This is a genomic window from Proteus genomosp. 4 str. ATCC 51469 (assembly GCF_003144375.1).
Taxonomy (GTDB): Bacteria; Pseudomonadota; Gammaproteobacteria; order Enterobacterales; family Enterobacteriaceae; genus Proteus.
Genome location: NZ_PENV01000009.1, coordinates 1 through 57,671, shown reverse-complemented (window position 1 = coordinate 57,671; position 57,671 = coordinate 1). Strand labels below are relative to the sequence as shown.

Annotated in this window: 46 protein-coding genes (1 of these 46 running past the window's edge); 19 read left to right on the top strand and 27 right to left on the bottom strand. The window is 38.3% G+C overall.

The window, feature by feature from the left end:
* Window positions 1-691, top strand: partial view of an envelope biogenesis factor ElyC gene (gene elyC, locus DK866_RS10170; protein WP_109408801.1) — the 3' portion only. The gene continues 140 nt to the left of window position 1, outside the view; the window shows 691 of its 831 coding nt (coding positions 141-831); its start codon lies beyond the left edge, outside the window; it ends in the stop codon at window positions 689-691.
* Window positions 692-773: 82 nt separating this feature from the next.
* Here the strand turns inward: elyC and kdsB are convergent, their stop codons facing one another.
* The 11 genes from kdsB to serC all read right to left on the bottom strand — a co-directional run bounded on the left by kdsB (window position 774) and on the right by serC (window position 14,195).
* Window positions 774-1,535, bottom strand: coding sequence for a 3-deoxy-manno-octulosonate cytidylyltransferase (kdsB, locus tag DK866_RS10165; protein ID WP_072069670.1), 762 nt, complete (start codon window positions 1,533-1,535; stop codon window positions 774-776).
* Between the two features lie 4 nt (window positions 1,536-1,539).
* The gene (locus DK866_RS10160; RefSeq protein ID WP_004244593.1) at window positions 1,540-1,719 is read right to left on the bottom strand and encodes a Trm112 family protein; all 180 of its coding nucleotides are present in this window, start codon (window positions 1,717-1,719) and stop codon (window positions 1,540-1,542) included.
* A gap of 414 nt (window positions 1,720-2,133) precedes the next feature.
* Window positions 2,134-2,349: a cold-shock protein gene (locus DK866_RS10155; protein ID WP_023581324.1), complete on the bottom strand. Its 216-nt coding sequence runs from the start codon at window positions 2,347-2,349 to the stop codon at window positions 2,134-2,136.
* Between the two features lie 522 nt (window positions 2,350-2,871).
* Entirely contained in the window at window positions 2,872-3,861 is a 990-nt protein-coding gene (gene lpxK / locus DK866_RS10150) for a tetraacyldisaccharide 4'-kinase (protein WP_109408800.1), read from the bottom strand.
* Window positions 3,858-5,603 carry a lipid A ABC transporter ATP-binding protein/permease MsbA gene (msbA, locus tag DK866_RS10145; protein ID WP_109408799.1) on the bottom strand — a complete coding sequence of 582 codons (1,746 nt, stop codon included), beginning with the start codon at window positions 5,601-5,603 and terminating at the stop codon, window positions 3,858-3,860. The genes lpxK and msbA overlap by 4 nt, the downstream gene beginning before the upstream one ends.
* A gap of 36 nt (window positions 5,604-5,639) precedes the next feature.
* Window positions 5,640-8,009 (bottom strand): DNA internalization-related competence protein ComEC/Rec2, encoded by a 2,370-nt coding sequence (locus DK866_RS10140; RefSeq protein ID WP_109408798.1) that lies wholly within the window; start codon window positions 8,007-8,009, stop codon window positions 5,640-5,642.
* Window positions 8,010-8,428: 419 nt separating this feature from the next.
* Window positions 8,429-8,716 (bottom strand): integration host factor subunit beta, encoded by a 288-nt coding sequence (gene ihfB / locus DK866_RS10135; RefSeq protein ID WP_006537420.1) that lies wholly within the window; start codon window positions 8,714-8,716, stop codon window positions 8,429-8,431.
* 63 nt (window positions 8,717-8,779) lie between these two features.
* Complete coding sequence (gene rpsA / locus DK866_RS10130) at window positions 8,780-10,453, bottom strand: 30S ribosomal protein S1 (RefSeq protein WP_036938108.1); 1,674 nt, start codon at window positions 10,451-10,453, stop codon at window positions 8,780-8,782.
* 173 nt (window positions 10,454-10,626) lie between these two features.
* Window positions 10,627-11,313: a (d)CMP kinase gene (gene cmk, locus DK866_RS10125; RefSeq protein WP_109408797.1), complete on the bottom strand. Its 687-nt coding sequence runs from the start codon at window positions 11,311-11,313 to the stop codon at window positions 10,627-10,629.
* Window positions 11,314-11,626: 313 nt separating this feature from the next.
* Window positions 11,627-12,913, bottom strand: coding sequence for a 3-phosphoshikimate 1-carboxyvinyltransferase (aroA, locus tag DK866_RS10120; protein ID WP_109408796.1), 1,287 nt, complete (start codon window positions 12,911-12,913; stop codon window positions 11,627-11,629).
* 193 nt (window positions 12,914-13,106) lie between these two features.
* Window positions 13,107-14,195, bottom strand: a complete 1,089-nt coding sequence (gene serC / locus DK866_RS10115) for a 3-phosphoserine/phosphohydroxythreonine transaminase (RefSeq protein ID WP_109408795.1) — start codon at window positions 14,193-14,195, stop codon at window positions 13,107-13,109.
* A gap of 136 nt (window positions 14,196-14,331) precedes the next feature.
* On the opposite strand from serC, the gene DK866_RS10110 reads away from it, so the two are divergent.
* The gene (locus tag DK866_RS10110) at window positions 14,332-15,762 is read left to right on the top strand and encodes an MFS transporter (RefSeq protein WP_109408794.1); all 1,431 of its coding nucleotides are present in this window, start codon (window positions 14,332-14,334) and stop codon (window positions 15,760-15,762) included.
* 68 nt (window positions 15,763-15,830) lie between these two features.
* On the opposite strand, the gene ansB is transcribed toward DK866_RS10110, so the two are convergent.
* On the bottom strand, window positions 15,831-16,868 hold the full coding sequence (gene ansB / locus DK866_RS10105) for an L-asparaginase 2 (protein ID WP_109408793.1): 1,038 nt from the start codon (window positions 16,866-16,868) through the stop codon (window positions 15,831-15,833).
* Window positions 16,869-17,097: 229 nt separating this feature from the next.
* Here ansB and ycaO point away from each other — a divergent pair, with 229 nt between their 5' ends.
* From ycaO to pflA, 4 genes are all read left to right on the top strand, one after another.
* Window positions 17,098-18,855 (top strand): 30S ribosomal protein S12 methylthiotransferase accessory factor YcaO, encoded by a 1,758-nt coding sequence (gene ycaO / locus DK866_RS10100; protein ID WP_109408792.1) that lies wholly within the window; start codon window positions 17,098-17,100, stop codon window positions 18,853-18,855.
* Between the two features lie 672 nt (window positions 18,856-19,527).
* On the top strand, window positions 19,528-20,382 hold the full coding sequence (gene focA / locus DK866_RS10095) for a formate transporter FocA (RefSeq protein WP_109408791.1): 855 nt from the start codon (window positions 19,528-19,530) through the stop codon (window positions 20,380-20,382).
* Between the two features lie 54 nt (window positions 20,383-20,436).
* Window positions 20,437-22,719 carry a formate C-acetyltransferase gene (gene pflB, locus DK866_RS10090; RefSeq protein WP_109408790.1) on the top strand — a complete coding sequence of 761 codons (2,283 nt, stop codon included), beginning with the start codon at window positions 20,437-20,439 and terminating at the stop codon, window positions 22,717-22,719.
* A 109-nt stretch (window positions 22,720-22,828) separates the two neighbouring features.
* Window positions 22,829-23,569, top strand: coding sequence for a pyruvate formate lyase 1-activating protein (gene pflA / locus DK866_RS10085; RefSeq protein WP_036938126.1), 741 nt, complete (start codon window positions 22,829-22,831; stop codon window positions 23,567-23,569).
* Between the two features lie 81 nt (window positions 23,570-23,650).
* Here the strand turns inward: pflA and DK866_RS20265 are convergent, their stop codons facing one another.
* The gene (locus DK866_RS20265; protein WP_273802186.1) at window positions 23,651-23,782 is read right to left on the bottom strand and encodes a hypothetical protein; all 132 of its coding nucleotides are present in this window, start codon (window positions 23,780-23,782) and stop codon (window positions 23,651-23,653) included.
* Between the two features lie 332 nt (window positions 23,783-24,114).
* On the opposite strand from DK866_RS20265, the gene DK866_RS10080 reads away from it, so the two are divergent.
* A complete protein-coding gene (locus DK866_RS10080; protein ID WP_109408789.1) occupies window positions 24,115-25,002 on the top strand; it encodes a BPSS1780 family membrane protein in 888 nt (295 codons plus the stop codon).
* Window positions 25,003-25,085: 83 nt separating this feature from the next.
* Here the strand turns inward: DK866_RS10080 and allD are convergent, their stop codons facing one another.
* The 9 genes from allD to lrp all read right to left on the bottom strand — a co-directional run bounded on the left by allD (window position 25,086) and on the right by lrp (window position 37,107).
* On the bottom strand, window positions 25,086-26,135 hold the full coding sequence (gene allD / locus DK866_RS10075; protein WP_109408788.1) for an ureidoglycolate dehydrogenase: 1,050 nt from the start codon (window positions 26,133-26,135) through the stop codon (window positions 25,086-25,088).
* Window positions 26,136-26,398: 263 nt separating this feature from the next.
* Window positions 26,399-27,223, bottom strand: coding sequence for a MetQ/NlpA family ABC transporter substrate-binding protein (locus DK866_RS10070; protein ID WP_109408787.1), 825 nt, complete (start codon window positions 27,221-27,223; stop codon window positions 26,399-26,401).
* Window positions 27,224-27,273: 50 nt separating this feature from the next.
* Window positions 27,274-27,960 (bottom strand): methionine ABC transporter permease, encoded by a 687-nt coding sequence (locus DK866_RS10065; RefSeq protein WP_109408786.1) that lies wholly within the window; start codon window positions 27,958-27,960, stop codon window positions 27,274-27,276.
* A gap of 1 nt (window position 27,961) precedes the next feature.
* A complete protein-coding gene (locus DK866_RS10060) occupies window positions 27,962-28,948 on the bottom strand; it encodes an ATP-binding cassette domain-containing protein (protein ID WP_109408904.1) in 987 nt (328 codons plus the stop codon).
* Window positions 28,949-29,252: 304 nt separating this feature from the next.
* Window positions 29,253-30,542, bottom strand: a complete 1,290-nt coding sequence (serS, locus tag DK866_RS10055; RefSeq protein WP_072069685.1) for a serine--tRNA ligase — start codon at window positions 30,540-30,542, stop codon at window positions 29,253-29,255.
* A 118-nt stretch (window positions 30,543-30,660) separates the two neighbouring features.
* Entirely contained in the window at window positions 30,661-32,010 is a 1,350-nt protein-coding gene (locus tag DK866_RS10050; protein ID WP_109408903.1) for a replication-associated recombination protein A, read from the bottom strand.
* 7 nt (window positions 32,011-32,017) lie between these two features.
* Complete coding sequence (gene lolA, locus DK866_RS10045; RefSeq protein WP_109408785.1) at window positions 32,018-32,626, bottom strand: outer membrane lipoprotein chaperone LolA; 609 nt, start codon at window positions 32,624-32,626, stop codon at window positions 32,018-32,020.
* Window positions 32,627-32,738: 112 nt separating this feature from the next.
* Window positions 32,739-36,479, bottom strand: a complete 3,741-nt coding sequence (locus DK866_RS10040) for a DNA translocase FtsK 4TM domain-containing protein (RefSeq protein ID WP_109408784.1) — start codon at window positions 36,477-36,479, stop codon at window positions 32,739-32,741.
* 133 nt (window positions 36,480-36,612) lie between these two features.
* Window positions 36,613-37,107, bottom strand: coding sequence for a leucine-responsive transcriptional regulator Lrp (gene lrp, locus DK866_RS10035; RefSeq protein WP_004244566.1), 495 nt, complete (start codon window positions 37,105-37,107; stop codon window positions 36,613-36,615).
* 543 nt (window positions 37,108-37,650) lie between these two features.
* On the opposite strand from lrp, the gene trxB reads away from it, so the two are divergent.
* The 5 genes from trxB (at window position 37,651) to infA (ending at window position 43,529) form a co-directional block, all read left to right on the top strand.
* Window positions 37,651-38,610, top strand: a complete 960-nt coding sequence (gene trxB, locus DK866_RS10030; protein ID WP_036938142.1) for a thioredoxin-disulfide reductase — start codon at window positions 37,651-37,653, stop codon at window positions 38,608-38,610.
* Window positions 38,611-38,751: 141 nt separating this feature from the next.
* A complete protein-coding gene (cydD, locus tag DK866_RS10025) occupies window positions 38,752-40,521 on the top strand; it encodes a heme ABC transporter permease/ATP-binding protein CydD (RefSeq protein WP_109408783.1) in 1,770 nt (589 codons plus the stop codon).
* 2 nt (window positions 40,522-40,523) lie between these two features.
* Entirely contained in the window at window positions 40,524-42,275 is a 1,752-nt protein-coding gene (gene cydC / locus DK866_RS10020) for a heme ABC transporter ATP-binding protein/permease CydC (RefSeq protein WP_109408782.1), read from the top strand.
* Between the two features lies 1 nt (window position 42,276).
* Complete coding sequence (aat, locus tag DK866_RS10015) at window positions 42,277-42,969, top strand: leucyl/phenylalanyl-tRNA--protein transferase (protein WP_109408781.1); 693 nt, start codon at window positions 42,277-42,279, stop codon at window positions 42,967-42,969.
* 341 nt (window positions 42,970-43,310) lie between these two features.
* Entirely contained in the window at window positions 43,311-43,529 is a 219-nt protein-coding gene (gene infA / locus DK866_RS10010; RefSeq protein ID WP_004244560.1) for a translation initiation factor IF-1, read from the top strand.
* A 122-nt stretch (window positions 43,530-43,651) separates the two neighbouring features.
* Here infA and clpA read toward each other — a convergent pair whose 3' ends face one another.
* A complete protein-coding gene (clpA, locus tag DK866_RS10005) occupies window positions 43,652-45,943 on the bottom strand; it encodes an ATP-dependent Clp protease ATP-binding subunit ClpA (protein WP_109408780.1) in 2,292 nt (763 codons plus the stop codon).
* Window positions 45,944-45,973: 30 nt separating this feature from the next.
* Window positions 45,974-46,288: an ATP-dependent Clp protease adapter ClpS gene (gene clpS / locus DK866_RS10000; protein ID WP_036938154.1), complete on the bottom strand. Its 315-nt coding sequence runs from the start codon at window positions 46,286-46,288 to the stop codon at window positions 45,974-45,976.
* A gap of 288 nt (window positions 46,289-46,576) precedes the next feature.
* Here clpS and cspD point away from each other — a divergent pair, with 288 nt between their 5' ends.
* Window positions 46,577-46,786 carry a cold shock domain-containing protein CspD gene (cspD, locus tag DK866_RS09995; protein ID WP_072062820.1) on the top strand — a complete coding sequence of 70 codons (210 nt, stop codon included), beginning with the start codon at window positions 46,577-46,579 and terminating at the stop codon, window positions 46,784-46,786.
* Between the two features lie 135 nt (window positions 46,787-46,921).
* On the opposite strand, the gene macB is transcribed toward cspD, so the two are convergent.
* The 3 genes from macB to DK866_RS09980 form a co-directional block, all read right to left on the bottom strand.
* Window positions 46,922-48,868 carry a macrolide ABC transporter ATP-binding protein/permease MacB gene (gene macB, locus DK866_RS09990; protein WP_109408779.1) on the bottom strand — a complete coding sequence of 649 codons (1,947 nt, stop codon included), beginning with the start codon at window positions 48,866-48,868 and terminating at the stop codon, window positions 46,922-46,924.
* Window positions 48,868-49,977 (bottom strand): macrolide transporter subunit MacA, encoded by a 1,110-nt coding sequence (gene macA / locus DK866_RS09985; protein ID WP_109408778.1) that lies wholly within the window; start codon window positions 49,975-49,977, stop codon window positions 48,868-48,870. The genes macB and macA overlap by 1 nt, the downstream gene beginning before the upstream one ends.
* Before the next feature lie 123 nt (window positions 49,978-50,100).
* A complete protein-coding gene (locus DK866_RS09980; protein ID WP_109408777.1) occupies window positions 50,101-51,777 on the bottom strand; it encodes an ATP-dependent nuclease in 1,677 nt (558 codons plus the stop codon).
* 338 nt (window positions 51,778-52,115) lie between these two features.
* Here DK866_RS09980 and DK866_RS09975 point away from each other — a divergent pair, with 338 nt between their 5' ends.
* The 6 genes from DK866_RS09975 (at window position 52,116) to artM (ending at window position 57,508) form a co-directional block, all read left to right on the top strand.
* Window positions 52,116-53,018 carry a lysine exporter LysO family protein gene (locus DK866_RS09975; protein WP_072062825.1) on the top strand — a complete coding sequence of 301 codons (903 nt, stop codon included), beginning with the start codon at window positions 52,116-52,118 and terminating at the stop codon, window positions 53,016-53,018.
* Window positions 53,019-53,070: 52 nt separating this feature from the next.
* A complete protein-coding gene (locus DK866_RS09970; protein WP_109408776.1) occupies window positions 53,071-54,528 on the top strand; it encodes a DUF2867 domain-containing protein in 1,458 nt (485 codons plus the stop codon).
* Window positions 54,529-54,640: 112 nt separating this feature from the next.
* The gene (artP, locus tag DK866_RS09965) at window positions 54,641-55,369 is read left to right on the top strand and encodes an arginine ABC transporter ATP-binding protein ArtP (RefSeq protein ID WP_069368163.1); all 729 of its coding nucleotides are present in this window, start codon (window positions 54,641-54,643) and stop codon (window positions 55,367-55,369) included.
* A 14-nt stretch (window positions 55,370-55,383) separates the two neighbouring features.
* Window positions 55,384-56,118 (top strand): arginine ABC transporter substrate-binding protein, encoded by a 735-nt coding sequence (artJ, locus tag DK866_RS09960; protein ID WP_023581291.1) that lies wholly within the window; start codon window positions 55,384-55,386, stop codon window positions 56,116-56,118.
* A gap of 17 nt (window positions 56,119-56,135) precedes the next feature.
* Window positions 56,136-56,840: an arginine ABC transporter permease ArtQ gene (artQ, locus tag DK866_RS09955; RefSeq protein WP_072069696.1), complete on the top strand. Its 705-nt coding sequence runs from the start codon at window positions 56,136-56,138 to the stop codon at window positions 56,838-56,840.
* Window positions 56,840-57,508, top strand: a complete 669-nt coding sequence (artM, locus tag DK866_RS09950; protein WP_109408775.1) for an arginine ABC transporter permease ArtM — start codon at window positions 56,840-56,842, stop codon at window positions 57,506-57,508. The genes artQ and artM overlap by 1 nt, the downstream gene beginning before the upstream one ends.
* Window positions 57,509-57,671: the final 163 nt, after the last annotated feature.

Below are 57,671 nucleotides of genomic sequence, written 5' to 3'. Positions count from 1 at the left end.
TATTTTATTGACGATTTTAGGCATACAGCCTGTTGCTGATACACTATTAATGCCAAGTGAAAAAGAGTATCAAGCTCGTTATGAATTACGAGAAAATTCACAACAAGATGTGAACTATATTGTTGTTTTGGGTGGTGGATTTACTTATAACCCCGATTGGGCACCCAGTTCTAATCTTCTTAACAATAGTCTATTTCGTGTTGCTGAAGGTGTAAGACTCTATTATCGCAATCCTAATGCGATGCTAATTTTTACAGGTGGTGCAGGTGTTAATCAGATAAGTAGTGCTGAGGTAGCGGCTCAGGTAGCACAATCTTTGGGTGTACCTCCTGAAAGAACTATCGCATTATCAACACCGAAAGATACTGAAGAAGAAGCCTATGAAGTTGATAAATTAATTGGTAAGAAACCCTTTTTACTTGTGACGTCCGCTAACCATTTAGCACGCGCTGAACGTTTCTTTTTAGCCAGAGGCATGAAACCTATCGTTGCACCAGCTAATCAATTGGCTATCACTTCACCATTACATCCTTGGGAGAAGTATTTCCCTTCAGCGACATATTTTCAGCATAGTGAACGTGCATGGTATGAGTTTTTAGGCTCAATGTGGCAATCTGTCAAACCTGCTGGACAACCCGCTACTATTCCTGAAAATGAAAGTCATCAATCAGATAAAGAAGAGAACCAGTAATTAGAAATATTTTTGCTTACTGATACAAAAACGGCACTTAATTTTTAAGTGCCGTTGAAATTGATTTGTGTCCGTTAAAAGATCAGAACTCTTGGTTAAGTGCTCGATATGCAGCTCTGGCTGCAACAAGATCATCTTGAGTGTCAACACCCACGCCAGGAACTTCTAATGCTTTGGCAACATGGATTTTTTCGCCATACCACAACACTCGCAGTTGCTCTAACATTTCAATAGATTCTAATGGGCTTGGCTCCCAAGTAATATATCGACGTATAAAGCCAGCGCGATAAGCATAAATCCCAATATGGCGGAGATAATGCTCACCAATTTCATCGTGTGATAAGTTAAAACGGTCTCTTTCCCAAGGAATGGTTGCACGAGAAAAATAAAGTGCGAAACCTTTTGCATCCATAACCACTTTCACAGCATTAGGATTAAACGCTTCTTTCGAATCAACAATAGGCACTGCCAATGTTGCCATTCCTGCACCACAATTTGCTAAATTTTCAGCAACTTGAGTAATAATTGCGGGAGGAATAAGAGGTTCATCACCTTGTACGTTAACAATTATCTCATCATCTGCAAATTGGTATTTTTCAATGACTTCAGCTAAACGTTCTGTACCCGAATGGTGATCTTCTCGGGTCATACAGGCTTCCCCACCCGCTTTTTCCACAGCGGCAACAACATCTAAGTTATCGGTTGCGACAATGACACGGTTTGCACCAGAACGCATAGCCTGTTCCATAACACGAACAATCATAGGTTTACCGTGAATATCCGCGAGGGGTTTACCCGGTAAGCGGGTCGATGCATATCGACCAGGGATTATGACCGTGAACATGAAGTTACTTTTCCTCTTCTAGTGATAATTCTCTTGCTTCATTCTCCAGAAGAACGGGGATATTGTCACGAACAGGATAAGCTAAATGATCAATTTTGCAGATAAGCTCTGAATTTTCTTTATCAAAGATAAGTTTGCCGTGGCAAACTGGACAAGCAATAATTTCAAGTAAGCGGTGATCCATTTTTTCCCTCTCAAGGGTTAATCATTTTATATAGCAAAAGGATATCATAAGGAAGGATCAGCGTTAATACTCAAAGCCTCTCGTTTAGTGATAATTCGAAAATTATTTTGGTTATTAATAAATTTATTATTTTCTTTTTTACTATAAGCAACAAAAAAGCCACATTAATGTGGCTTTTTATCGTTGAGTCTGCAACATCATTAATAAAGAATTACATTCCACTTTTATTGATAATAATTTAACCTTTTTATTATCTTTATTGCATTCTAATTAACGTTATAACTCTTTTATATTACTTATTCGGTTTGGTAGTAAGCTATTTGACCTTACCTGCCCCAAAATAGGTATAAACGATAATTTAATCTTAGTGTTAAACTATCGTTCTACTACATCATCAACAAGGTAAAACCTTATTTAAAATCCGATAACATCAGCAGCTTCTAGGCCGGCGGCTGTTCTGATAACAGAAAATTCAACGTCTTGACCTTCTGTTAATGCTTTGTTTTTTGTATTGGCAATCGCTTTTTTATTGACATAAACTTCTTGTTCAATATCTCTTGCAACAATAAGACCATAACCTTTGTTATTGTCGAACCATTTTACGCGACCCATTCTTAATTGTAATGTCATGATAGATAAACTCCTTTTGTTCTTCGTATAGTTTTTATTTTTCTATACTAATGCATCCTACTTTTTATTATGTCTTCTTATATAAAACCCCAATTAAATTCTGAACACATTAATTTAAGTAGTGCATTTTATTATTTAATATAAATGTTCAAAACCGTGATAGCTAAACTTGATGAATATTCTAAGGCTCAATCAATATTTACAGTATCAACATGACAAAAAGATGACATGAGGAAGATATTTTATTGCGCACCTATAAATAAAATAACCATATATAAGGAGGATTAATAATCACCATTCAAAATAGTTTCTACAATCCATTAGGTGCAAAGCCTATTGCATTCACAGCATAAAAAAATTACGTCTACATTAAAGATCCACAAAATCTCCACACAAGGCTTTTGAGTAGATAGGGTATTGGCGAGTTAAATTGAACTACGACAAAAGCGATATGCGACTGTGGGTAGGTAATCTTTTATGTAACGCTATCCTGATTTCCACTATAAATATCATTGTTTCAGATCAGATACAAGTTTTTTTCGAGCCGTAAATTAAATTGCTGACTTGTTTTAGCACAGATTGGCTATTTAACTCAGCGCTGACTGGCAAATACCACCAATTTTCTTGAGCAAAATGCTGACATTTAACAGCATCTTTTTCTGTCATAATAAGAGTTTCATTGAACGGTGTTAAATCTTGTAATTCTTTGGCACTGTAATCACTGTGATCACTAAATGCTTGAGTTGAAATTAATTCAATTCCTTTTTCGCGCAAAGAATTAAAAAAACGAGGAGGATGACCAATGCCAGCTATTGCTACCGCTTTAGCTATCTGTTGAACTGGCTTTTTCTCACCTGTTTTAAGGTTCACCGCGATATCACCCGCTAAAACCATTGCTATCTCATTATCTTGGCTTAAACCACCATTAACAATAATTGCATCGACTGAATGTAAGCGACTCGCACGTTCCCGCATAGGGCCAGCAGGAAGCCACCAGCCATTGCCAAATCGACGCTGCCCATCGATAACAACAATTTCATAATCACGCTGTAGTGCATAATGCTGTAAGCCATCATCAGTGATAATCACATCAAGTTCATGTTGTGCTAATAAGGCTTTTACTGCATCTCGTCGATTAGGTGCAACCGCAACAGGTGCACCTGTTCGATGATAAATTAACACAGGTTCATCACCTGCTATTGCAGGTGTGGTCTCTGATGTTAGTAGTAATGGATAATGATCTGATTTCCCGCCATAACCACGGGAAACAATACCTGGTTTAAATCCTTGCAGTATTAATTGCTCAACAAGCCAGATAACAACGGGAGTTTTACCATTGCCACCTGCCGTTAAGTTACCAACAACCACAACAGGAACCGAGGCTTTCCATGATGACAACCATCCTTTTTGATATGCAAAGCGCCTTAATAGAGTAATCGCGCCGTACAACCATGAAAATGGAAGTAAGAGGAGATAAAACCAAGATTTACCAGACCAAATCCGTTCAATCATTTACCAAATTGCATCCTGTGAAGTTGAGCATAAACACCTTTTTGATCGATTAAATCAATGTGTGAGCCACGTTCAACAATTTCACCATCTTCAATAACTAAAATTTCATCCGCTTTTTCAATGGTTGATAACCGATGAGCAATCACTAAAGAGGTTCTATTTTTTTGCAGTTCATCAAGAGCTGATTGAATAGCACGTTCAGATTCTGTATCAAGTGCCGATGTAGCTTCATCAAGGATAAGAATTGGTGAATCACGTAGTAAAGCCCTCGCTATCGCGATACGTTGACGTTGTCCACCTGAAAGCAGAACACCATTTTCGCCAATTTCGGTATCTAGGCCTTTATCCATTTTATTAATAAAGTCCATTGCATGCGCCATTTTGGCTGCTTTTTCGATATCTTCACGACTGTATTGGTCTTCACAAGCATAAACAATATTGTTTGCTACTGTTTCATTAAATAAGTGAACATTTTGAGAAACAAGAGCAACTTGATTACGTAAAGATTTCAACGTGTATTCACGAATATCATGACCATTAATCAATATTTGCCCTTCATTGATGTCATAGAAACGCGTGATCAGATTCGCTATTGTTGACTTACCTGAACCAGAACGTCCCACTAATGCAACAGTTTTTCCTGCTGGAATAGTAAATGACATATTTTTCAAGGCAGGAGTATCTTTTGTCACATACTGGAAAGTCACATTACGGAATTCAATATCACCCGTTGGTTTTTTCAGTTCTAGTTTACCTGTGTCTTTCTCTTGTTCCATATCGAGAATAGCAAATAATGTCTGGCAAGCTGCCATACCTCTTTGGAACTGAGCATTCACATTCGTCAATGATTTCAATGGGCGCATTAATGCAACCATTGATGAGAAAACAACGGTGATTGTACCTGCAGTTAATGTATCCATAATGTCAGGGAAACTAGCCGCGTACAGAACAAATGCTAACGCAAAGGAAGCAATTAATTGAATAATAGGATCTGAAATTGACGATGCAACAACCATACGCATGCCTTGGCGACGAATATGGTTACTCACATGATTAAAGCGCTTATTCTCTACTTCTTGACCATTAAAAATAAGTACTTCTTTATGTCCTTTCAGCATCTGTTCAGCGCTAGTTGTTACTTGTCCCATGCTATTTTGAATACGTTTACTAATCGTTCTAAAACGTGTTGATACCAAACGAATAACAATGGCAACAATAGGGGCAATAACAATGAGGATCATGGATAATTGCCAACTATAGTAAAACATCAAGCCAAAGAGCCCGATAATGTAGGCACCTTCACGAACAACTGTAATTAATGCACCTGATGATGAAGAAGCAACTTGCTCTGAATCATATGTAATACGAGAAAGCAAAGTTCCTGTTGATTGCTGGTCAAAAAAGCTCACCGGCATTCCCATAATGTGGGAAAACAGTCGGCGACGCATATTCATTACAACTTTCCCTGATACCCAAGAAAGACAGTAACTTGAAATAAAGTTAGATATACCACGCAGAACTATCAGTCCAATAACAGCAATCGGCATCCATTTTAATACGTCATTACTTGCTTTACCAAAACCTTCATCAAGCAGTGGTTTTAATAAAGAAATCATAAATGCATCCACACCCGCATTGATGATTAATGCAATTGCTGCAGCGATCAAACCCGCTTTGAAAATCCGAATCATCGGCCATAAGCGTCGGAATGTTTGCCACGTTGATAGGTCTATATCATTCATATATATTACCAAACTTTTAATAATTAGCCGGTCATTCTACTCGGGAAACGTCAAAACACCAAACCACTGATGATACCAGCGAGGTAAAATATCTCGTCTATAGGTAAATACATCAATATTATCTTGATTAAACTCGATCGAAATCTGCCCACTAATAGCGGTTGTTAGCCAATTAATAGCTTCTTTTTTATAACGAAGATGTACTTTATCAGAAGGTAAACGCCAAAGGCTATAACGAGCAGCAGAAACGAGTGCAAATTTAGGCGACACTGTTTGAATAAACGCCAATGTGGACGATGTTTGGCTACCATGATGAGGAACCTGTAAAATATCAGCGCTTAATTGGCGATTTTTCGACCTTATTAATTGTATTTCCGCCTCTTTTTCAATGTCACCTGTCAACAGTATATTATGTTTACCATCACTTACATTGATCACGCATGATTGATTATTTTTAGGTGAGAGAACTTTATTTGGTGGCCATAATGCATCAAACTTAACCCCTTTCCATTGCCATGATTCCCCCTGTAAGCAGGGTAAATGTGAAGAATTATCAAAGCTACTACGAAGTGTTAAATTGGGATAAGCCATCATTAAATCATCAATACCTCCCGTATGATCTAAATGATCATGGCTGATGATTAATGCCACAGGATTAAGCCGATGATATTTTAAATAAGGAATAATGACACTTTTTGCAATTGAACCACCACTTTTCCAGCGTATTCCTGTGTCATAAATAATCGCTTCTCTATCTTTTTCAAGAATAATAGCTAAGCCATGGCCAACATCTAACATAGACATACGCCATTGATAACGTGAGAAAGTTGTGAATTCACAATATAAAAGAATACCAATAGCAATAAGCAAAATAAAATGATGACGCCACCATGACATTTTTATAATTACAATAATACCAACACCTAAAAACCCCAATAAAAAAGGAATAGCACCACTATATTGCCAATAAGGTAAAAATAAAGGAGCACACCAAAAAGCAAGATTAATAGAGAGATCAACCCAATGCCAAATTATTGGTTGTAAAAATGAAAGAAAGGATGTCAATAATCCAAACATTATTAACGGTACAGTAATAAATGAAACAATAGGAACTGCCCATAAATTAACAATAAAACTAAAAAAATTAGCACCACCAAATAAATAGAATTGAAACGGTAATAAAATAATTAGCAATCCAAATTGTAAGTGAATTAGCCTTAAAATAAACCATCGTTTTTGATGATTATATTTAGCTTTTAATGGATACATCCAATACCAAAAAATAATGGCAAATACAGCAGAAAACGAAAGCCAAAAACTGGCTGAAAGTATCGATAGTGGTTCAACAATCAATATGAGGGCAGCGCTCCAAAGAGCCCATTGCCAAGGCAGAAATAATCGGCTTTGCCAATGTAAGATCACCCAAACACTTAATCCGATAACAGCTCTTGTTGCAGGTATTCCCCAGCCCGATAAAGTTGCATAGAATACACCACATCCCCAAGCTATCAACAATGGAAATTGTGTGTTTATCCATTTAATGGGAAATAAAAACTGAAGCCCCCTTGCTATAACCCACCCTACTAATGCAGCTAAACCGATATGCAATCCCGATATAACAATAAGATGTGCAACTCCCGTTTTCATATAAAGATCTTTTCTTTCATGCTCTATATCACGTTTATCACCTAGAACTAACGCAATAATCTCACCTTTATTTTTTGCTGTTTGCCAATAGGTTAAAAGAGAATGAATAAATTGAGTACGTAGCGAAATATCAGCATGAACGAATGTAGCTAACATCACTTTTCCTGTTAAGGTTTCTTTTTTAGAGACTGCATATTTTTGGCTATCAAATCCACCTTCATTTAAATAGCTGTGTACAGCTTTAAATTGAATTTTAAATTTCCAAAATTGCCCTATTTCGATATTTTTAGGTGGATTTCTCCAATATACGTTGGCGTAAATAGAAGATGAAAAAAATGTCTCTTTTGGAATGGGTATTTTGATAATAATATTACCATCTGATAATTGACGATATTCAACAATATTTGTTTCAAATGACACAATATTATCAACAAGCTGAGTTGTTTTTACCATCAATGAGTATGCGATAAGATTAGAATAAACCCAGAAGAATAAAAACAATGCTAAGAAACGAATTAATGAAAAAGGAATAAGTAATAAAGATATTGCAATAATAATTACAATATAATAAGTCGTTAAACTAAAAAGTGTATGTTGAAATAATAGAGGTAGACAACCTAATAATATTGCTAGAGCGATACTATCCAAACTCAGTGTTGTAAAATAAAATCGTTGATAATATTTTGAATAAAAAAAGTGTTGTTTTATTGATAATATTTTTAACCTCAAAATACTTATTATTCCTCTCAATAAAATCATTTTTGCATCCCTTCATAAGTATCTTTAAATATCATGAAGTTATATTTTTATTAAAGGTAGCTCTTTAAAACGTTTTTTCGCGCTTCTTTATAAAAAGAAATTTTTTTATTGTCGTATACATTATATTTTGAGAAGAAACTCGAAAAAAACAAAACAAATCAACAATTATGATAATTAAATCAAGAAATAACGTTCAAAGTACAATAAAGTAATACAAAGAAAAGTAAGAAAGAAAATAAAAAAGGACAATAAAAAGGAAAATAAATAGATATGGTAAATGAAGTAAAGGACTAACAATCAAAAACTAACCAATGGAAGCAATCAAAAATAATCAACACAAATAAAAGATAATAAAAAACGGCACCGAAGTACCGTTTTTGAGAAAGTTAACTAACATCGTGCCATTTCGACAGGAGTTATTATTCCGTATAAATATTTACACGGTCACGTAACTCTTTACCTGGCTTAAAGTGTGGAACGTATTTACCTTCCAGATCTACTTTATCACCAGTTTTCGGGTTACGACCCGTACGCGGCGCACGGTAGTGTAGAGAAAAACTGCCGAATCCGCGGACTTCGATACGCTCACCATCAGCTAAAGTATCAGCCATATGATCAAGCATTTCTTTTACAGCTTCTTCAACCGTCTTAGCCGAAAGATGAGATTGTAGGCCTGCAAGTCTCTCGATTAACTCAGACTTGGTCATATTACCTCCCTAAACTACCGATAAATAGGCAACGATTAACGTTGCCTCCGTTAATAACTTAAATTATTCGCCTTTAGCTGCTTTGAAAGCTTCAGCCATAGCGTTGTTTGAAAAACCAACTTCTTCTTTATTGTTTACAGAAGCGATAGCGTCTTTCTCGTCTGCTTCGTCTTTAGCACGAACAGATAAGTTGATAACGCGGTTTTTACGGTCAACACCAGTGTATTTAGCTTCAACAGCTTCGCCAACATTCAGAACCAGAGTTGCATCTTCAACGCGGTCACGTGAAGCTTCAGAAGCACGCAGGTAACCTTCAACACCGTCAGCTAATTCTACAGTTGCGCCTTTAGCGTCAACAGCAGTTACTTTACCAGAAACAATAGCACCTTTTTTGTGAGCAGACAGGTAATTATTGAATGGATCTTCTGATAATTGTTTAACGCCCAGTGAGATACGTTCACGTTCAGCATCAACTTGCAGAACTACAGCAGCGATTTCGTCGCCTTTTTTGTATTCACGAACTGCTTCTTCACCTGCAACATTCCAAGAAATGTCAGATAAGTGAACCAGACCGTCGATACCGCCGTCTAAACCGATGAAGATACCGAAGTCAGTGATAGACTTGATTTTACCTTCAACACGGTCGTTCTTGTTGTGAGTTTCTGCGAACTGCTGCCATGGGTTAGATTTGCACTGTTTCAGACCCAGTGAAATACGGCGACGTTCTTCATCGATGTCAAGAACCATAACTTCAACAACATCACCAACGTTAACAACTTTAGATGGGTGAATGTTTTTGTTAGTCCAATCCATTTCAGAAACGTGTACCAGACCTTCAACGCCTTCTTCGATTTCTACGAAGCAACCGTAATCAGTCAGATTAGTTACACGACCAGTCAGTCTAGTACCTTCTGGATAACGTTTAGCGATAGCTACCCATGGATCTTCGCCCAGTTGTTTCAGACCTAATGATACGCGAGTACGTTCACGGTCGAATTTCAGGACTTTAACAGTGATTTCGTCGCCAACATTGACAATTTCGCTTGGGTGTTTAACACGTTTCCAAGCCATGTCAGTGATGTGCAGTAAGCCGTCAACACCGCCCAGATCAACGAATGCACCGTAGTCAGTAAGGTTCTTAACGATACCTTTAACTTCCATGCCTTCTTGCAGGTTTTCTAATAACTGATCGCGTTCTGCGCTGTTTTCAGATTCGATAACCGCACGACGAGACACAACAACGTTGTTACGTTTTTGGTCTAATTTGATGACTTTGAACTCAAGCTCTTTGTTTTCCAGATGAGTTGTATCGCGAACTGGGCGAACGTCTACCAGTGAACCTGGTAAGAACGCACGAATGCCGTTCAGTTCAACAGTGAAACCACCTTTAACTTTACCGTTGATGATACCAACAACAGTTTCGTTTTCTTCGTAAGCTTTTTCCAGCATCAGCCACGCTTCGTGACGTTTAGCTTTCTCACGAGACAGAACGGTTTCACCGAAGCCATCTTCAACCGCGTCCAGAGCAACATCAATTTCGTCGCCCACTTGGATTTCTAATTCGCCTTGAGCGTTTTTAAATTGTTCTACAGGGATAGCAGATTCTGATTTCAGACCTGCATCAACCAGAACAACGTCTTTATCGATAGCAACTACAACACCGCGAACGATAGCGCCAGGACGAGTTTCGATTGTTTTTAGGGATTCTTCAAAGAGTTGAGCAAAAGATTCTGTCATGTTAATGATCTTCAAGTAAATTTAATTAACGTCCATTTAGCATCCGGCCGAATGGGGTTGTTTCACATACCTCGTTACATCCTTTGTGACAAGGTCATCGGGCATTGTTGTGTTTTCATTAACACGTCAACCCGATTTTGATAATTACCTAGTATAAACGAAATAAAAATTAATTACGCTGATAATTGCAGATTTTTTTTAGCATAAGTTAACGATTTTTCAATAACTTCGTCGATAGACAAACTTGTAGAATCGAGAATTAATGCATCTTTCGCTGCAACAAGTGGCGCAACAGCGCGATTCCGGTCACGGTGATCGCGTTCTTTTATCTCGGATAAAAGGCGCTCAAAGTTAACATTAAAGCCCTTTTCCTGCAACTGTAACATGCGACGACGTGCTCGTTCCTCTGCGCTGGCTTCAAGAAAAATTTTCACTTGAGCATCAGGGAAAACTATCGTTCCCATATCTCGCCCATCGGCAATAAGACCAGGTTCAGTACGAAATGCTCGCTGGCGACGCAATAATGCTTCTCTTACACGGGGAAAAGTTGCTGCTTGTGAGGCCGTGTTCCCAACTGTTTCAGTACGAATTTCATTCGATACATCTTCACCTTCGAGAATAACACTTAAACCATTCTCATTAGGAACAAAACGTACATCTAAATTTGCCGCTAAAGGTACTAATGCATCTTCAGAAGTAATATCAACATGGTGGTGTAAAGCAGCTAATGCCAACACACGATAAATAGCACCAGAGTCAAGTAAGTGCCAGCCAAACGCTTTCGCTAATGCTTGGCATAATGTTCCTTTACCTGCTCCGCTAGGCCCATCAACAGTTATAACAGGGACGATAACCGCCATGAGTTTCTCCTTTTCATGGGCACTGTGTTTCTGTGTTTGATGCTTTTATTACATTGATATAATAGACATTGAATTCAAACAGAGAAAAACAGTATTAATGTATGCGCGTCATTATACGCATACAATGTATAGGAAGAAACAAGCAGATAAAGGCCAAAGAGATTTATTCAATATTATTTTTTATAGATAGGTTATTTTTTAGAAAACTTTGTCTGAACATAATAAAAAATCGGCAATATTGTGCTGTTAAAAGTCCAACACTGCCGATTTAACTGATTTAAATTTGACTTGTTTTTATTAAATACAATGGGTATTAACCATGACGCTGAGAAAGCGTTTCTAACTTATCAAAATAATCTGGGAATGTTTTGGCTGTACAACCTGGATCAAGAATAGTAATAGGTGTATCAGACAATGCCACCAGCGAAAAACACATAGCAATACGATGATCGTTATAAGTTTTGATATTTGCAGTTGTTAACTGCTGTGGTGGAGTGACTTTTAAGTAATCATGCCCTTCTTCTACAATCGCACCTACTTTTTGCAATTCTGCAGCCATTGCTGCCAATCGGTCAGTTTCTTTTACGCGCCAGTTATAGATATTACGAATAACAGTATCACCTTTTGCAAACAGGGCTGTAGTAGCAATGGTCATTGCTGCATCAGGAATAGTATTCATATCCATATCGATGCCCTTTAACGAGCCACGTTCACATTCAATATAATCATCACCCCAACGTATTTTTGCTCCCATTTTTTCAAGTACAGAAGCAAAATGAATATCGCCTTGCAAACTATTTTTGCCAATACCTGTCACTCGGACTGTTCCACCTTTAATTGCAGCAGCCGCTAAGAAATAAGATGCTGATGACGCATCTCCTTCTACAAGGTATTTTTCAGGTGATTGATATTGTTGGCCACCTTTCACAACAAATTGTTGATAATTTTGATTTTCAATCTTGCCACCAAAGGTATTAATCAACGCTAAGGTAATATCGATATACGGTTTTGATACTAACTCACCCTTGATTGTTATAGTTGTATCTTGTTCAGCTAATGGCGCTGTCATTAATAAGGCGGTCAAAAATTGGCTTGAAACACTACCATCTACTGCTACATTTCCCCCCTTAAAACCGCCACGTAAACGAATAGGTGGATAATCTGTTTGTTCAAGATAATCGATACTCGCACCACCTTGGCGTAAAGCGTCAACTAAGTGCCCAATTGGGCGCTCTTTCATTCGTGGTTCACCCGTTAATACAATGTCATGCGAACCTAAACTTAATGCAGCTGCCAATGGACGCATTGCTGTACCAGCATTACCTAAGAAAAGTTCTAATGGTGAATTAGTTTTAAATTCACCACCTAACCCCTCTATATCACAGACTGTATTGTTATTTGATAATTGATACTGCACGCCTAATGCTTTTAATGCATTTAGCATATGACGAATATCATCACTATCTAATAGGTTAGTTAAACGTGTTTTACCTTTAGCTAAAGCGGCTAATAATAACGCACGATTAGAGACACTTTTTGAACCTGGTAAATTAATAGTGCCTTCAATATGAGCAATAGGCTGTAATGTCAACGATTCCATAAACAGGTAAGAACTCCGATAAACAAATAAAATAAGATGGGATGCTGTTTAATCAAAAAATAATAAAACGATTTAGGTACTTATTGTTTTTATTTATTTTTTAGTACTGGGATAATTTGATTGTCATTATCAACATCTTAGGATAAAAGGAAACCCACTTTCACATAGGCTTCCTAGACATATAATGTATGTATTATGCGTGGCGACGCTCAAAATCAGCCATAAAATCAACTAATGCTTGAACACCAGCTAATGGCATTGCGTTATAAATTGATGCGCGCATACCACCAGATACACGGTGGCCTTTTAATGCGACTAACCCTTGAGCTTCGGCCTCTTTTAAGAAGACTGAATCTAATTCAGGGGAAGACATTTGGAAAGGTACATTCATTAGTGAGCGATTTTCTGTAGCAACTCGATTGATATAAAAATCACTATTATCAATTGCACTATAAAGAAGCGCTGCTTTTTCATAGTTACGTTTTGCCATCTCTTGTAAACCACCTTGCTCTTTCAGCCATTTAAAGACCATACCTGATAAATACCAAGCAAAGGTAGGTGGTGTATTAAACATGGAGTCATTTTCAGCAAGCACTGTGTAATCAAACACAGAAGGTGTTTCTTTGTGCGCTTTACCTAATAGATCTTCACGAATAATGACAATAGTTAAACCCGCAGGGCCAATATTCTTTTGTGCACCCGCATAGATAACACCAAAACGACTAACATCTATCGGTTGAGATAAAATAGAAGACGAATAGTCAGCAATAACAATTTTGTTGTCATCAAAATTGGGTTCTTCATGAATGGCAATACCATCAATGGTTTCATTTGGGCAATAATGTACATAAGCGGCATCATTACTTAATTGCCATTCTTTCATTGGCTTAACACCAATTTTGCCATCAACTTCTGTTTTAATTTTAATGATATTTGGCGAACAATATTTTTCAGCTTCTTCGGCTGCACTTTTCGCCCAATAACCACCATCAATATAGTCAGCTGTTGTCTTCTCACCTAACAAGTTGAGAGGTAAAGCCGCAAAGTGACCTCGTGCCCCACCATGGCAAAAAAGAATTTTGTAGTTTTCTGGCACATTGAGAAGATCACGAAGATCTTGCTCTGCCTGATGAGCAACTTCAAGAAACTCTTTACTGCGGTGGCTGATTTCCATGACCGAGCGCCCCAGTTCATGCCAGTTGCATAATTCTAATTCTGCACGACGAAGGACTTCTGCCGGTAACATAGCCGGACCTGCACTAAAGTTATATACCTGACTCATTCAAATTCACCCTATCTGAATATGTTTTTACAAAATGACCTTTATCGGTTGTATCATTCTCATTAAATTGGCGCAATGATTATTGTGAGCTAACGCATAATACGCAGTGCGTAAAAATAACGGTTAGGAGTGTTTTATGTCGGGGAGTGTAAATAAAAAAGAAGAAGCAAGCTGGGGAATGCTTCTTCATGGAAAAAATAGTCTAAAATCGCTCGCTTTAGCAGGAGGCGTTGCATTACATGCAATTAATGTTTATATCACGATAACAACACTGCCTTCTATTGTCCGAGATATAGGTGGGCTCAATTTATATGCATGGAACACCACGGTTTTTATTCTGGCTTCAATTCTTTCTTCTGCATTAACTTCACGATTGCTGAGTGCATTTGCACCTCGCAATAGTTATCTTTTTGCCACCATTTGCTTTTTATCTGGCTCTGTTATTTGTGCAACAGCACCCTCAATGCAGATATTGCTTTTAGGGCGATTTATTCAAGGGGCTGGCGGAGGAATGTTGCTAGCACTTGCTTACTCGTTAGTTCGAGTCATGTTTCCTCAACCACTTTGGTCCAGAGCCATGGCGTTAATGTCTAGTATGTGGGGAATATCGACACTATTAGGTCCCGCACTGGGTGGAATATTTGCTGAATACGATGTTTGGCGTGGCGCATTTTGGTCTATTTTATTTGTAGGTATTCCTTACGCTATTTTATTATTAACTATTCTTCCTACCGAAAATAATGCTGATAATATTGTCGCCAAAGCGCCGTTACCTTTTCAACAGCTTATTTTATTAATGCTCGCTGTATTATCTATTTCTATTGGCAGTCTTTATAACGTTATTTTATATAACACCTTATCCTTTATATTTGCAGTGATCTTTATTTTACTGCTAGTCAATATTGATAAAAGATCAAATGATGGCTTATTTCCTAAAGGAACATTTTCTTTTTCTGCACCATTAGCACCAATATATCTCACCATGGCTTTATTAGGGATCAGTGTGCAAACAGAAGTCTTTGTGCCCTATTTCTTGCAAATTATCCATAATATTACCCCTCTACTTTCGGGTTATTTAGCAGCATTGGTTGGTGCAGGTTGGTCTTTCTCTGCCATTGTGTCTTCATCAAGTAAACAATCTACTGCTCAAAAATTAATGCGTTTTGGTCCAATGATTAACTTTTCAGCCATTGTTATCCTTGGTTTATTTATCTCTAATGTTCTAACCATACCTTATGGGCAAATTATCATTATTTGTATAGCCCTCTTTTTTACAGGTGCTGGAATAGGTATGGCATGGCCCCATTATTTAACTCGTGTATTGCATGTTTCTCAAGGGCAAGAAGCCCAAAAAGCAGCAACTTCTATTACCACTATCCAATTGTTTTCAACGGCTGTTGGTGCCTCTATTTCAGGGACGGTGGTTAATATGGCAGGATTAACAGATCCGGGTGGCATGATAGGCGCTCAAAATGCTGCACATTGGCTCTTTATTGTTTTTGCAATGACGCCATTAATTGCTTTTTTTACAGCAAGAGTTGTTGTCTCTCGAGCTAAAACAAATTAGCCATTTCACTTTTTAAAAATAACAAAGCCTCATTAATGAGGCCTTGTTATTATTCAAACTCTCTTAAATTAATACTTTTCGAAATTTTCTTGGGTCTTCGCAGGATCTTGAGTTTGTGTGAGCGATAATTGTAATAATACTCTCGCTTTTTGTGGGTTCAGGCGTTCTGATGCCACAAAACCGTATTTTGCGTCATCGACTTCGCCATTTTGTGTCGTGAAACCAACTGGTACACGGCTTGCACGCACAACAACCACACCTTTTTTAGCGCCATCAGCTAAGGTATCAAAAATATCAGTATATAAGTTACCGTTACCAACACCCGCGCTGACAATACCTTTATAACCATTATCAATAAAGGCTTTTGCTGGTAAATTAGAGGCATTTGAGTAGTTATAAACAATACCCACTTTTGGTAATTCAGTTAGTTTACTGACATCAAATACGGGTTTATCCGCACGAGGTAATGCAGCAGTGTAATAATGTACCTTGCCGTTATGTACGTAACCTTGAGCACCTGCATTAACTGGCTGGAATGCTTGTACTTCAGTCGTATTCATTTTCACGACATCTTTACCACTGATAACCGCATTGTTCATAGTGACTAACACACCACGATTTTCAGAAGCTTTATCACTGGCAATCACAACTGCGTTAAAAAGATTTAAAGGGCCTTCAGCGCCTAATGCAGTTGCAGGGCGCATTGCACCAACCATAACAACTGGTTTTTTACAGGCTGTTGTTAAATCCAGAAAGTAAGCCGTCTCTTCCATGGTGTCAGTACCATGAGTGATAACAAATCCGTCCGTTTTATCACAATCTGCATTAATTTTATTAGCCAGCTTAAGCCATACTTGGTCATTCATATCTTGAGAACCAATGTTAACGACTTGCTCGCCTTTTAAATTAGCGACTTTTTTAGCCTCAGGTACGGCATTAATTAGCGTATCAATACCTAATTTACCCGCTGTATAGCTTGATGTTGTTGCTGAATCACCACCACCTGCAATGGTACCACCAGTAGCTAAAATGGTGACATTAGGTAAGGCGAAAACAGAACCACTGACTACAGCTAATAGACTGGCAAGCAATGTTTTTTTCATCATCGAACTGATCCCTTATGAGTTTATAAATAAATCCAATTATGATGATTTTAAATTATTAATTCCGTGATAAATCGAACGTATTTATTAAAAAAACTCATATGTTAAATAATTTATTAGTTATGAATATGGTTAGTCAGTTCTAAATGAGAGAAATTATTAGTGATTAACAGGGGATTTCAGTATCATGTGCCCCCTAACTATCATCCGCAAAATATTAATGAAACCTGCCATGTCACAAACATTCATTCCTGGCAAAGATGCCGCACTGGAAGATTCTATCGCTAGCTTTCAGAAAAAATTAACCGACTTAGGCTTTAACATTGAAGAAGCTTCATGGTTAAACCCAGTTCCTAATGTCTGGTCTGTTCATATTCGCGATAAAGATTGCCCTTTATGTTTTACTAACGGTAAAGGTGCCAGCAAAAAAGCAGCATTAGCTTCCGCATTAGGCGAATACTTTGAACGTCTTTCAACTAATTATTTCTTCTCTGATTTCTGGCTAGGTGCTGATATTGCAGAAGGTGAATTTGTTCACTATCCAAGTGAAAAATGGTTCCCTCTCACTGAAGATGATTCTGTTCCTACAGGTTTATTAGATGCGCGTTTACGTGAATTTTATGATCCTGAAGGTGAGTTATGTGGTAGTGAATTAGTTGATTTACAATCAAGTAATCATGATCGTGGAATTTGCGCACTACCATTTATTCGTCAATCAGATGAAAAACCTGTTTATATTCCTGTAAATATTATTGCTAACTTGTATGCCTCTAATGGTATGTCTGCGGGTAATACAAAGAATGAAGCTCGTGTCCAAGGACTTTCAGAAGTTTTTGAACGCTATGTGAAAAACCGCATTATCACCGAAAGAATTAGCTTACCTGAAATTCCTAAAGAGGTTTTAGCTCGCTACCCTGCTGTTATTGAAGCGATTAATACCTTAGAGCAAGAAGGTTTCCCAATCTTTAGCTTTGATGCTTCTTTAGGGGGACAATTCCCTGTTATTTGTGTCGTGTTATTTAACCCACAAAATGGAACTTGTTTCGCTTCTTTTGGAGCTCATCCTGATTTTGGTGTAGCTTTAGAGCGTACCGTCACGGAGTTATTACAAGGCCGTAGTCTTAAAGATCTTGATGTTTTCAACCCACCAAGCTTTGATGATGAAGAAGTGGGTGATCACACCAATCTTGAAACACATTTTATTGATTCAAGTGGTTTAATTAGTTGGGATCTCTTTAAGAAAGATGCCGATTATACTTTTGCTGATTGGAATTTCAGTGGCACCACTGAAGAAGAGTTTCATACCTTAATGGCGCTGTGCCAGCAGTGTGATGCTGAAGTCTATATTATGGATTACTCACACTTAGGTGTTTATGCGTGTCGTATTTTAGTACCTGGTTTATCAGATATTTACCCTGCAGAAGATCTACAGTTAGCCAATAACATTATGGGTGTACATTGGCGTGATACTATTCTTTCGTTACCAACAAGCGAAGGCACAAAAGAAGAATATTTATCACTTATCGGTCAATTTGATGAAGATGGTCTAGACGACTTTACTCGTATCAGAGAAATGATTGGTATTGCACCAGGTAAAGATAATGGCTGGAGCCATTTGCGAGTGGGTGAATTAAAATCCATGCTTGCACTTGCTGGTGGTGATCTTGAGCAAGCGCTTGTCTGGGTTGAATGGACTCAAGATTTCAACGCTTCTTTATTTACGCCAGAACGCCAAAATTATTATCGCTGCTTACACAATCTCTTATTATTACAACAAGAGACTGAACGTGAACCTATGCAATACATGTATGCATTCTCTCGTATGTATGGAGAAGAAACATTACAAGCAGCCTTAAACGCAATACAAGGTAAACAAGCATTTTATGGTTTACAACCTATCGATGCTGACTTAACAAATTTACCTATTCATCAGTCGTTACTTACTGCTTATGAAAAATTGCAAAAAGCAAAACGTCAATCGAACAAATAAGCCTATTTTATTTAGGATGATTTATTAAATAATCACTAAATTTAACTGAATAATAAGCGCATATTTAAATTGAAACACTCTATTGAAAAGTAGAGTGTTTTATTTTGCTAAAAATAATTTTTTGACAATTTTGTCAACTTGACAAATATGCCATCCGACAAAATTGTCAAAATATGGCAAAATTGACGATTTAAGATATTTAATACGACACTGTAAACATATATTGAACTTTTGCACTAAGAATATAGCTTAAATACAGTTTAAATTGCTATTTGTTTAACCAGATCTCAAAAATTTAAAAACCTTATTTTTATAATGGTTATATGTCTGGAGTAATCAATCATGATTAACCACAAATAAAGTAATGTTTATATTTATGGCAAAAGTAAATAAGGCGTTAAATTTGATTTTTAATTCTTAACATACGAGGTCTAAATAATACTTTATCTTTACTTTTTACTTTATTTATCCAGCTAGTCTAAAATTTTTTGATAATTTTTAAAAAATTTTTTTATTTTATAAATCAAATAGTTATAGCCAAAATAGCGGGTTTTTACGCACTAAAATCGGGTTTCTAATAAGCGACCATGATCCATATCAATTTTAGAAGTAAGCCCCTTTGCTACTATTATTGCGTGCTATAATTATTCCAACATATAAGAGAGTGTTAGTATGAAAGCTGACAGCCCTTTTAATTTATTATCACCTGCTGATATGGCAAAAGTTGCCGATGATGCATGTTGTTATAAAGCAAATAAACATATTCCAACGACTTACTTATCTGCATTTACTGCGGGAATGTTTATATCAATTGCTTTTGTTTTTTATATTACTGCTACTACAGGCACCGCATCTGTTCCATTTGGGCTGGCTAAATTAGTTGGCGGGATCTGCTTCTCTCTGGGGTTAATGCTCGTCGTCGTTTGTGGCGCGGACTTATTCACCTCAACTGTTCTGACTATTATTCCTAAAGCGACTGGACGTATATCTTGGGGCAAAATGTTTGCTAACTGGATAAATGTCTATCTTGGTAACTTCATTGGCGCACTCTTTTTTGTTGCCTTAATGTGGTTTGCTGGCCAACATATGGCTGCAAATGGGCTTTGGGGGCTAAACGTTTTACAAACTGCACAACATAAAGTTGAACACACTTTTATCGAAGCAGTTTGTTTAGGCATTCTAGCTAACTTAATGGTTTGTCTTGCAGTATGGATGAGCTATGCAGGTCGTACACTTATTGATAAGCTTTTTGCACTGATTTTACCTATAGGTATGTTCGTTGCTAGCGGTTTTGAGCACAGTATCGCTAACATGTTTCTTATTCCTTTAGGTATTGTTATTAAGAATTTTGCACCCGCAGAATTCTGGACTAAAGTAGGTGCATCACCCGAACAATTTTCAAATTTAACGGTATCAAATTTTCTCTCTGATAATTTATTGCCTGTCACTATCGGTAACATTATTGGCGGGGCAGTCCTAGTCGGTCTGGTATACTGGTTAATGCATCTGCGCGGTGACAAACATTAATCCGTGCAGGTATGACTGATTTCTTAAGTTCCATTGTAAAAAGGTAGAAGTATCATGTCTGATTTAAATGAAAAATTTGCTGAAGCATGGAAAGGTTTTTCTGAAGGTGAATGGCAGAACGGTGTTAACGTTCGTGATTTTATCCAAAAAAACTATACTCCATATGAAGGCGACGAATCTTTCCTAGCAGGTTCCACTAAAGCAACTGATACACTTTGGGAACAAGTTATGGAAGGCATCAAAATCGAAAACCGCACACATGCGCCGGTTGATTTTGATACTTCTGTTGCTTCAACTATCACATCACACGATGCGGGTTACATCACTAAAGATTTAGAACAAATCGTAGGTTTACAGACTGATGCACCTCTGAAACGTGCGATCATCCCATTCGGTGGTATCCGTATGGTTGAAAGTTCTTGCCACGCTTACAACCGTGAGCTGGACCCAGAACTGAAAAAAATCTTTACTGATTATCGTAAAACTCACAACCAAGGCGTTTTCGATGTTTATACTCCAGACATCATGAAATGCCGTAAATCTGGTATCTTAACAGGTTTACCAGATGCTTATGGTCGTGGCCGTATCATCGGTGACTACCGTCGTGTTGCACTGTACGGTATCGACTTCCTGCGTAAAGATAAATTCGCTCAATTCACTTCTTTACAAGAAAGAATGGAAAAAGGCGAAGATCTGGAAATGACCATCCAACTGCGTGAAGAAATCGCAGAGCAGCATGCTGCTTTAGGTCAAATCCAAGAAATGGCTGCAAAATACGGCTACGATATTTCTCGCCCAGCTCAAAACGCAAAAGAAGCAGTACAATGGACTTACTTCGGTTACTTAGCCGCTGTTAAATCTCAAAACGGTGCTGCAATGTCATTTGGTCGTGTATCTACATTCTTAGATATCTACATCCAACGTGATATTGAAGCTGGTTTACTGACAGAAGAACAAGCTCAGGAATTAATTGACCACTTAGTCATGAAATTACGTATGGTTCGTTTCTTACGTACTCCTGAATATGATGAACTGTTCTCTGGTGACCCAATCTGGGCAACAGAATCTTTAGCGGGTATGGGTTTAGATGGCCGTACTCTGGTAACTAAGAATACTTTCCGTTTCTTAAATACCCTGTACACAATGGGTCCATCTCCAGAACCAAACATGACCATCCTGTGGTCAGAACAACTGCCTATCAACTTCAAAAAATACGCAGCAAAAGTCTCAATTGATACTTCTTCAATCCAGTACGAAAATGATGACTTAATGCGTCCTGACTTTGACAGCGATGACTATGCAATCGCATGTTGTGTTAGCCCAATGGTTGTTGGTAAACAAATGCAGTTCTTCGGTGCTCGTGCAAACTTAGCGAAAACCTTACTGTATACCATCAATGGTGGTGTTGACGAAAAACTGAAAATCCAAGTAGGTCCAAAACATGCGCCAATCATGGATGAAGTCTTAGACTTTGATACTGTGATGAACCAAATGGATCACTTTATGGATTGGTTAGCAACTCAGTACGTCACTGCGCTGAACGTTATCCACTACATGCACGATAAATACAGCTATGAAGCAGCTCTGATGGCACTTCATGACCGTGATGTATATCGTACAATGGCATGTGGTATCGCAGGTCTGTCTGTTGCAGCTGACTCACTGTCTGCAATCAAATATGCAAAAGTTTCTCCAATCCGTGATGAAAACGGCTTAGCGATTGACTTCAAAATTGATGGCGAATACCCACAATTTGGTAACAACGATTCTCGTGTAGATGACATCGCTTGTGACTTAGTTGAACGTTTCATGAAGAAAATTCAGAAACTGCGTACATACCGTAATGCGGTACCTACACAGTCTATCCTGACTATCACTTCAAACGTTGTTTACGGTAAGAAAACAGGTAACACTCCAGACGGTCGTCGTGCAGGCGCGCCATTCGGACCAGGTGCTAACCCAATGCACGGTCGTGACCAAAAAGGTGCTGTTGCTTCACTGACTTCAGTTGCTAAACTGCCATTTGCTTATGCAAAAGACGGTATTTCTTACACCTTCTCAATCGTACCTAATGCATTAGGTAAAGATGATGATGTTCGTAAAGCGAACCTTGCAGGTCTGATGGATGGTTATTTCCACCACGAAGCCGGCATTGAAGGTGGTCAGCATCTGAACGTTAACGTGATGAACCGTGAAATGCTGTTAGAAGCAATGGAAGATCCTGAGAAATATCCTCAGTTAACTATCCGTGTTTCTGGTTATGCAGTTCGCTTTAACTCACTGACTAAAGAGCAACAGCAAGACGTTATCACCCGTACATTTACACAAACAATGTAATAAAGATAACTATATGCATTTATTTACTGAGAAAGTAGATAAAATCGCTTAGAATAAAGGCCCCTACTTTGGGGCCTTTTTATCTAGACAGTTTTGGAGTAACCCTGTTATGTCCGTACTTGGTCGTATCCACTCATTTGAATCCTGCGGTACTGTTGACGGTCCCGGAATACGTTTCATTGTTTTCTTTCAAGGATGCTTAATGAGATGCCTCTATTGTCACAATCGTGACACTTGGGATACTCATGGTGGGCAAATCGTCACAGTTGATGAATTAATGAAAGAGGCGGTTACCTATCGTCATTTTATGAATGCTTCTGGTGGCGGTGTTACTGCTTCTGGTGGCGAAGCGATTTTGCAAGCAGAATTTGTGCGCGATTGGTTCCGCGCATGTCAAAAAGAAAATATCCATACTTGCTTAGATACTAACGGCTTTGTTCGTCGTTATGATCCCGTTATTGATGAATTAATGGATGCTACTGACTTGGTGATGCTCGACCTAAAACAAGTCAATGATGAAATTCACCAAAAATTAGTGGGCGTATCAAACCAACGTACACTTGAATTTGCCCGTTATTTAGCCAAACGAGGCCAAAAAACATGGGTTCGTTATGTGGTTGTTCCGGGTTGGTCTGACGATGATGATTCTGCTCATCGTTTAGGCGAATTTATTAAAGATATGAAAAACATCGAAAAAGTAGAGCTACTACCTTACCACGAACTCGGCAAACATAAATGGGTAGCTTTAGGCGAAGAATATAAACTAGATGGTATTCATCCACCGTCAAAAGAGACGATGGAAAATGTTAAATCCATTCTTGAGTCTTACGGCCATAAAGTAATGTATTAAATTCTTCTACTTAGAATTAATTTAAGAAGCAGCGTTTTTAAGCGCTGCTTTTTTGTTTTACTAAAATTAACAAAATTTATATCAATCACCTTTTTTATGATCATGATCTTTAAGATCAGGGTGCTTCTTCTTATTTTCAGGTGTTACTCTTTGTCGTTTATCTGTTTCACCTGTCGTTTTTGCAATAGGTTTAGGGCCTGTTTTAATCCCCATGACATACTCCTTATTTAATTTACGTATATTTTAATATAAGAAATATGGTATGAACTTAAGGTGAGCAATGTAACACTTCATCATAATTAAACTTTAATTTCTTTATATACTTATAAATAAACTAGTCCTTTATCAAAAAGATAATTAATTATCTTTATTCTGCTTTTATCAAACTCACATTGAATATTTTTATAGGCTAAATGAAGTTAACCTCATAATAAGATTATCCTTAACCTATATTAGCTTTAATACAGTTGATTAATAACAAAACAAAAAGATATTATAGAGGGCTTATATTTATAAACAAAGACATTGGGATTCAGGTACAAGAAATGGAACAAGACAACAATTCATCGCTAACAGAGCCACAAGAAGTATTTACGCCCATTCCTCAAGCGCGAGGCGCCTCAGGTGGTGTTCGCTGGCTAGGACTCGGATGGGATTTAATAAAAGAACGTTTTTGGATGTGGATAGGCGTTATTATTATCTACTTTATCGTTAGTCTTATTATATCAACCATTCTTGGATTCATTCCGCTATTGGGTCCAATCATTTCACCTTTTGTTACTACTGTATTAGCCGCAGGTGTCGTGGCAATTGCTCATCAACAATATGAGACTCAACGTATTGATGTTGATACTTTATTCTTTGGCTTTTATAACAAACGTTACCTTAGCTTGATGGGCGCATATGGTATTAGTTTCCTAATTTTACTTGTAGGTTTTATTCTTGCATTTATCGTCAGCAGTGCCGCTATGATGGATATTTTTTATGCTATCAATAGCGATTATCCTGAAGAAATCATTGCTGAAATGATGATGGATAACTCGTCTGGATTTATATTATTTTTTGTTATTATCGCTATTTTTGGTGCGTTAAGTACTGCAGCCTATTGGTTTGTTCCTGCGCTTGTATTAGTCAATGGTTATAAAGCATTCCCTGCTGTTAAAGCGAGCCTCGCAGCAGTAAAAATAAACTTATCTGGTGGGTTCTTCTTCTTTATTTTACTGTTCTTTATTATTGCTATTAGTGTTATTCCATTTGGTTTAGGTTTACTGATTACTATTCCTCTTTCTTACACTGCGATGTATGGCTCTTATCGTGACGTTTTTTATCACCATAATGTAGGTAGCCGAGGAAATAACGGTGGCATCAATGGAAATGGTACAATTTCTCTAAATAAAACCGCTGAATCCAATATTGGAAAATTAGTAAGCTAATATTAGCGTTAACAGCCTAAATAAAACAGCAGTAGACTGAAGCAATCTCATCTACTGCTTTTTATTAGCTAAAATAAATCTTACTAGCCTGCAAACGGATTTTTATTATCGTAAGATTTATTGTAAAGTACGTCAGAGATCAAATAGTTATAAATTTCATCAACAACTTCAATGCCTTCTTTTTCGCTTCTTTGTTCTTCTATTTGACTATTCTCACCAGGATAGAGAACTTTATCTACATTAGGGGCCGGCTTAATCGCATTTAATTCCCCCATAACTTGTGAGATATGCTCTCTAAATAATGTCGCATCAGTAAAGAATGCAGGATTAATTACAATATGTAATTGGCCTAACTCTCGTCCTTGCGTTAAATCGTGATACATCGAGCTGACATGTTTACCAAAAGGAAGCCCAAGCAAAATACCTGATAACACATCGACCATCATCATCAAACCATAACCTTTAGGGCCAGCAATGGGCAATAAGCCTTTTACCGCAAAAGGATCTGTCGTAGGTTTTCCGCTTTCATCTACCGCCCAAGTATCAGGGATATCGACATGACGTGAACGCGCATCAAGTACCTTGCCCCATGCCTGTACTGTTGTCGCCATATCGAATGTAATATGTTTATCACCTACGCCTGGGGCAGAAAACGCAATAGGGTTTGTGCCGTAATACACTTCTGAGCCACCAAAAGGAACAACCATAGGATCAGATTGGCAAAGTGAGATACCTATCATTCCTGCTTGTGATGCCTGCTCGACAAAATAAGAAAGTGCGCCACTGTGACCAATTCGTCTTACACCAACGACTGCGACGCCCTTCTCCTGTGCCATTTTAATTGCGCGTTCCATTGCATCTTTCGCGGCAACATGGCCTGTGCCATTATCGCCATCAAATACAGCGCTACAAGGCCCCGTTTCAGTATAAGTAAAATTAGGTGTAGTATTGGTACCACCTTTGCTAATGCGCTCTGCATAATACTCTACACGCACAGCACCATGAGAATGAATGCCTTTACCATCAGCATGGACTAAGACATCAGCCACCGTATCTGCATGGGTTTCATTTAGCCCAGCATGATGTAATTTATTTTTAATTAATTGATGTAACTGCGGTTTAGAAACTATCATAGAATATGCTCTTTTGTAGGGTTCTATTTAAATAGAAACGTCATAAAATAATTGAGGTAAATTCGAGCGATAGGTCTAATTTAACAGCATAAATAGGATCTGCCGTGATCGGTTTAACCAATGAAGGATTGCGTTATATTTTTGTTAAATAGTCATTTCTTTATTAAAAACCTTTTTATAATAGCTCTTGTTATAAACAAAAAAGTGGAACAATTTCTTGCTCCACTGACTATTTGATCACAAATTCTTTGCCACAGATAATATTATGGAACCGGAACAGCTTCGCCCTTAAACGTTTCTAGAATAAATTGTTTGGTTTCTGGAGCTCGTAATTGCGTCATTAATTTAGCAATACGTGGGTCATTTTTATCTTCTTCTCTAATCACAACCACATTGGCAAACTTACTGTTTGCAGCAGGCTCGGTATAAATGACTTCTTTGGTTAAATCTAGCCCCGCATTAATAGCAAAGTGTCCATCAATAGAAGCAACATCCGCTTCACCATTTTTATAAATTTGTGGTAATAATGGACCATCATAAGTAAATAGGAATTTTATATTACGAGGATTTTCTACAATATCATCAATTGTAGAATCATCAGGATCGATGCCTTCACGTAATTTAATTATCCCTTCGTCTTGGAATAGTTTTAATATATGTCCATGCTGTGCCAGATTATTACTACTTATCATTTTTGCACCATTCGGTAGATCTTGTAAGCTTTTATATTTCTGTGAGAAAAAACGATAAGGGTGCATATGTACTGCACCTGCTGATACTAATTTCCAGTCAGGGTGATCAGCAAGTGTTTTATTTAAATAAGGCACATGTTGAAAGAAGTTTGCATCTAATTCTTTTTCCGCTAATGCCTGATTAGGAATAATATAGTCATTAAAGACTCGAATATCTAACTCTAATCCTTCTTTTGCTAATTGTGGTTTAATAAATTCTAGAATTTCTGCGTGAGGTGTACTTGATGCACCTATAATTAATTTATTTTCTGACTTTTCATCAGTTGGCTTACATGCAGATAAAGCTAAGCTGACAAGTAGCAGTGACCCCAGTTTTTTAAATACTGTTAATTTCATTGTTATAACCTTATTTTTAAATTTGATTTTTAATTAAGTTTATTCTTTGATTAGCGTTTATCTATATTTCTTACAACACTATCTCCCAATAGCTGAATACATAATACAATCAATAAAATAACAAATGTAGCTACCCAAACCACATCAAGATGACTGCGCTGAAATCCTTCTAAATAAGCTAAATTACCTAACCCACCTGCACCTATTGCGCCGGCAACAGCTGTTCCACCCACTAAAGAAATCAGCGTTACCGTTAGACCAGAAACAAGCGCTGGCGAGGATTCAGGCAATAACACTTTAAATATTAATGTAGGTAAATTAGCTCCCATTGAAAGGCTTGCTTCTATGACACCTTTATCAACTTCACGTAGTGCTAATTCAACCAATCTTGCGTAAAATGCGGCAGCTGAAATCACTAATGCAGGAAGTGCTGCATTAACACCTAATATAGTTCCCACAATTAATTTAGTAAAAGGAAACAATAATATAATTAAAATAATAAAAGGAACTGCCCTAAAAATGTTTACAATAAATGAAAGTGCTCTATAAATAGAAATCTGCTCTTTATAACCTTCTTTTGCTGTTAAAAATAATGTGACACCAATTAATATTCCTAATAAGCAAGATAATAGACCCGAAACTAATGTCATATATAAAGTATTTAATGTTTCTTCTCCTAAGACATTGAGCTTTAAATGAGGAAAGTAACTATTAATTAAAATTTGTATTTCATTCATATCACACAACCGCTATATTAAAATCATTGCTCTCAAGGTATTGTATAATTTCATTAGATTTATTATTTAATTGTAAATAAATAAACCCATTTTCTTGTGAGAAATTTCCTTTTATCAAATTAATAGGTTCATTAAATTTAGAAATCAAATCATAAAGAAAATAATCATATTTTTTACCTTCTTGTAATAATAATCTTATTACTGTGCTTTGTTGTTTTATATTATCAATATCATCATTATTATCTATTACCTGTGTTGATTGAGATAAAAATTGTTGCGTCACTTTATGTTTGGGCTGGTTAAATATTTTTAGCACTTCACCCTGTTCTATTATTCTTCCTTGTTCAATAACTGCAACTTTGTTGCATATTGCTTTTACAACCTGCATTTCATGTGTGATCAACACTATCGTAATATTCATTTTTTTATTAATTTCAGCAAGCAATGCTAAAATTGTTTGTGTTGTTTTTGGATCTAATGCAGATGTTGCTTCATCACATAATAAAACATCAGGATTGTTTGCTAGCGCTCTAGCAATACCCACACGTTGCTTTTGTCCACCACTTAATGTTGATGGATATTCATCTGCTTTATCAGCAAGCCCAACCAACGTCATAAGTTCACTCGCTCGCTGAGAACGTTGTTTTTTATCTAAGCCCGAAATTTCGAGTGGAAATTCAATATTTTCTCTAACTGTGCGTGACCACAATAAATTAAAGTGTTGAAAAATCATGCCAATCGAGTGACGAATTTTACGGATCTCACGCTCACTACTGGTAGTAATATTATATTTACCTACAATCACCTCACCTTTGCTAACAGGCTCTAAGCGATTTAATAGTCGGATCAAGCTACTTTTCCCAGCACCGCTATAACCAATGATGCCAAAGATATCTCCCTGCTCAATATTCAAATTAATATCATCAACAGCAACAGTTTGCTTTTTCCCTCGCTGATAAATTTTGCTGACATTTTTTAGTGTTATCATTTTAATCAACTCACTCATTAAATGGAAATCTAGACGGCTAAACATCTAGAAATCCAAATTAATGTTAATGAGAGGAATTGTCAAGCAGGGAATGAAAATGAAATAAACAAAAATGGCATACCTTAGAATTAAATTATTTCTATTGGTTTTATTATTGAATTTTTACTTTGTGATTATCTTACAATCTAGATTTAACTGTCACCATAAAATAAATTAATAGTGATAAATATTTGTTATAGATAATAAAAAACCCCCTGCCTAAGCAGAGGGTTAAATTATTAATACTCAATTAATTAGAGAATAATTAACCGATATATTCTAAACCGTTCATATAAGGACGTAACACTTCTGGAATTTCAATACGGCCATCAGCCATTTGATAGTTTTCCATGATTGCGACTAAAGTACGACCTACTGCTAAACCAGAACCATTTAATGTATGAACCAGTTGAGTCTTTTTGTCACCTTTAGAGCGGAAACGTGCTTGCATACGACGAGCTTGGAAATCCCACATATTTGAGCATGAAGATATTTCACGGTATGTGTTTTGAGCAGGAACCCAAACTTCTAAGTCGTAAGTTTTGCGTGAACCAAAACCGATATCACCAGTGCAAAGCACAACTTTACGATATGGCAGATTCAGTAATTGCAACACTTTTTCAGCATGGCCTGTTAGCTCTTCTAATGCTTCCATTGATTTTTCAGGATGAGCAATTTGAACCAGCTCAACTTTATCAAATTGGTGCATACGAATAAGACCACGAGTATCACGACCATAAGAGCCTGCTTCTGAACGGAAACATGGTGTATGAGCCGTCATTTTCAATGGTAAATCGTCTTCTTCGAGAATAACATCTCTTACCATGTTAGTAACAGGGACTTCTGCTGTTGGAATAAGTGCATATTGGCTTTCTGCTTCTTCTTCTAACGGTTTAGTGTGGAATAAGTCTTCACTAAATTTAGGTAACTGACCAGTACCGTACAGAGTTGCGTGGTTAACCAAGTAAGGAACATACATTTCTTGGTAACCGTGCTCTTCGGTATGCAGATTCAGCATAAATTGTGTGATAGCACGATGTAAACGTGCAATTTGACCTTTCATCACAACAAAACGTGAACCCGTAATTTTCACCGCAGAAGCGAAATCTAAACCATCAGTCAGCTCACCTAAAGTCACATGATCTTTTAATTCAAAATCATAAGTCTTTGGTGTGCCCCAACGAGAAACCTCTACGTTTTCGCTATCATCTTTACCATTTGGCACAGCATCATCTGGCATATTCGGGATAGTTAAAACGTAATCACGGATTTCCGCTTGAAGAACTTCAAGTTCTGCTTTTGCAGCTTCAAGTTTTTCACCTAACAGGTTAACTTCCTGACGAAGTGGCTCAATATCTTCACCACGCGCTTTTGCCGCACCGATGGACTTCGATCGAGAATTACGTTCTGCTTGCAGGGATTCGGTTTCAACCTGTAACACCTTACGGCGTTCTTCTTGTTGACGGATTTTTTCCACATCGAGGGTGAACCCCCTGCGAGCCAGTTTTTCGGCGACCGCGTCTAGCTCATTACGCAGTAGATTTGGATCGAGCATGCTTATCCTGTGCTTATTGATAGATTAATAAAAACCTTCTCTCCTATCTTATAAAAAAGATATCTGAGACAAGGCATAGTTAAGAAATTAATGATAATTTAATAACCTTACCGCATCTTTACATTTTGCGATAGCGTTTTGTAGCACTATTTTGATCTTGTTGAGAAAGCCAGTCTAATTTCTCTGCAACCTTGATCTCTAACCCTCTTTTTACTGGGTAATAGTACTGCGTATTGGCCATTTCTTTAGGAAAATAAACCTCTCCTGCCGCATACGCATTAGGCTCATCATGCGCATAACGATACTCAGCACCAAGCCCCATTTCTTTCATCAGTTTTGTTGGCGCATTACGCAAATGTTCAGGCACATCATAATCAGGTTTACTTTTGGCATCTGCAATGGCTGCTTTAAATGCGGTATAAACTGCATTACTTTTGGGAGCACAAGACAAATACACAATGGCTTGCGCAATCGCGCGCTCACCTTCAGCAGGCCCTACACGCGTAAAACAATCCCATGCAGCAATAGCGACTTGCATTGCACGAGGATCAGCATTACCTACATCTTCTGATGCGATTGCCAATAAACGGCGAGCAACATAAAGTGGATCACCACCTGCTGTTATGATCCTTGCGTACCAATAAAGTGCTGCATCGGGTGCAGATCCTCTTACTGATTTATGCAATGCAGAGATAAGATCGTAAAAGCGATCGCCTTTATTATCGAAACGCGCACTACGCTCACCACTGATTTCAGTGAGTAACGCAGGTGTCAACATGCGTTTTCCTTGGCTATCTACTTCGGCAATATCAGCCATCATTTCAAGCAAATTTAACGAACGACGTGCATCACCATTAACCAATTGTGCAATCATTTTACGAGTGTCATTAGGTAAAATGATATTGCGCCCACCTAAGCCACGTTCAGGATCATCTAGTGCTTGTTGTAGCACTAGTTCAATATCTGCTTCGGTTAATGAACGTAATAGATAAACCCTTGCTCTGGATAGCAACGCAGAATTTAATTCAAAAGAGGGATTTTCAGTCGTTGCGCCGATAAAAGTGATCGTGCCATCTTCAATATGAGGTAAAAAAGCATCTTGCTGACTTTTATTAAAACGATGAACTTCATCAACAAATAGTATTGTTCTACGCCCAGCATTACGATTTTGGCGCGCAATTTCAATAGACTCTCTGATTTCTTTAATACCCGATGTTACCGCAGATAAACGTTCTATATCAGCTTGTGCATAGCGACCAATAATCTCAGCAAGGGTTGTTTTCCCTGTGCCTGGTGGCCCCCATAAAATCATGGAGTGCAATTGCCCCGCCTTAATAGCACGAGGTAATGGTTTACCTTCGGCAAGTAAGTGCGTTTGCCCGATATATTGCTCCAATGTTTCAGGCCGCATTCTTGCAGCCAGAGGTTGGAACTCATTGCGTGAAAAATCGAGTGATAAATTACTCAAAATATCCTCACTGACGTTGGTCATCCACAGTCACACCCGCAGGAGGTGTAAAGCGAAATGCGGATGCATCAATTGGCGCAGCTGTTTGAGCAGTTAGTTGATAATTACTCACCTGGCCATCTTGTTCTGTGGCAGCAAATTGCTGGATTTGCCCATTAGGTAACACGGTGATCGTAAAATGTTTTAAGTTATTTTCTACTTTTGGCGTTAGCTCAAAACGATCACCCGTTTGTTTAACTTCATAATTTTGCCATTCTTTACTGTCGTTACGCGCGATCAACATAAACGGAGTATTGGTTGTAGCACTTTCAAGCCAGCTAGCAGTAACTTGCTCCACAAAAGGATTATAAAACCATAATGTTTTACCATCAGAAATCAGTGTGCTCTCATCAGGTGCGGTCATTTGCCAATTAAACAAATCAGGGCGTTGTACTTTTAAATTTCCTTCCCCTTTTTGAATAAGGGCACCTTCATTGCTAGTGACAGTTTGGCTGAAGTTAGCTTGAAAACTATTTACTTTATTTAATCGTTGTTGCAGATCTTGACGCGCATCAGCCCAAGCGGCTTGGCTACTTATTAATGTCATCGCACACACTGCAAATAATACTTTTTTCATTCTACAAGCCTCGGCATGAGATTACGCCGACATAATGTCGGCGTATAAATTTTAATGATATTGTGCAGGTTATCATGCTATCTCATTAGCTGATAACTGAGTTTTCAAGATATTACATATCAGAAGGTGGTGGTGAAAGTACATCACGCGTATTGTTGTGATTTGGCGTACTGACAATACCTTGCATCTCCATTTGCTCTACAATTCTTGCGGCACGGTTGTAGCCAATTCTAAATTGACGTTGTACACCAGAAATAGAAACACGTTGTTTTTCAACAACAAATTCTACCGCTTGGTCAAATAAAGGATCAAGCTCTTCACTATCGTCGTAACCACCACCATTACCACTTTCGCCTTCTTCACCACATTTAGTAATAGCTTCAATATATTGTGGACGACCTCGTGCTTTCCAGTCAGTTGCCACAGCATGTACTTCATCATCGCTAACAAAAGCACCATGAACACGCTCAGGCACAAAACCATTCGGTGCATAAAGCATATCACCCATGCCTAATAATGATTCAGCACCACCTTGGTCTAAAATAGTTCGAGAGTCAATTTTGCTTGAAACTGTAAAGGCAATACGGCTAGGAATATTAGCTTTAATTAAACCGGTAATAATATCAACTGAAGGCCTTTGTGTTGCAAGTACGAGGTGAATACCTGCAGCACGCGCTTTTTGTGCTAAGCGAGCAATCAGCTCTTCCACTTTTTTACCCGCAGTCATCATTAAATCAGCGAATTCATCGACCACAACCACGATATAAGGCTCTTTTTCCAACGTTGGCATTTCCGTCGCTATAGTGTCTGTTGGCTTCCAGGATGGATCTGGAATTGGGCGGCCCATTGCTTCAGCTTCTTTAATTTTTTCGTTATACCCCGCAAGGTTACGTACACCAAGCGCGGACATTAATTTATAACGACGCTCCATTTCCGCCACACTCCATCGCAGCGCACTTGCGGCATCTTTCATATCTGTAACAACTTCAGTCAGAAGATGCGGAATACCTTCATACACTGATAATTCAAGCATTTTAGGGTCAATCATAATAAAACGAACATCTTCTGGTTTCGCTTTATAGAGAATGCTGATGATCATCGCATTCACACCGACAGATTTACCTGAACCTGTTGTACCTGCCACCAGTAAGTGAGGCATCTTAGCAAGATTAGCAACAACGGGTTGTCCACCAATATCTTTACCTAAAACAACAGTCAGTGGGGAGCGACTATCACGAAATGCATCACTATCTAACAACTCACGCATATATACGGTTTGACGTTTTTTATTAGGTAATTCCAGTCCTACATAGGGTTTTCCAGGAATGACTTCAACAATACGTACCGCAATGGCAGACAATGAACGTGCTAAGTCCCGCGATAAATTTGAAATACGCGCAGCTTTAACACCTGGCGCAAGTTCAAGTTCAAATCGCGTGATAACAGGCCCCGGTGAAATACCAACCACCTTGGCTTTAACACGATAATCATTAAGGCGAGCCTCAATAAGTTTACCGATACGCTCAAGCTCAAACATATCAACAGGTTCTTCTTCTACTGGCGGTGTTGTTAACAGATCCAGAGAAGGCATTGGCGTGGTTGGTTTTTGCAGCGGTCTGTCATTACGCATCAAGAATGGATGAATTAATGATTCTTGCTGCTGTTGCTGTTGCTGTTGCTGTTGCTGTTGCTGTTGCTGTTGCTGTTGCTGTTGCTGTTGCTGTTGCTGTTGCTGTTGCTGTTGCTGTCCAAAATGCTGAGCCATATTGGGCTGTGGTTCAATACGTGATTGCGATGCAGTTTGAGGAGCCGCAGGTGGCGTAACAGGTTCAGAAACAATCGGCGTAAATACTGGCTCTATTGGCTCTTCATCCAATAAATCATCAATAGGTGAGAAAGCTTCTAATGCGGTGAGTTCTCTTTCTAATTCAATTTTTGGGGTGTACTCTTCCTCTTCATCATCACGAGGTGAGATTTGTAAAAACGCATTACTGGTTGGATACTCTACTTTTTTCTCCATTGTTTGCGTTGGTTTTGCTGATTGTGAGGCAAACGAATGTTGAATATGAGGTTGATAACCCGTAGTTGCTTGTAATGAAGATGCTGATGTTGATATTTGAGGTAAAACTTCATCTTCGTCATCATCTAACGAAACCTCATCACCATAACGATCCTGCAATTGTTGCTTAAATTGTGCAGCTAGCTGTTGCTGTTCATAAAGCTCATTCTCATCGAGATCATTGCTATTATCTTCTGCTGAAGAGAATGTATTTGCAGTAACAGTAGGTTCGTCTCGATAATTATCTTGTTGATGATTAAAGGAAGAAAGTGGCGTCTCAATATTCGGCTCATAATGAGAGGCAGATTGCTCAATAACCTCATCAGCTTCGTCGCCATAACGTTCACGTTGCTGTTCAAGAAATTGTTGGCGTAATTGCTGTTCAAAATTCGCTTGCTCTTGGATATCAGCTAATTCATCTTCAGGCTCTGATTGAACAGCTTCTTCACGGCGACGTAGCTCTGCTTCACGCTGCGAAGGAATATGAATACCATAAAGCTCTCGACGAGTAGGCAAACGTACTGGATTTGGTCGTGGCAATTCAGGCCCTAAACCTTGTTTAACTTGTGCTCCGTGGCTTATTAGGGCACTTGTTGCGGCTCCGGCAGTCACCGTTGCGGCTTGTGTTAAGGTATCATCGCTATCTGGCGCCATTGAAAATGTAGGTTCAGCTCGTCCAACAGGCATAAAACTATCTACAGGTTGTGCAATAGGATTATTTTCAACTAATGGCTTCACAGAAGATATGTTCTCTTCTGGAATTGAATAAACAGAATGTTGCGAAGCACTAACTTCTGGCTGAATATCTTTTTTAAGGAAGGCTTCAGGAATATCAAAACGGTAATGTTCTGGTGTTTCTTCTGTTATTTCGGACGCGTTTTCTACTACAGACTCCGCTATAACAGGTGTAACTGGCGTTAATGTTTGAACATGATCGTCGGTATCATTTGTTGCACTGAATGAAGGTAAATCATCTTCTTGTTGCGTTTTAGGCGGTTTCGAGGAATCAATATCTTGCTGACGAGCAAGTTCAAGTGCTGACGGTGCAGAAAATAAGATGTCATCACTCTCTTCTGTTGTTAGTTCTGATGCTTGTTTTTCTGTTTGATTTGAATGCTCAGTAACATCATCAACAAAATCTTGAGTGTTATCATCTTCTTCGTATTCAGCATCGTGTTGGCCTCGATTAGTAATAAAACCCACCGTACCAAGGATAACTGCACCAATTTTTTCGGTGATCGTTAGCCACGACCATCCTGTAAATAATGTAAAACCAACTGCCCAAACAGATAACAGTGCAAGTGTTGCGCCTAATACATTAAACCAAGGTAATAATGCCTTACTAAATAAACTGCCAATAACACCGCCTGAGCTAAAATTATAGATATCATCAAAATTAAGATCAGCTAATGCACAAGAGGTAAAAACCAGAGCCAAGGCGCCAATCGTGCGAAGTGCAAGGGAGAAAAAATCAGTATATTCGCGATTTTTTTGGTAGCGCAGTGAATTCCAACAACCAAAAACAACCACAACGGGAATAGCATAGGCGAGTAAGCCAAATGCTGAAAATAGGATATCAGCTAACCATGCTCCGATACTGCCACCTAGGTTTTGAATAGGTTCATTCCATGTGGTTTGTGACCAGCTAGGATCAGAGGGGTGAAAGCTAAATAAAGAAACCATCAAAAAGACAGCACCAATCCCGATTAAAATGAGAATAGCTTCCCAAACACGACGACGGTTACTTATCTTTGTTAAGCGAATATTTTTGTCTTCTGTATATTCCTGGCTCAAAGAGGGCTCTCCAGGTTTAACTTAGGGTTAAATTAAAACGGAACAACGCTGAGATATCTCAGCGTTGAAACTGTATGCATAAACAGGAGTGTACCTAATTTTTTCCTGCTTTGCACCAACCTATTAAGTTGGCTTAGCGAGTTTTGATTACAAGACGGTTACTTTGTTTAACTTCTTCCATAACCACGTAAGTACGTGTGTCATTAACACCCGGAAGACGTAACAGAGTTTCACCCAGCAATTTACGGTAAGCAGACATATCAGGTACACGAGTTTTCAACAGATAGTCAAAATCACCAGAAACTAAATGACATTCTTGGATTTCTTCAAGTTTTTGAACAGCCATATTAAATTGTTCAAAAACATCTGGCGCGCCACGGTTTAGTGTGATTTCCACAAATACCAATAATGATGCATCAAGGTAATGAGGGTTTAACAGCGCAGTATACCCAGAAATAAATCCTTGGCGCTCTAAACGACGTACACGCTCTAAACAAGGCGTTGGTGATAAACCAACACGTTTAGATAACTCAACGTTTGAAATACGACCATCTTTTTGGAGCTCATTTAGAATATTCCGGTCTATTCTATCAAGATCTTTACCCGGACGTTTTTTATTATCAATCATCTCTATACTCTCTTTCTCTTTTTCTCTTACTTTATTTTCCTATACCCATACCTGTACACCTTCAGCATCAATGTCGAAACTTCGGTATCAAACGGTCAGAGCAAACTACCAATCTATTTTCTTTTAATGCCAGATAAAACATCTATTTTATCTAAATACTCATTAGCAAATATCGCAAAGTAACTATCTTACACCCTGTCTGTCGAAAAATTGTACCTATAACATCCGAAGATAATTATCTTTAACAATCATGTTTTCGCAAATGTACAGCGGATTGTCAAAGCAAATGAGTAAAAATCAGAACAAGGCGCTATGTTATTCTCTATATACGCAAGATAGTCATCAATTGTAAAGCAAAATGTTTCATGTTGATTCGATGATGTTAGCCCAATATAACTCTATAATTATTAAACTATATTAGTATTAACTATTGCTAAAATAGCTAAAATATTATGTCTATTTCTCGTCATTGGCTTTTTTTAACGTCTTATTTCTCCTACAATCCCCCAATTCGCATCACGCCTAATCAGAGATGAGGTACACATGAGCACCATCAAACATAGCAAACTTATTATTTTAGGTTCAGGCCCTGCGGGTTATACCGCCGCCGTTTATGCTGCAAGAGCAAACTTAGAACCAGTACTGATTACGGGTGTTGAAAAAGGCGGTCAGCTGACAACAACAACAGAAGTCGAAAACTGGCCCGGTGACCCTGAAGGGTTAACAGGCCCAGGCTTAATGGATCGCATGTTTCAGCACGCTGAAAAATTTAATACAGAGATTATCTCTGACCATATTAATAAAGTCGATCTGAAAAACCGCCCTTTCCGCCTATTTGGTGATGAACAAGAATACACCTGTGACGCATTAATTATCGCTACAGGTGCTTCTGCACGTTATATCGGCTTACCTTCAGAAGAATCTTTTAAAGGCCGTGGTGTCTCTGCTTGTGCAACCTGTGACGGTTTCTTCTATCGTAACCAAAAAGTCGCTGTCGTTGGTGGCGGTAACACTGCAGTAGAAGAAGCTCTGTATTTAGCCAATATTGCATCCGAAGTTCATCTGATCCACCGCCGTGATTCATTCCGTTCTGAAAAAATCTTAATTAATCGTTTAATGGACAAAGTAAACAGTGGCAATATTATTTTGCATACTGATCGTACTTTAGACGAAGTTCTTGGCGACGATATGGGTGTAACCAAAGTTCGTTTAAAAGATACTAAGAGCGATAAAACCGAAGAATTAGATGTTATGGGTGTGTTTATTGCCATTGGACATAGCCCTAATACGGCTATTTTTGATGGACAATTAGAATTAGATAACGGTTACATCAAAGTACAATCAGGCACACAGGGTAATGCAACTCAAACCTCAATTGAGGGTGTTTTTGCAGCAGGTGACGTAATGGATCACATTTATCGTCAAGCAATTACCTCTGCAGGAACAGGCTGTATGGCCGCTTTAGATGCAGAACGTTACTTAGACGCACAAAAATCCAACTAAAATCATCACTTCCTTTCAAGGCGCTATTTCAGTAGCGCCTTTTACCATGTAACATACTAGCCTGGTTGCCAAAGCGTATAACTACTTACCCTTGGCCTTTCTGATACTTTGTATCTCACCTGCAAATTTGAATCTTTTCTTATGGATAAAACTAAACAAAATGAATTGGTTCGATGGCTGAAACAGCAAAGTGCTCCAGCCCGTCGATGGCTACGGCTATCAATGATCCTAGGTGTTGTAAGCGGTTTATTAATTATTGCTCAAGCATGGTTATTAGCTGTTTTACTTCAAGCATTTATCATGGATAGTATTAACCGTGATACACATATACCTACTTTTCTCACTCTTATTGGTATTTTTATCTTACGTGCAGCAGTAATGGCTATACGAGAGCGTGTTGGTTATCGCTGTGGTATGGCTGTTAGGCAACAAATTCGTAAAATTGTCCTTGATAGACTTGAAGAATTAGGCCCTGTTTGGGTTAAAGGCAAACCAGCGGGAAGCTGGGCAACAATTATTCTAGAACAAATTGAAGATATGCAAGATTATTATGCACGTTATCTTCCACAGATGTATCTTTCCGCTATTGTGCCTATTCTTATCCTTATCACCCTATTTCCTGTTAACTGGGTTGCGGGGTTAATTTTATTCTTTACTGCCCCGCTGATCCCGCTATTTATGGCATTAGTTGGCTTAGGTGCAGCAGATGCTAACCGTAGAAATTTTCTCGCTTTAGGTCGTTTAAGTGGTAACTTCCTCGATAGATTAAGAGGATTAGACACATTACGGCTATTTAACCGTGGTAATGCCGAAGTAAAACAAATTACTGAAGCAACAGAAGACTTCCGTAAACGCACGATGGAAGTGCTAAGAATGGCGTTTCTATCTTCTGGCGTATTGGAATTTTTTACCGCTGTTTCTATTGCTGTTGTTGCTGTTTATTTCGGGTTTTCTTACTTAGGTGAACTTAATTTTGGTAGTTATGGTTTGGGTGTTACCCTCTTTTCAGGTTTCTTAGCGCTGATCCTTGCTCCTGAATTTTTTCAACCTTTGCGAGATTTAGGTACTTATTATCATGCAAAAGCGCAAGCCGTGGGCGCAGCAGAGTCTCTGGTTGAGTTTTTAGAGGCTGATGGTGAAAAACCACAATTAGCAGGTAATGAGCGTATCAATGCAAATGAAAGTATTGAAATAACGGCACATGAACTAGAGGTTTTATCACATCAAGGCGTAAAATTAGCAGGCCCATTAAGTTTTACAATTAATCCTCAGCAACGTATTGCGATTGTAGGCCAAAGTGGCGCAGGAAAAAGCTCATTATTAAATGCCCTTTTAGGTTTTTTACCTTATCGTGGTTCATTAAAAGTTAATGGTATTGAATTAACTCAGCTTTCACCTGAAGCATGGCGTCAATGTTTAAGTTGGGTGGGACAAAATCCAAATTTACCTGAACAAACTTTACTTGATAATGTACGTTTAAGCGCTCCAAATGCCAGTTCAGAACAAATTAATCTGGCTATTGAAAAAGCCTATGTCAGCGATTTTATTAACGATTTACCTGATGGGTTAGATACAGTCATTGGCGATAGTGCTGCTCGTCTTTCTGTTGGTCAAGCACAACGAATTGCCGTAGCTCGTGCTCTATTATCCCCTTGCCAATTATTATTACTAGATGAACCAGCAGCAAGCCTTGATTCCCATAGCGAACAACGTGTGATGCATGCACTCAATAATGCATCATTAAATCAAACTACGTTGCTTGTTACTCATTTATTGGAAGAAACATTAGGTTACGATCAGATTTGGGTAATGGAAAAAGGTCAAATTATCGAAACGGGCACTTATGCGTTATTAAGCCAGCAACAAGGGGCTTTTGCTCGTCTTCTTGCTCATCGTAAAGAGGAACTTTAATTATGAAAGTATTGCTTCCTTTTCTCGCACTCTATCGTCGCCACTGGTTTATGTTATTGCTAGGTATTATTCTTGCTATCTTAACTTTATTGGCGAGCATTGGCCTTTTAACACTATCAGGTTGGTTTTTAGCGGGTACTTCTCTAGCTGGTTTTGCGGGGATTTATAGCTTTAACTATATGCTACCTGCTGCAGGAGTTCGTGGTGCGGCGATATTTCGTACTGCGGGCCGTTATTTTGAAAGACTCGTTAGTCATGATGCAACATTTCGCGTGTTATCACACTTACGGGTATTCACCTTTGAAAAAATCTTGCCTCTTTCTCCCGGTGGAATTGCACGTTTTCGTCAAGGTGAGTTACTTAACCGCTTAGTAGCTGATGTTGAAACATTAGATCACCTTTATATTCGTGTTATCTCACCTATTATTGCCGCTTTTGTCGTCATTATGATGATTATGTTTGGCCTTGGGTTAATTGATGCTCGCTTAGCTAATACATTAGGTGGCATTATGCTCACCTTGCTGATTGTTTTACCTTTTGTGTTCTATTATGCAGGTAAACCTATCGGCCGAGATCTGACTGATTTACGTGGACAATATCGCACTGTACTAACTAGCATGTTACAAGGGCAAGCAGAACTAACTGTTTTTGGTGCGCTACCTCGTTTTAGAGCAAATTTAGCGCAACTTGAAGCCAAGTGGTTACACCGACAAGCACAACAAGCAAACTTAACAGGGTTATCGCAATCATTGATGATCCTCGCCTCAGGGCTGACTGCAACCTTAATTCTATGGTTGGCAGCCGATGGGATAGACCATAGCTTTATGCCTGAAGCCCTAATTGCTTTATTCACATTCTGTGCATTGGCAGCATTTGAGTCTTTAGCCCCTGTTACTGTTGCATTCCAACATTTAGGACAAGTGATGACATCTGCAACACGTATTTCTCATTTAATTGAGCAAAAACCAGATGTCACTTTCCCTGAAAAAGGAGAAGAAAGAAAAAAGAGTGCTTCACTTACCCTACATAATGTGTGCTTTACTTATCCAGCTCAACCGATGCAAGTTATTAATCATGTAGATTTAACGATTGAAGCGGGACAGCACATTGCATTGTTAGGAAAAACAGGTTGTGGTAAATCAACACTATTGCAATTAATCAACCGCGCTTTTGATCCAACCCACGGCACAATCCGCTTAAATAATTCATCTATTGCCGATTATGATGAAACGACTCTGCGTTCAATGATGTCTGTTGTTCCTCAGCGTGTTCATGTCTTTAGTCATACCCTAAGAGAAAACTTAATTATGGCAAAAGAAGAGGCAACGGATGAAGAGCTAGTCTATGCACTTCAACAAGTTGGCCTTGGGCACATTTTGGAAAATGATGAAGGGTTAAACGCATGGATGGGCGATGGTGGTAGACAGCTCTCTGGGGGCGAACAGCGACGTTTAGGACTGGCAAGAGCCCTACTCCACAATGCACCTCTTGTATTGCTTGATGAGCCAACAGAAGGCCTTGACGCCGATACAGAACAGCAGATCCTAGCTCTCTTACATCAGCATTGTCAGGGCAAAACTGTATTAATGATCACTCACCGACTTCACGGTTTAGATAAAATGGATAAAATTTGCGTTATGGATGGCGGAAAAATCGTTGAAACAGGCACTCATGCTTTGTTGTTAAAACAACAAGGGCATTATGCTAAATTTCACCAAAGACAGGCACTATTAACTCCGACTCACGAGGCATAATATGCCGTTGTTTCAATTAGACGATAGTGATTTGGAATTTCCAGAGCCTCATTTAGCATTAAAAGAGCCTAATGGATTATTAGCAATAGGGGGAGAAATCTCCCCTTCTCGATTACGTGTTGCATATCAATCAGGTATCTTCCCTTGGTACTTCCCCTACGAAGAGCCATTATGGTGGTCACCTGATCCAAGAGCTGTATTACCTGCTGGTGATTTACATATTGGGCGTAGTTTGCGTAAATTTATTCGTCATCATCCGTATAAAATAACCTTAAATCACGCCTTTGCTGCAGTGATAGAGGCCTGTTCTATTCGTGATGAAGGCACATGGATAGGCCCTGATATTAAAGAGGGTTATGAAGCGCTGTATCATCAAGGTGAAGCACATTCTGTTGAAGTATGGGAAGGCGATGAACTCGTAGGTGGACTATACGGAGTCAATATCGGTGCGGTTTTTTGTGGTGAATCGATGTTTAGTCGCAGAGATAACGCTTCTAAATGTGCCTTTATTGCTTTTTATAACCATTTTCTTCGTTATGGGGGTCAACTATTTGATTGTCAGGTGCTAAACTCTCATACTGCCTCGTTAGGTGCCAGTGAGATCTCGCGCGACCATTATTTAGATGCATTATCACGCTGGAAAAAAGTGATTATTGATAAAAAGTGTTGGTATCAGCAATCGTTGGAATTATAATCACTGCTTGTTTTTGTAAAGCCCTTCTTATTTAAGACAGAATTAAGGATGCCATTCTGTTATTTATGCAAAAAGGTTTATACAAAAATTTTATCTTACACACCCATTATGTGGTTAGGGTGTGTTGCTATTTTATTGTTATAAATACCACAAAATAAAGAATTACGACTTCTGTTATTACTTTTGCTCTAGCTTAGTAAAACGCAAGTCACGGTAAGGATGTTAAGTGCAATAGCAAGGTGAACACCATTGCTATCCAATAACATTCCTTTACATAGGACAATATTTTCGGCATTATCTTGCCGTTTAAAAAATATGGTTATTAAAACTTAGAGGATTAGATGGCCAAAGAAGACAACATTGAAATGCAAGGCACTGTACTGGATACTCTGCCAAACACGATGTTCCGCGTAGAATTAGAAAACGGACACGTCGTTACCGCTCATATCTCAGGAAAAATGCGTAAAAACTATATTCGTATCCTGACAGGCGACAAGGTTACCGTTGAGCTGACCCCATATGACCTGAGCAAAGGCCGTATCATCTTCCGTAGCCGTTGATCCCAATCTGTTCTCTCCCGTTATTGCGATATAACGGGTGAAAAAAAACACCACAGGCAAGGCATTTATTGATGCTCACCTGTGGTGTATGCTTTTATGGCTTAGTAAGTTAACCGCTATCCTTAGATAACGGTATCTTCGTTCTTAGCCAGCTTTTCTTGACTGACAAACTCGTAGCTTAACTTACCTGCTAGTTTATCTAATGTGACAGAAACTGAGCCACCATTAACAAGAGAGCCAAATAAAATTTCGTTAGCTAATGGTTTTTTCAGATTTTCTTGGATCACACGCGCCATTGGTCTTGCGCCCATCGCTTTATCATAGCCTTTATCACACAACCATTGGCGTGCTTCTTGACTAACTTCTAGCGATACCCCTTTATCATCTAGCTGTACTTGTAGCTCAACAATAAATTTATCCACTACCATAGAGATAATTTCAGGTGATAACGCATTAAACCAAATAATGTTATCTAAACGGTTACGGAATTCAGGTGAGAACGCTTTTTTAATTTCCGCCATAGCATCGGTGCTATTATCTTGCTCTGTAAATCCAATCGACTTACGCTGCGTTTCACGCACACCCGCATTAGTCGTCATTACTAAAATAACATTACGGAAATCTGCTTTGCGACCATTGTTATCTGTTAATGTTCCGTTATCCATGACTTGTAGCAGAATATTGAACACATCTGGATGTGCTTTTTCAATTTCATCAAGCAACACAACAGAATACGGATTTTTGATTACTGCATCGGTTAATAATCCGCCTTGATCAAAACCAACATAACCAGGAGGCGCACCAATTAAACGGCTAACAGTATGTCGTTCCATATATTCAGACATATCAAAGCGCAGTAATTTAACATTCAACGCTTTCGCTAATTGTACAGTAACTTCTGTTTTACCTACCCCAGTTGGGCCAGCAAATAAGAATGAACCTACTGGTTTGTTATCTTGGCCTAAGCCTGCTCGACTCATTTTAATGGCTTCAGATAATGCATGAATTGCAGGATCTTGACCAAATACCAACATTTTTAATTGGTTATCGAGATTTTTCAGTATCGATTTATCACTACTAGATACCGTTTTTTCAGGGATACGTGCAATTTTAGCAACTACTGATTCAATATCAGAAACATTGATCGTTTTTTTGCGTTTACTTGGTGCAATTAAACGTGTTTTTGCCCCCGCTTCATCAATAACATCAATGGCTTTATCTGGTAGATGTCTATCTGTAATGTATTTAACGGATAAATCCACCGCGGCCTGAATCGCTTTATTGGTATAACGTACATCGTGGTGCGCTTCATATTTCTGACGCAACCCTTTGATGATTAAAACGGTTTCATCAGCTGAAGGTTCTGTTATATCAATTTTTTGGAAACGACGCGCAAGCGCTCTGTCTTTTTCAAAAATATTACTGAATTCTTGATAAGTCGTAGAACCTATAACTCGAATTCGCCCACCTGATAACAGAGGTTTGATTAAGTTTGCCGCATCTACCTGCCCACCAGATGCAGCTCCTGCACCAATAATGGTGTGGATCTCATCAATAAATAAGATGCTTTTCTCATCTTTTTCAAGGGTTTTAAGTAACGCTTTAAAACGTTTTTCGAAATCACCACGATATTTCGTTCCCGCTAATAGCGAACCAATATCTAGTGAGTAAATAGTGTAGCCTTTCATAACGTCAGGAACATCATCTTGCTCAATACGCCATGCAAGCCCTTCTGCAATTGCCGTTTTACCGACGCCTGATTCACCTACTAATAATGGGTTATTTTTGCGACGACGACATAATACTTGAATAGTTCGTTCTAATTCAGCTTGACGCCCAATCAAAGGATCTATTTTACCTTGGCGTGCTAACTGATTAAGGTTAGTTGTAAAATTATCCATATGATCGTCACCTTGAGGCATCTCTTGCTGAGATTGTGCGTTCATATCATTCATGTCAGAAAGATCTTCGTTTTGTTGATCTTCTTTTGAAATACCATGAGAAATAAAATTCACAACATCAAGGCGACTAACGTCATGTTTACGTAATAAGTAAGCTGCGTGAGATTCTTGTTCACTAAAAATAGCCACCAGCACATTAGCGCCAGAGACTTCATTTTTACCTGATGATTGAACATGAAAAACAGCACGCTGTAATACACGCTGAAAACTCAGCGTTGGTTGTGTTTCTCTGTCTACATTTTCAGGCAAAATAGGGGTTGTTTTACGAATAAAGACTTCAAGTTCTTCGCGTAAGACTGCCAGATCGACTTTACAAGCTTCCAATGCTTCGCGTGCCGATTTATTACTTAATAGCGCCAACAACAGGTGCTCTACAGTCATAAATTCGTGTCTGTTATCACGGGCTTTCGCGAATGCAACATTAAGACTCAGCTCTAATTCGTGATTAAGCATAAGCACCTCCTCCTTAAAAGACTAACCGGATCATGCTTGTTCAAGAGTACATAAAAGTGGGTATTCGTTTTCTCTTGCATACAGATTAACTTGTGCCACTTTCGTTTCAGCAATATCCGCACTATAAACCCCACAAACTCCTTTCCCTTTATGATGAACGTCCAGCATAATTTGTGTTGCTTTTTCCTCACTGAGAAAAAAATACATCGTAAGCACTTCTACAACAAAATCCATGGGGGTGTAATCATCATTATTCAAGATCACCTTATACATTGCTGGTGGCTCATTTACCTGATGAACATCATCCCTTAACGTGGTTTCTGTTAAAAAATCAAACTGACCCATTGTTTTGCATTACTCATAGTTTTGTTAAACGTCACTTTCAATTATGACATTTAGTTTACCATCTCACAGGAAAGTCTGCCTATCAACGCTTTTTTATTCCCTCTTTTTACATCCAAAAAATAACAAAGCGTTAGCTACATCAAAATTTCACCTTATCGAAACACTTTCTATCCCTTCCACCTCTTGACGACTGAAACAATAAAATAGAGTATGTTTTATGAACAGCTCAGTAAATATACTGAAAGTGATGTTAAACAAATAAATACAAGTATATGAGAGAAGCTAAGTATGGAGACAGGTACAGTAAAGTGGTTCAATAACGCTAAGGGCTTTGGTTTTATTACCCCAGAAAAAGGTGGTGAGGATATTTTTGCCCACTATTCAACAATTAGAATGGAAGGCTACCGCACACTTAAAGCGGGGCAGAAAGTTAATTATAGCACGATAAAAGGGCCTAAAGGTGACCATGCTGACCTTATCATTCCTATCATTGAATAGAAGATACGCACAGTATAGATAAACCTGATAATACCTTTTACCCAATGAAGTCGGGTATTTTCAGTCAGAAGGATACCTTATTCATTCAAATAAAAGCCCTTTATATACTTAAGGGCCTTTATCTTATTGTTTGAATTATTCTCTGGCTAATGCATCAATGGGATTCATTTTTGCAGCACTCCTTGCCGGCAAAAATCCGAAAATAACCCCAATAGCAGTTGAACAAATGAAAGCACTGATTAATGCAATAGGTTGGAATACAAAATGCCAATCCGGTAACATTACGCTTGCAATCATTGCAATACTAAACGAAAGAGCAATTCCTAACACACCCCCAACTAAACAAACCAGAACAGATTCAATGAGAAATTGTTGCATCACGTCACTTGCCCTCGCACCAACCGCCATTCTAATACCAATTTCTCGCGTTCTTTCAGTCACAGAAACCAGCATAATATTCATAACACCAATGCCACCAACCACTAATGAAATAACTGCGACAAGTGTAAGAAATAATTGCATTGTTTGCGTGGTGCTCTCAGCCGCTTTAATAAAACTATCAAGGTTATAAGTGAAAATATCTTTTTTACCATGTCTGATAGTAAGCAAACGGATCATTTGTTGCTCAGCTACACTGGCATCATAACCGTCTATTGCTCTTACCGTAATGCTGTCAAGATATGAGCGATTTAAAATACGACTATTTAACGTACTATAAGGCACCCAAACACGTAATGACTGCCCATTACCAAAAGCTGATTTTTTATCTGCAATAACTCCAACAATCGTAGATGGAATATTGCGAATAATAATTTGCTCACCAATCACATCTTTCTTAGTTGGAAAAAATCGATGACGAGTATTTTCGTCAATTACAACAACCTGAGCTTGTCGTTGGATCATATCTTGGGTAAATGAGCGACCTTGCGAAAATTTCATGGCATATACAATAAAATAATCTTCACTCACACCCGCAACCGAGGCTGGGGAATCTTGGTTTCCACGGCGTAATCGCGTGCTAAATTGCACTTGTGGTGTGACCGCTTGCACATAAGATTGCTGTTTTAAAGCAAAGACATCTTGTAGCGTTAATGATTGTCTGTCTTCAGGGGAATCACTACCGAAATCTTTCCCTGGATAAATATCGATGGTATTCGAACCAATGGCTTTTATATCAGAAAGCACCATACTTTTTGCAGCATCACCAATGACAATAATCGTCACGACAGAAGCAATTCCTATAATAATGCCGAGCATTGTCAATAATGTACGTACTTTATTGACAACCATGGCACGCCAAGCCATTTCTAGCGCTTGAGTAAAGCGCCCTACAATTTGTCCAAAATAAGAGGAAGTTAAAACAGGTGTCGTTTCTTTTTTAACTTTATGTGTCGTTGTTTGATGACGGTTATCACTAATAATCTTACCGTCTTTTATTTCGATAATTCGCTCGGCTTGTTCTGCAATTAAAGGGTCATGCGTTACAATAATAACTGTATGCCCTTGTTCATTTAATTGCTTCAAAATAGCCATTACTTCTTTACCAGAATGACTGTCTAATGCACCAGTTGGCTCATCAGCAAGAATGACCTCACCACCATTCATCAACGCTCGCGCAATACTTACACGTTGTTGCTGTCCACCAGAAAGTTGATTAGGTCGATAATCAACACGCTCGCCTAATCCTAAACGAGTTAATAATTCACGTGCCCTTTCTTTACGTTGAGTGGCATTTTTATCTGCATAGATGGCTGGAATTTCAACATTCTGCTCTGCACTTAAGTGTGCCATTAAATGATAGCGTTGAAAAATAAACCCAAAGTGTTCGCGACGTAATGCAGCAAGTTGATCACCTTCCATTTGAGCAACACTTTGACCTGCAACTTTATATTCACCGCTACTTGGCTTATCCAAACATCCTAAGATATTCATTAAGGTCGATTTACCAGAGCCGGACGCTCCCATAATCGCGACCATTTCACCCGCATTAATCGTTAATGAGACTTTATTGAGAACAACGGTTTCTTCTTCACCATTGCTATATACGCGACTAACCTCATTGAGTTCTAATAATGCCGGCATTATGCATCTCCTGAAGTTTCACCCAGAATAACCTCATCGTTCTCTTTTAATCCGCTGAGGACTTCAGCATAAACATCAGTACGCATACCTATTTTTACTGTGCGTTTTTCTGGCTGGCCATCAACTAAAACATCAACATAATATTCATTAATACCCGCATCTTCACCTAAGACAGAAAGCGGTACAAGGAGTACATCTTTCTTATTTTCGATAAGAATTTTAACTTGTGCGGTCATTTGTAAACGTAGTAAATGTTGTTCATTAGGCACTTCGAAACGGGCATAGTAAAAAATAGCATCATTAATTTTTTCAGGCGTTGGCAGAATATCTTTTAACTTGCCACTAAAGGCTTTATCAGGCGCGCCTAGCACTGTAAAAGAAGCATTAAGATCAGGTTTTAAATAAATCACATCTGCTTCAGATACTTCCGCTTTTACTAGCATCGTATCTAAATCAGCTAAAGTTAAAATCGTTGGTGCTTCTTGTGCCGCAATGACGGTTTGGCCTTCTAGAGTTTTAATAAACGTCACAATGCCATCCATAGGCGCAGTGATACGTGTATATTGAAGGTTAGTTTTTGCTGTATCTAAGGTCGCTTGATTCTTTTTAATCTGCGCTTCATAGGTGATAATACGTGCTTTTTTAACATCAACATCAGTTTTAGTACGATCAAGCTCATCTTGTGCAATGGCATGTGTACCTATCAGCTTTAACTGACGTTGATATGTAAGTTGCGCTAAACGTAATTCGGCCTGAGCCTGTTGAAGATTTGCTCTAAGCTCATTGTTGGTTTCTTGAGATTCAGTGACTTCGTTTTGCGCTTTTTTAGGATCAATAATCGCTAACAAATCTCCCTTTTTAACCGCATCGCCTTCTTTCACAAACAAAGTTTGTAATTGGCCACTGACTTGCGCACCTACATCAACTTTACGCACAGCATCAAGTTTACCTGTTGCTGTCACTTCTTTTGACAGCTCACCTCGCGTAATGATTTGTGTTTGATATAACGGTACATTTTCTTTCGGCCAAAAAAAATAGGCAACAATAGCAACCGCAATTAAAATAAGGGTGAGCACTTTCCCGCGCTTTTTTAAAGATAAAAAAGCCATACAATATCCTTCCTAAACATAACAATTTAATAAACCATAAGAAACTTTAGCGATGATATTCATCTTCATCGCTAAATAGAATTTACATTGATCACGTGCGTTTATCTTTCTTGCTATAACGGCCTAATTTGCTTTGCCTCTAGCAAGCCATGCAACACGAGAAAACATACTTTTCAGTATGGAGGGGATGGAGTCTACTCCTCGTTGAGCAGCATTGTTAGCTACCGTTAGTGCGAGATCTGGTTTTGATGAGCGTTGGATAGCTTTAATAATCACACGTCGAGTTGGCCATTTTTCATTATCCGGTACACCAGCAACATCATGATACACATTGCGAAATCCTTCTTTGTATAAAAAATGTTCCATATCTAAGGCGGGGAGTTTTGTTAATCTATCACGCTCCGCATCATTGCTTTTTGATGCAAAATCTTTAACGGTTGCGGCATATTTCTTACCCGCTTCATCACCATCCACTAAGGTATGCCATTCTATTCCCATATACGTTGCATACTTTAATAATGGCTTAAGTCCGCATTGTGCAAATTCAATAACTTTTATTCCTTCGGCTTCAAAGAAATAATTACATTGTCTTGCCAACTCGTTCATTAACCAAATTTCTGTTTCACCTTCAACTAATAACCAGCAACGAGCAAAAAGTGCAGACGGCCTGTTATAACGAATATGAAATGAAATACGTCGTTCTTCATCTGAATGTAATTGCTGATTACCAACACGATAAGCAGCTACTTTGTCAGTATCACGCACTAAACGACACACACTTTCTAATGGTGCTAATGAAAGTAACTCACCTGAATTAGTCGTTGTTATACGTTGTAGTGAAAAAAGATTAAGTAACCCCCAAGCCACCGAAAGCATAATAGGATGTAAACGTGTTTCAGGGTTTTCTACAATAACGATAGGCCTTGCATAAGGATCTAATGCAACGCTACCTCGAGACTGTAATATAGAGGAGAACATTCCTAAGATAATTAATCGAATGCTTCGTTGATTCGGTTTTGCCAACACCTTATTAATATTTTCTAATGCGTGCCAACCACGTACATGAGGCTCATTGACTTTGCGATGACGAGCATGTGATTTAAACAACAATGAACCATGATCAGCAAAATAGTGCCCTAGTAATTGTTGCATGGCATCTAGCCCTTCACGTAAATCCTCATCTGACAACTCGTCTGGATTTTTAACTAATGCCTTGGTTAACTCACTCATTTTATTATTAAACGCTTCTCGATGGGGATTATTATGAGGATCGATAACGTCAGAGGTAAGATCACGAACAAAACGCGCATCTTGCAAGCGAAGAACAGGATAAAGCCTAACAATCTCTGCAATAATTTCTTGAGTTTGTCCATTAGGTAAGCGAATTTGCTTTCCTTCTTTATCCAGAAAATAGCGGAATGTTTTTACATTTTTTTGTTCATCTAATTCAGCACTGATGCGGTAATAGATATGTTTTAGTTCATCACCATTTGCAACCCATACAGGCGCTATTTTATGAAAACGATAAGAACGATGTCGCCCAGGGCGTGATTCAGTAAATGTCAGAATAATTTGTAGAGTTTTTTTACTATTTTCTTCCGACTCATTCGGCAGACGATGGAAATCATCAGGTGTAAATGCATATTGATAGGTTTCAATACCCAAGCTGAGTGTTAACGCATCAAGTAATGAGCTTTTACCCCACGCATTTTCACCCACTAAGACTGTATTCATATCAAGAGGTAATGAAAGACGATTAAGTCCACGGAATCCAACTATTTCCACTCTTTCTAAATACATAAATTCCCTCGTTAGTTACGACTAAGCTATGTTTTTTTATTCTTCCTATCTTAATTTTATGCTTAATCTGCCAATAATTTCACTTAATGAATGTTTTCATTAAATCACAGTTAAAGAGTGTCGTAATAAAATTTACTCAACTATTCGATATATACCCAAATCGTTCGCTTTTCAAACAATTAAAGCCACTTATCGGTAAACATGTTAGGCTCATGGCTTCAATAAAAATTTTAGATTTATCTTAGCTTCTGTATCCACAACAACATAAGTAAATGTTATAATGCAGACAACGTTATTAGTTTATTTTATAATTTGAGTGCACTCAGTAAGGAATAGAAATGTTATCAGGGTTATTGATTATCCTACTTCCGCTTTTTGTAGGGTATTTGATTAAATTAAACAATCGCCCATTACTTCATCTGGCAAATCGCCTACTTAGTGCGATGGTTTACGTTATCCTATTTCTAATGGGCGTCAGTTTAGCCATGTTAGATAATATTGGTGAAAATTTAGTCTCTATTCTTGCTTATGCCAGCGTTTTCTTTTTATGCACCTTTGGTGCAAATTTACTATTTTTATGGTTATTGGATAAAAAAGATCCTTGGCATGTCCCTGCACATAAGCAATCTAAACCACCATCACGCATAAAAATGGTACTTGAATCACTGCAATTATGCGGTGTTGTTGTTGTCGGCTTTTTTGTAGGCTTAACGGGTTGGTCAATTTTTCATTATGCATCTCATGCCAGCCAAGGTGCGCTTATCTTCTTGCTGTGGCTAGTAGGATTACAATTGCGTAATAGCGGAATGAGCCCAAAGCAAATTTTAATTAACCGCAGAGGAACAACCGTTGCTGTCGTCATGGGGGTGAGTGCGCTTGCAGGTGGTGCTTTAGCTGCTTATTTACTAGGATTACCTATGAAAATGGGATTAGCCATTGCATCTGGATATGGTTGGTACTCTTTATCTGGGATTGTACTTACCGATGCATTTGGCCCTGTTATTGGTAGTACTGCGTTTTTCAATGACTTAATGCGTGAATTAGCGGCAATTATGCTTATTCCTATCATTGTTAATCGTTATAGAAACACGGCATTAGGGATTTGTGGTTCAACTTCCATGGACTTTACGTTACCTGTTTTACAAAGAAGTGGTGGTGTTGCCATTGTGCCTGCAGCCATTGTGCACGGATTCGTGTTAAGTTTAATCACTCCAATATTAATGGCTTTCTTTACTTCATAGAAAAATCAGTAACAATAGAACAATAACGTTCTCTTTTTACAGTGGATTAACAATGAATCAACAGCGTGTATTAGTACTTGGTGCAAGTGGCCATATTGGTCAAAATCTTATTCCAGCTCTGATAAAACAAGGTCATCAAGTCACTGCGGGAGCGCGCAGAGTTGACTGGATGATGTCTCAAGGTTGGGAAAATACACGCTGTATTTTTGTGGATTTACACAATCCAGAAACCTTAAACAAAGTCATGCATGATACTGATATTGTGTACTATCTTGTTCACAGCATGGGCGATGCACATAATTTAGTTGAGCAAGAGCGTAAAGCGGCAATTAATGTTGTGGAAGCATTAGAAGGCACAGAAGTTAAACAAATTATTTTTTTAAGTGCCTTACAACATGAAGATCAGCAATATTCACCCCATCTCATTGCCCGAAAACTCACGGGTGAGGTATTAAGAACAAGCGCGATCCCTGTAACTGAAATTCGTACCTCAATGATTGTCGGCCCTGGCTCTGCCGCCTTTGAAATTATGCGTGATATGGTTTATAACCTCCCTATTCTTACGCCTCCACGCTGGGTTCGTTCAAAATCTTCCCCTATTGCCTTAAAAAACTTAATTCACTATTTAACAGAAATTATCCATCATCCCACACATCAACATCGTATTTTTGATGCTGGTGGCCCCGAATATATTAGCTATCAGACCCTTTTTGAGCGCTTTATTAAAATTTCAGGTAAAAAACGAGTGCTGATCCCGCTACCTATGCCGGGCAGTCTTATTTCTGCGGGCTTTATCAGTATGATAACGTCTGTGCCAACCTCTATTGCCAAAGAGCTGATCCAAGGGCTTAAATATGATCTTCCTGCCAACGATGAGCCATTACGTAAACTTATTCCTCAATCCCTAATTAAATTTGATGATGCAGTTAAAGAAACATTAGCTGATGAAGAAGCCGCTTTAGATAATCAGGATTGGGGATATTCTCCAGCGGTTCGTAATCGCTGGAAGCCGGGTTACGGTTATTACCCTAAAAATGCGGGTTTTACAGCATCTACACCGGCAAGCGCGGCATCCCTTTGGCATACTGTGCAACAAATCGGCGGAGAACAAGGCTATTTTTATGGTAATGCGCTATGGAAAACCCGCGCCATCATGGATGATATGGTCGGAAATAAAGTGACTTATGGCCGACCGTCCAGAGACACATTAGAGCTTGGCGATATGATTGATGGTTGGCGAGTGATCAAACTAGAGCCAGAAAAACAACTAACCTTATTATTTGGAATGAAAGCTCCCGGTTTAGGTCGCCTTTCTTTTACTATCCATGATAGTGGTAATCTTCGTTCAATCGATGTTCGTGCTTGGTGGCACCCTGCCGGTTTTAGTGGATTACTTTATTGGTTTGCGATGATGCCTGCGCATTTATTTATTTTCAAAGGCATGGCTAAAACCATAAGTAATAACGCTTATATTCTGGATAAAAATTCACCTAACAGTGAAAAAAAATAGCTGAGTTACCCATTTTTACGTAAAAAAACCACTTTATTATGCAGTTTTAGTTGCATAATTATTCTTACCGTTTTATTATTTGAACCAGTTAATGACTATTCAGAAAAAACGCATGAGTATTCAATTAAAAAACATAAATTGTTTCTACGGTTCGCACCAAGCACTCTATGATATTAATCTGGAATGCTCTGCTGGTGAAACAATGGTTCTATTAGGACCAAGTGGTGCAGGTAAGAGCTCACTAATGAGAGTTCTTAATTTATTAGAAATGCCACGTTCAGGCGAATTAGAAATTGCGGGTCTACATTTTGACTTTAGCCAACAGCCTAACGCAAAGGCAATTCGTTCATTACGCCAAAATGTGGGCATGGTATTTCAACAATATAATTTATGGCCGCATCTGACGGTTCTTGATAATTTAATTGAAGCACCTTGTCGTGTATTAGGTTTATCAAAACCGCAGGCTAAAGAAAAAGCGATGAAGTTACTTGAACGTTTACGTTTAAGTGATTATGCAGGACGCTTCCCACTACATTTATCGGGTGGACAGCAACAACGTGTTGCCATTGCAAGAGCATTAATGATGGAGCCTCAAGTTCTCTTATTTGATGAACCGACAGCGGCATTAGATCCTGAAATTACAGCTCAAGTTGTTGATATTATTAAAGAGCTTTCTGAAACGGGTATTACACAAGTGATTGTGACCCATGAAGTTGAAATTGCACGCAAAGCCGCGAGCAAAGTTGTATATATGGAAAACGGCCGTATTATAGAGCAAGGTGATAACTATCGTTTCACGGCTCCACAAACGGAAGCTTTTGCTAATTACTTGTCACACTAAATCGGGATCAGACAATGAAAAAAATATTATTTGCAGCACTTCTGACCAGTATTACACTTTCTGCAACTGCGGCTGAGAAAGAGACAATCCGTTTTGCCACTGAAGCAACATATCCTCCATTTGAAATGATTGATGCGAATAACCAAATTGTAGGATTTGATGTTGACCTCGCTAATGCAATGTGTGCAAAAATTAATGCGGATTGTACCTTTACCAATCAGTCTTTTGATAGCTTAATTCCTAGTCTGAAATTCCGTCGTTTTGAAGCATTAATGGCAGGTATTGATATTACCCCTGAGCGTCAAAAACAAGTTGATTTTACGGATTCTTACTATGATAACTCAGCTGTATTTATTACAGTAACAGGTAAAATCTCTGATGTTGCTAGCTTAAAAGGTAAACAAATTGGTGTACAGAATGGGACTACCCATCAGAAATTCATCAATGAGCAACACAAAGAAATGAAAACTGTTCCTTATGACAGTTACCAAAATGCAGTATTAGATCTTAAAAATGGTCGTATTGAAGCTATCTTTGGTGACACTGCAGTTGTAAATGAATGGCTGAAAAAAAATCCTGAATTAGGTATTGTAGGCGATAAAGTTGCAGATCCTAACTATTTTGGTACAGGCCTTGCGATCGCAGTAAGAAAAGGCAATGCTGATTTACAAGATAAATTAAACAAAGCATTAGCTGAAGTAAAAGCTGATGGCACTTATGATGTCATTTATAAAAAATGGTTTGAATAACAATAATAGCTTAATAAATGAATGAAATAACAACTCTAGCAGGTGCGGCCGTTACTACGGTCTCACTTGCTATTTCTGCTCTTATCATTGGATTAGTTCTCGCCATGTTGTTTACAGCATGGGAATCCGCGAGATGGAAAGCCTTTGCTTTCTTAGGAACATGCTGGGTAACACTAATCAGAGGACTACCAGAAATGCTGGTGGTTCTTTTTGTCTATTATGGCACCTTACAAGGTGTCATGATCTTAATGGATGGCATTGAATTAGGTTCTTTCACCTTACAAATAGATTTTGGTGATACTGAATCTCTACCTTTCTATTGTGGTGTTATCGCCCTTTCACTTCTTTATGCTTCTTATGCTTCACAAACATTACGTGGCGCCTTAAAAGCGGTACCAACAGGACAATGGGAAGCCGGCCAAGCGTTAGGTATGGGTCGTATTACTATTTTCTTCCGCTTTATTATGCCTCAAATGTGGCGTCATGCTTTACCTGGTTTAGGTAATCAGTGGTTAGTTTTATTAAAAGATACGGCTTTAGTCTCATTAATCAGTGTTAATGATTTAATGTTACAGACACAAAGTATAGCTAATAGAACTCAAGAGCCTTTTACTTGGTATAGCATTGTTGCACTGATTTATTTAGCCATTACGCTAGTCAGTCAATATATCCTGAAATGGTTAGAAATGAGAACAACTCGATTTGAACGGAGTGCCTCATAATGTGGGATTATATTGTTGATATTTTACCGGGATTACCAACCAGCTTGTCATTAACATTAGTGGCTTTATTGGTAGCCTTTACACTTTCAGTTTTAATGACCTTTATTTTGGCATTAAAAACCCCTGTTATTACTCAAATTGTAAAAGCGTATATCACCTTATTTACCGGTACACCGTTATTAGTGCAGTTTTTCTTAATCTATTATGGCCCTGGACAATTTCCTGTGTTGCAAAAATTCCCTCTGATTTGGGAGTTATTATCAACACCGTGGTTTTGTGCCATGGTCACATTAGCATTAAATAGTGCCGCTTATTCAACCTTACTTTTTTATGGTGCAGTAAGAGCTATTCCTTCAGGACAATGGCAATCTTGCCAAGCATTAGGTATGTCGCCAGTGCAAACAGCAAGAGTAATATTGCCTTATGCATTTAAGCGTGCGCTTTCATCCTATTCAAACGAAGTTGTATTGATATTTAAAAGTACCTCACTCGCCAGTACGATCACATTGCTTGAATTAACAGGTTATAGCCGACAAGTATTTGGTCAAAGTTATGATGTGATGGTCTTTGTTGCCGCAGGTATTATTTATTTAGGCATCAACGGAATACTGACACTTCTAATGAGATTGATTGAGAAAAAAGCCTTAGAGTTTGAACATCGTAATTAAAACGTCTAAACCAAACTGTCGATAAAAAAATACCCCAGAATTTTTGAACTGCACCCCAAAAGTTGGACACCAACTTTGGGGTGTTTTTCTATGGCTAAATATTCTCTTGATTTTAAACTAAATGTGATTAATTTTTATCTCGAAGGCAATGGTTTTCTATCAA

Excerpts from the sequence above, each read along its gene's own strand:
- kdsB (WP_072069670.1), bottom strand. The coding sequence starts at position 1,535 with ATGTTCACGGTCATAATCCCTGGTCGATATGCATCGACCCGCTTACCG.
- DK866_RS10160 (WP_004244593.1), bottom strand. The coding sequence starts at position 1,719 with ATGGATCACCGCTTACTTGAAATTATTGCTTGTCCAGTTTGCCACGGC.
- DK866_RS10155 (WP_023581324.1), bottom strand. The coding sequence starts at position 2,349 with ATGACATTACAATTAAGAATGGGTCGCGTAAAATGGTTCGACAATAAC.
- lpxK (WP_109408800.1), bottom strand. The coding sequence starts at position 3,861 with ATGATTGAACGGATTTGGTCTGGTAAATCTTGGTTTTATCTCCTCTTA.
- msbA (WP_109408799.1), bottom strand. The coding sequence starts at position 5,603 with ATGAATGATATAGACCTATCAACGTGGCAAACATTCCGACGCTTATGG.
- DK866_RS10140 (WP_109408798.1), bottom strand. The coding sequence starts at position 8,009 with ATGATTTTATTGAGAGGAATAATAAGTATTTTGAGGTTAAAAATATTA.
- ihfB (WP_006537420.1), bottom strand. The coding sequence starts at position 8,716 with ATGACCAAGTCTGAGTTAATCGAGAGACTTGCAGGCCTACAATCTCAT.
- rpsA (WP_036938108.1), bottom strand. The coding sequence starts at position 10,453 with ATGACAGAATCTTTTGCTCAACTCTTTGAAGAATCCCTAAAAACAATC.
- cmk (WP_109408797.1), bottom strand. The coding sequence starts at position 11,313 with ATGGCGGTTATCGTCCCTGTTATAACTGTTGATGGGCCTAGCGGAGCA.
- aroA (WP_109408796.1), bottom strand. The coding sequence starts at position 12,913 with ATGGAATCGTTGACATTACAGCCTATTGCTCATATTGAAGGCACTATT.
- serC (WP_109408795.1), bottom strand. The coding sequence starts at position 14,195 with ATGAGTCAGGTATATAACTTTAGTGCAGGTCCGGCTATGTTACCGGCA.
- DK866_RS10110 (WP_109408794.1), top strand. The coding sequence starts at position 14,332 with ATGTCGGGGAGTGTAAATAAAAAAGAAGAAGCAAGCTGGGGAATGCTT.
- ansB (WP_109408793.1), bottom strand. The coding sequence starts at position 16,868 with ATGATGAAAAAAACATTGCTTGCCAGTCTATTAGCTGTAGTCAGTGGT.
- ycaO (WP_109408792.1), top strand. The coding sequence starts at position 17,098 with ATGTCACAAACATTCATTCCTGGCAAAGATGCCGCACTGGAAGATTCT.
- focA (WP_109408791.1), top strand. The coding sequence starts at position 19,528 with ATGAAAGCTGACAGCCCTTTTAATTTATTATCACCTGCTGATATGGCA.
- pflB (WP_109408790.1), top strand. The coding sequence starts at position 20,437 with ATGTCTGATTTAAATGAAAAATTTGCTGAAGCATGGAAAGGTTTTTCT.
- pflA (WP_036938126.1), top strand. The coding sequence starts at position 22,829 with ATGTCCGTACTTGGTCGTATCCACTCATTTGAATCCTGCGGTACTGTT.
- DK866_RS20265 (WP_273802186.1), bottom strand. The coding sequence starts at position 23,782 with ATGGGGATTAAAACAGGCCCTAAACCTATTGCAAAAACGACAGGTGAA.
- DK866_RS10080 (WP_109408789.1), top strand. The coding sequence starts at position 24,115 with ATGGAACAAGACAACAATTCATCGCTAACAGAGCCACAAGAAGTATTT.
- allD (WP_109408788.1), bottom strand. The coding sequence starts at position 26,135 with ATGATAGTTTCTAAACCGCAGTTACATCAATTAATTAAAAATAAATTA.
- DK866_RS10070 (WP_109408787.1), bottom strand. The coding sequence starts at position 27,223 with ATGAAATTAACAGTATTTAAAAAACTGGGGTCACTGCTACTTGTCAGC.
- DK866_RS10065 (WP_109408786.1), bottom strand. The coding sequence starts at position 27,960 with ATGAATGAAATACAAATTTTAATTAATAGTTACTTTCCTCATTTAAAG.
- DK866_RS10060 (WP_109408904.1), bottom strand. The coding sequence starts at position 28,948 with ATGATAACACTAAAAAATGTCAGCAAAATTTATCAGCGAGGGAAAAAG.
- serS (WP_072069685.1), bottom strand. The coding sequence starts at position 30,542 with ATGCTCGATCCAAATCTACTGCGTAATGAGCTAGACGCGGTCGCCGAA.
- lolA (WP_109408785.1), bottom strand. The coding sequence starts at position 32,626 with ATGAAAAAAGTATTATTTGCAGTGTGTGCGATGACATTAATAAGTAGC.
- lrp (WP_004244566.1), bottom strand. The coding sequence starts at position 37,107 with ATGATTGATAATAAAAAACGTCCGGGTAAAGATCTTGATAGAATAGAC.
- trxB (WP_036938142.1), top strand. The coding sequence starts at position 37,651 with ATGAGCACCATCAAACATAGCAAACTTATTATTTTAGGTTCAGGCCCT.
- cydD (WP_109408783.1), top strand. The coding sequence starts at position 38,752 with ATGGATAAAACTAAACAAAATGAATTGGTTCGATGGCTGAAACAGCAA.
- cydC (WP_109408782.1), top strand. The coding sequence starts at position 40,524 with ATGAAAGTATTGCTTCCTTTTCTCGCACTCTATCGTCGCCACTGGTTT.
- aat (WP_109408781.1), top strand. The coding sequence starts at position 42,277 with ATGCCGTTGTTTCAATTAGACGATAGTGATTTGGAATTTCCAGAGCCT.
- infA (WP_004244560.1), top strand. The coding sequence starts at position 43,311 with ATGGCCAAAGAAGACAACATTGAAATGCAAGGCACTGTACTGGATACT.
- clpA (WP_109408780.1), bottom strand. The coding sequence starts at position 45,943 with ATGCTTAATCACGAATTAGAGCTGAGTCTTAATGTTGCATTCGCGAAA.
- clpS (WP_036938154.1), bottom strand. The coding sequence starts at position 46,288 with ATGGGTCAGTTTGATTTTTTAACAGAAACCACGTTAAGGGATGATGTT.
- cspD (WP_072062820.1), top strand. The coding sequence starts at position 46,577 with ATGGAGACAGGTACAGTAAAGTGGTTCAATAACGCTAAGGGCTTTGGT.
- macB (WP_109408779.1), bottom strand. The coding sequence starts at position 48,868 with ATGCCGGCATTATTAGAACTCAATGAGGTTAGTCGCGTATATAGCAAT.
- macA (WP_109408778.1), bottom strand. The coding sequence starts at position 49,977 with ATGGCTTTTTTATCTTTAAAAAAGCGCGGGAAAGTGCTCACCCTTATT.
- DK866_RS09980 (WP_109408777.1), bottom strand. The coding sequence starts at position 51,777 with ATGTATTTAGAAAGAGTGGAAATAGTTGGATTCCGTGGACTTAATCGT.
- DK866_RS09975 (WP_072062825.1), top strand. The coding sequence starts at position 52,116 with ATGTTATCAGGGTTATTGATTATCCTACTTCCGCTTTTTGTAGGGTAT.
- DK866_RS09970 (WP_109408776.1), top strand. The coding sequence starts at position 53,071 with ATGAATCAACAGCGTGTATTAGTACTTGGTGCAAGTGGCCATATTGGT.
- artP (WP_069368163.1), top strand. The coding sequence starts at position 54,641 with ATGAGTATTCAATTAAAAAACATAAATTGTTTCTACGGTTCGCACCAA.
- artJ (WP_023581291.1), top strand. The coding sequence starts at position 55,384 with ATGAAAAAAATATTATTTGCAGCACTTCTGACCAGTATTACACTTTCT.
- artQ (WP_072069696.1), top strand. The coding sequence starts at position 56,136 with ATGAATGAAATAACAACTCTAGCAGGTGCGGCCGTTACTACGGTCTCA.
- artM (WP_109408775.1), top strand. The coding sequence starts at position 56,840 with ATGTGGGATTATATTGTTGATATTTTACCGGGATTACCAACCAGCTTG.